The organism is Microbacterium sp. Leaf159, from assembly GCF_001423615.1.
In the GTDB taxonomy this organism is placed as follows: domain Bacteria; phylum Actinomycetota; class Actinomycetes; order Actinomycetales; family Microbacteriaceae; genus Microbacterium.
Genome location: NZ_LMOU01000002.1, coordinates 375,148 through 422,788, shown reverse-complemented (window position 1 = coordinate 422,788; position 47,641 = coordinate 375,148). Strand labels below are relative to the sequence as shown.

General features: G+C 68.7%; 38 protein-coding genes and 3 pseudogenes. 29 read left to right on the top strand and 12 right to left on the bottom strand.

Annotation, left to right across the window (positions count from 1 at the left end):
* From ASF80_RS19455 to ASF80_RS15640, 6 genes and pseudogenes are all read left to right on the top strand, one after another.
* A pseudogene (locus ASF80_RS19455) lies at nt 1-535 on the top strand (ATPase); the annotation flags it as partial.
* Nucleotides 532-1,206 (top strand): hypothetical protein, encoded by a 675-nt coding sequence (locus tag ASF80_RS15660; RefSeq protein ID WP_056312835.1) that lies wholly within the window; start codon nt 532-534, stop codon nt 1,204-1,206. The pseudogene ASF80_RS19455 and the gene ASF80_RS15660, both read left to right, overlap by 4 nt.
* The gene (locus ASF80_RS15655) at nt 1,203-3,068 is read left to right on the top strand and encodes a VWA domain-containing protein (RefSeq protein WP_056312834.1); all 1,866 of its coding nucleotides are present in this window, start codon (nt 1,203-1,205) and stop codon (nt 3,066-3,068) included. The genes ASF80_RS15660 and ASF80_RS15655 overlap by 4 nt, the downstream gene beginning before the upstream one ends.
* Nucleotides 3,061-3,669, top strand: a complete 609-nt coding sequence (locus tag ASF80_RS15650) for a hypothetical protein (protein ID WP_056312832.1) — start codon at nt 3,061-3,063, stop codon at nt 3,667-3,669. The genes ASF80_RS15655 and ASF80_RS15650 overlap by 8 nt, the downstream gene beginning before the upstream one ends.
* The gene (locus ASF80_RS15645; RefSeq protein WP_056312830.1) at nt 3,662-5,023 is read left to right on the top strand and encodes an AMP-binding protein; all 1,362 of its coding nucleotides are present in this window, start codon (nt 3,662-3,664) and stop codon (nt 5,021-5,023) included. Before ASF80_RS15650 ends, ASF80_RS15645 begins: the two co-directional genes overlap by 8 nt.
* Nucleotides 5,024-5,090: 67 nt before the next feature.
* Entirely contained in the window at nt 5,091-5,492 is a 402-nt protein-coding gene (locus ASF80_RS15640) for a VOC family protein (protein WP_056312828.1), read from the top strand.
* A gap of 105 nt (nt 5,493-5,597) precedes the next feature.
* Here ASF80_RS15640 and ASF80_RS15635 read toward each other — a convergent pair.
* The 3 genes and pseudogenes from ASF80_RS15635 to ASF80_RS15630 form a co-directional block, all read right to left on the bottom strand.
* Nucleotides 5,598-6,339 (bottom strand): annotated as a pseudogene (locus tag ASF80_RS15635) (aminotransferase class I/II-fold pyridoxal phosphate-dependent enzyme); the annotation flags it as partial.
* Between the two features lie 3 nt (nt 6,340-6,342).
* Nucleotides 6,343-6,697, bottom strand: a pseudogene (locus tag ASF80_RS19450) (aminotransferase class I/II-fold pyridoxal phosphate-dependent enzyme); the annotation flags it as partial.
* A gap of 88 nt (nt 6,698-6,785) precedes the next feature.
* Nucleotides 6,786-8,216: an amino acid permease gene (locus ASF80_RS15630; protein ID WP_056312826.1), complete on the bottom strand. Its 1,431-nt coding sequence runs from the start codon at nt 8,214-8,216 to the stop codon at nt 6,786-6,788.
* Nucleotides 8,217-8,394: 178 nt separating this feature from the next.
* On the opposite strand from ASF80_RS15630, the gene ASF80_RS15625 reads away from it, so the two are divergent.
* From ASF80_RS15625 to ASF80_RS15590, 8 genes are all read left to right on the top strand, one after another.
* On the top strand, nt 8,395-8,853 hold the full coding sequence (locus tag ASF80_RS15625) for an Lrp/AsnC family transcriptional regulator (protein ID WP_056312825.1): 459 nt from the start codon (nt 8,395-8,397) through the stop codon (nt 8,851-8,853).
* A gap of 46 nt (nt 8,854-8,899) precedes the next feature.
* Nucleotides 8,900-9,727: a PaaX family transcriptional regulator C-terminal domain-containing protein gene (locus ASF80_RS15620; RefSeq protein ID WP_056313642.1), complete on the top strand. Its 828-nt coding sequence runs from the start codon at nt 8,900-8,902 to the stop codon at nt 9,725-9,727.
* A 78-nt stretch (nt 9,728-9,805) separates the two neighbouring features.
* Nucleotides 9,806-10,246: a cupin domain-containing protein gene (locus ASF80_RS15615; protein ID WP_056312823.1), complete on the top strand. Its 441-nt coding sequence runs from the start codon at nt 9,806-9,808 to the stop codon at nt 10,244-10,246.
* Nucleotides 10,243-11,109, top strand: coding sequence for an acyl-CoA thioesterase (locus ASF80_RS15610; RefSeq protein ID WP_056312820.1), 867 nt, complete (start codon nt 10,243-10,245; stop codon nt 11,107-11,109). Before ASF80_RS15615 ends, ASF80_RS15610 begins: the two co-directional genes overlap by 4 nt.
* Before the next feature lie 34 nt (nt 11,110-11,143).
* Complete coding sequence (locus tag ASF80_RS15605; RefSeq protein WP_056312818.1) at nt 11,144-12,805, top strand: AMP-binding protein; 1,662 nt, start codon at nt 11,144-11,146, stop codon at nt 12,803-12,805.
* A 449-nt stretch (nt 12,806-13,254) separates the two neighbouring features.
* A partial coding sequence (locus ASF80_RS15600) for an FAD-dependent monooxygenase (protein ID WP_235560018.1) occupies nt 13,255-15,136 on the top strand: 1,882 nt, incomplete at its 5' end.
* A gap of 73 nt (nt 15,137-15,209) precedes the next feature.
* Nucleotides 15,210-15,617 carry a RidA family protein gene (locus ASF80_RS15595; RefSeq protein ID WP_056312816.1) on the top strand — a complete coding sequence of 136 codons (408 nt, stop codon included), beginning with the start codon at nt 15,210-15,212 and terminating at the stop codon, nt 15,615-15,617.
* The gene (locus tag ASF80_RS15590) at nt 15,617-16,453 is read left to right on the top strand and encodes a fumarylacetoacetate hydrolase family protein (protein WP_056312814.1); all 837 of its coding nucleotides are present in this window, start codon (nt 15,617-15,619) and stop codon (nt 16,451-16,453) included. Before ASF80_RS15595 ends, ASF80_RS15590 begins: the two co-directional genes overlap by 1 nt.
* 73 nt (nt 16,454-16,526) lie before the next feature.
* Here ASF80_RS15590 and ald read toward each other — a convergent pair whose 3' ends face one another.
* Nucleotides 16,527-17,621 carry an alanine dehydrogenase gene (ald, locus tag ASF80_RS15585; protein ID WP_056312812.1) on the bottom strand — a complete coding sequence of 365 codons (1,095 nt, stop codon included), beginning with the start codon at nt 17,619-17,621 and terminating at the stop codon, nt 16,527-16,529.
* A 115-nt stretch (nt 17,622-17,736) separates the two neighbouring features.
* Between ald and ASF80_RS15580 the strand changes: the two genes are divergently transcribed.
* A complete protein-coding gene (locus ASF80_RS15580) occupies nt 17,737-18,246 on the top strand; it encodes an Lrp/AsnC family transcriptional regulator (RefSeq protein WP_056312810.1) in 510 nt (169 codons plus the stop codon).
* A 134-nt stretch (nt 18,247-18,380) separates the two neighbouring features.
* A complete protein-coding gene (locus ASF80_RS15575; protein WP_162239139.1) occupies nt 18,381-19,448 on the top strand; it encodes an AraC family transcriptional regulator in 1,068 nt (355 codons plus the stop codon).
* A gap of 348 nt (nt 19,449-19,796) precedes the next feature.
* Here ASF80_RS15575 and ASF80_RS15570 read toward each other — a convergent pair whose 3' ends face one another.
* The 4 genes from ASF80_RS15570 to aceA all read right to left on the bottom strand — a co-directional run bounded on the left by ASF80_RS15570 (nt 19,797) and on the right by aceA (nt 23,795).
* Nucleotides 19,797-20,231 (bottom strand): hypothetical protein, encoded by a 435-nt coding sequence (locus tag ASF80_RS15570; RefSeq protein ID WP_056312807.1) that lies wholly within the window; start codon nt 20,229-20,231, stop codon nt 19,797-19,799.
* A gap of 41 nt (nt 20,232-20,272) precedes the next feature.
* Complete coding sequence (locus ASF80_RS15565; RefSeq protein WP_056312804.1) at nt 20,273-20,653, bottom strand: hypothetical protein; 381 nt, start codon at nt 20,651-20,653, stop codon at nt 20,273-20,275.
* A 114-nt stretch (nt 20,654-20,767) separates the two neighbouring features.
* The gene (gene aceB / locus ASF80_RS15560) at nt 20,768-22,450 is read right to left on the bottom strand and encodes a malate synthase A (RefSeq protein ID WP_235560017.1); all 1,683 of its coding nucleotides are present in this window, start codon (nt 22,448-22,450) and stop codon (nt 20,768-20,770) included.
* Between the two features lie 19 nt (nt 22,451-22,469).
* Nucleotides 22,470-23,795 (bottom strand): isocitrate lyase, encoded by a 1,326-nt coding sequence (gene aceA / locus ASF80_RS15555; protein WP_056312803.1) that lies wholly within the window; start codon nt 23,793-23,795, stop codon nt 22,470-22,472.
* A gap of 136 nt (nt 23,796-23,931) precedes the next feature.
* Here aceA and ASF80_RS15550 point away from each other — a divergent pair, with 136 nt between their 5' ends.
* Nucleotides 23,932-25,383 carry a helix-turn-helix domain-containing protein gene (locus ASF80_RS15550; RefSeq protein WP_056312800.1) on the top strand — a complete coding sequence of 484 codons (1,452 nt, stop codon included), beginning with the start codon at nt 23,932-23,934 and terminating at the stop codon, nt 25,381-25,383.
* Between the two features lie 6 nt (nt 25,384-25,389).
* On the opposite strand, the gene ASF80_RS15545 is transcribed toward ASF80_RS15550, so the two are convergent.
* A complete protein-coding gene (locus tag ASF80_RS15545) occupies nt 25,390-26,712 on the bottom strand; it encodes an MFS transporter (RefSeq protein WP_056312798.1) in 1,323 nt (440 codons plus the stop codon).
* A gap of 168 nt (nt 26,713-26,880) precedes the next feature.
* Here ASF80_RS15545 and ASF80_RS15540 point away from each other — a divergent pair, with 168 nt between their 5' ends.
* The 4 genes from ASF80_RS15540 (at nt 26,881) to ASF80_RS15525 (ending at nt 29,451) form a co-directional block, all read left to right on the top strand.
* Nucleotides 26,881-27,168: an SAV_915 family protein gene (locus tag ASF80_RS15540; protein WP_056312796.1), complete on the top strand. Its 288-nt coding sequence runs from the start codon at nt 26,881-26,883 to the stop codon at nt 27,166-27,168.
* Nucleotides 27,165-27,464: a hypothetical protein gene (locus ASF80_RS15535; RefSeq protein ID WP_157521102.1), complete on the top strand. Its 300-nt coding sequence runs from the start codon at nt 27,165-27,167 to the stop codon at nt 27,462-27,464. Before ASF80_RS15540 ends, ASF80_RS15535 begins: the two co-directional genes overlap by 4 nt.
* A 185-nt stretch (nt 27,465-27,649) precedes the next feature.
* A complete protein-coding gene (locus ASF80_RS15530) occupies nt 27,650-28,648 on the top strand; it encodes a hypothetical protein (RefSeq protein ID WP_200934820.1) in 999 nt (332 codons plus the stop codon).
* The gene (locus ASF80_RS15525; protein WP_056312790.1) at nt 28,645-29,451 is read left to right on the top strand and encodes a hypothetical protein; all 807 of its coding nucleotides are present in this window, start codon (nt 28,645-28,647) and stop codon (nt 29,449-29,451) included. The genes ASF80_RS15530 and ASF80_RS15525 overlap by 4 nt, the downstream gene beginning before the upstream one ends.
* Before the next feature lie 80 nt (nt 29,452-29,531).
* On the opposite strand, the gene ASF80_RS15520 is transcribed toward ASF80_RS15525, so the two are convergent.
* Nucleotides 29,532-31,040 (bottom strand): PucR family transcriptional regulator, encoded by a 1,509-nt coding sequence (locus tag ASF80_RS15520; protein ID WP_056312788.1) that lies wholly within the window; start codon nt 31,038-31,040, stop codon nt 29,532-29,534.
* 115 nt (nt 31,041-31,155) lie between these two features.
* Here ASF80_RS15520 and gabT point away from each other — a divergent pair, with 115 nt between their 5' ends.
* The 8 genes from gabT (at nt 31,156) to poxB (ending at nt 42,597) form a co-directional block, all read left to right on the top strand.
* The gene (gabT, locus tag ASF80_RS15515; protein WP_056312786.1) at nt 31,156-32,517 is read left to right on the top strand and encodes a 4-aminobutyrate--2-oxoglutarate transaminase; all 1,362 of its coding nucleotides are present in this window, start codon (nt 31,156-31,158) and stop codon (nt 32,515-32,517) included.
* 1 nt (nt 32,518) lies between these two features.
* Nucleotides 32,519-33,997, top strand: coding sequence for an amino acid permease (locus tag ASF80_RS15510; RefSeq protein ID WP_056312784.1), 1,479 nt, complete (start codon nt 32,519-32,521; stop codon nt 33,995-33,997).
* Nucleotides 33,998-34,076: 79 nt separating this feature from the next.
* Complete coding sequence (locus ASF80_RS15505; protein WP_056312782.1) at nt 34,077-35,459, top strand: flavin monoamine oxidase family protein; 1,383 nt, start codon at nt 34,077-34,079, stop codon at nt 35,457-35,459.
* Nucleotides 35,459-36,343, top strand: a complete 885-nt coding sequence (locus ASF80_RS15500) for a universal stress protein (RefSeq protein ID WP_056312780.1) — start codon at nt 35,459-35,461, stop codon at nt 36,341-36,343. Before ASF80_RS15505 ends, ASF80_RS15500 begins: the two co-directional genes overlap by 1 nt.
* Nucleotides 36,343-37,887, top strand: a complete 1,545-nt coding sequence (locus ASF80_RS15495; RefSeq protein ID WP_056312778.1) for an APC family permease — start codon at nt 36,343-36,345, stop codon at nt 37,885-37,887. Before ASF80_RS15500 ends, ASF80_RS15495 begins: the two co-directional genes overlap by 1 nt.
* 32 nt (nt 37,888-37,919) lie before the next feature.
* On the top strand, nt 37,920-39,386 hold the full coding sequence (locus tag ASF80_RS15490; RefSeq protein ID WP_056312776.1) for an NAD-dependent succinate-semialdehyde dehydrogenase: 1,467 nt from the start codon (nt 37,920-37,922) through the stop codon (nt 39,384-39,386).
* Between the two features lie 26 nt (nt 39,387-39,412).
* Nucleotides 39,413-40,777 carry an NAD-dependent succinate-semialdehyde dehydrogenase gene (locus tag ASF80_RS15485; protein ID WP_056312774.1) on the top strand — a complete coding sequence of 455 codons (1,365 nt, stop codon included), beginning with the start codon at nt 39,413-39,415 and terminating at the stop codon, nt 40,775-40,777.
* 95 nt (nt 40,778-40,872) lie between these two features.
* Complete coding sequence (poxB, locus tag ASF80_RS15480) at nt 40,873-42,597, top strand: ubiquinone-dependent pyruvate dehydrogenase (RefSeq protein ID WP_056312773.1); 1,725 nt, start codon at nt 40,873-40,875, stop codon at nt 42,595-42,597.
* A 163-nt stretch (nt 42,598-42,760) separates the two neighbouring features.
* On the opposite strand, the gene ASF80_RS15475 is transcribed toward poxB, so the two are convergent.
* A complete protein-coding gene (locus tag ASF80_RS15475) occupies nt 42,761-45,559 on the bottom strand; it encodes a hypothetical protein (RefSeq protein ID WP_056312771.1) in 2,799 nt (932 codons plus the stop codon).
* A 27-nt stretch (nt 45,560-45,586) separates the two neighbouring features.
* A complete protein-coding gene (locus ASF80_RS15470; protein WP_056312769.1) occupies nt 45,587-47,410 on the bottom strand; it encodes an HSP90 family protein in 1,824 nt (607 codons plus the stop codon).
* Nucleotides 47,411-47,641 lie beyond the last annotated feature (231 nt).

Sequence of the window (47,641 nt, the reverse complement as noted above, 5' to 3'; positions counted from 1 at the left end):
CATCGAGGCGAACAGCGGTGCCGATCTCGAGGTCGATCTCGGGGCGCAGACCCGCAACGGACTCTCGGTGCGCGCTCTGCAGACGCTCATCATGTATGCCAAGGGCATGGCCTGGTTCCGGGGCGTGGACGCCGTGGAGCTCGACGACGTCGCGGCGGTCCTGCCGTTCGTGCTCCGCGGAAAGCTGCTGCCGAATGCCACGCATCCGCGGTTCGACGTCGGCGCTGAGCGCGAACTCAGCACCGACACCGTCAGCTGGCTGGCCGATCTGTTCGCCCAGTCGTGCCGGCAGTACGATGCGCTCGGGCGCGACACCGACGATGAGGTGGCTGCGCTCCTCAGGGAGTTCGACCGCGGCCTCGACGGCCTTCCGGCGCTCGAGGCCTCTCGTCGCATCACCGCGGTCGAGGCGCAGCTGCGCCGGATCGCCACGGTCGGCAAGCTGTACGGCCGCGACTTCGACGACGTCATCGCGCTGAAGTACCTCCATCAGCGCTACACCGCCTACGTGCGCTGGCAGGAGCTGCGCGGGTGAACCGCGTCCCCGTGCAGCTGGCGAACGTCTCGGCGCCGTTCCCGCCCGCCGAGCTTCCCGACCTCTCGGCTGCGGGACTCGATGCGGCGCTCGCGGCGGAGTCGGTGCGGACCGTGCACGGTGATCCGCTGCTGTTCGGCCGCGCGCTCGCCGCGGGCATCGAGCTCGACCCGGCATCCCTCACCGACCGCCATCGCGCGCTCGATCTCGTCGCGATCGCTGCGTGGCGTGCGGGCGTGCTCGGGCTGCGCGTCGACGCGCTCACCAGGCTCGACGATCTCGACTCCGCGGAGCAGCGGGTGGCCGCCGCCGGGGCCCTGGGCCTCGGTGTCGACCTGCTCGACGAGTTCCGGCGCCGGCAGCGCGGCGATCGCTTCTGGTGGCCCGGTCGTGCGGATCAGCGCGGCTACGTGCTCGCCACCGGCGGCTTCCGGGGTCTCGGCGGTGCGTGGGTCCGTCCTCCCGAGCGGGTGGAGCGGCTCCCGGATGACGGCGCCTTCGCGTTCCTCGTCGCGGATGCCTGGTGGCGCCTCGACAGTGACGTGTGGGGCGCGCGGCTCTCGCTGCTTCCTGAGCGACCGGCGACGGCCGAACCGAGCGCCGACGGTGTGACCGTCGTGATCGGGCCGGACACGCACCTGGCCTGGGTGCACGTGCGGGAGCAGGTGTGACGGCCCTCCCCGATCGGGTTCCGCTCACCGACGACGCCCGATCGGCGTGGGAGCGGGCGCTCGCCCTGTGGCGGGTGCGACTCGATGACCCGGCGATCCGGCCGGGGGCCGCCGAGGCGCATGGTGCCCCCGCGTGGTTCTCCTTCCCGCCGTCGGTGACCGTCGACCCGCGCTATCTCGCCGACCGCGGGCTCGCCGACGAGTTGTGGAGCATGTTCGCGCACGAGATCGGGCACCATGTGCTGGCGCCCAGTACGCGCATCGACTCGCTCAAGATCGACCACCAGATGGCGCGCGCGATCTCGGTGGCGTCGCCGCGGGCGATTCCGGGCGACAGCGCCCGTCGCCTCTCCAACCTGTGGAGCGATCTGCTCGTGAACACGCGGCTCGCGCAGCTTCAGCGGGCGGAGCCGGGGCGAGCGGTTACCGCCACCCGCGATCTGGGCATCGTCCGCCTGGGGCGGGCCCTCTATCCGGCGCCCCCTGGCAGCGTCGACCGTCTGTGGTGGGTCTACTGCCGGGCGTACGAACTGCTGTGGCAGATTCCCGCCGGCACGCTCTGCGCGCTCGAACCACCGGCTCGCCCGGTGCGCACCTTCGCAGAGACGACGTTCGTGCCGCTGAGCGAGATCCCCGAGAAGCACCGTGAGAAGGAGCGTCTGCTGCGAGAGGCACGCGCCGAGAGCGAGCGCGTGGCCGCGGAGCTCGCCGGAGCGACTGCCACCAACCCCGGTGTCGATGCGTCGCTCATCGCCGATGCGGTGCGATCCTTCTCGACAGATCCGGTGTCGGGGGCGGCGCTGTTCGGAGTGATCGCGGCGCCCTACCTCGCGGAGGAGGCGCTGGCCGGGGGCGGTCGACGTGGCGGAGGCTGCGGCATCGACGATGCCCCGGCGACGGCAGACGAGCTCGGGCGCATCCTGGCCGATCAACGACTGCGCAGCGATCTGCCTCCCCACCCGGGAACGGTGGTCGACGCGCACGACGCGGAAGAACCCGTGGACCCCGCGAAGGACCGTACGAAGAAGGACGGACAGCGTCTGACGATCGCGCGCACTCTCGCGCTGTACCGCGAGAGCGGTGAGGATGCCGTGCTCGCCGCCTGGTATCGCAACGAGGCGGCCGCATGGGTGCGCCCGTACACGCGCCCTGCTCCCTCGACGCCGACCGGCGGCATCCCCGGTCCCGTCGAGCTCTGGGAGGTGGGAGACGCACTCGCCGACCTCGACTGGCCGCTGACCCTGAGGTCGGGGACGGTGATCCCCGGGGTCACGACCCGTCGGCGTTCGGAGCTCGACGACGAGCCGATCGTCCGCGAGACGAGCCTCGAGCTCGACCTCTACATCGACTCCTCGGGGTCGATGACGCATCCGCGCAACGGCTCGCCCGCCGTGCTCGCCGGAACGATCCTCGCGCTGTCGATCCTGCGCGGCGGAGGACGCGTCAGGGTCACGAGCTTCTCGGGCACGGGCGAGGTGGCGGGGATGCCGCGGTTCGGCCGCGACCCCGCCGAGATCATCGCCGCGATCTCGCTCTTCTTCGGCAGATCGACGTCGTTCCCGCTCGACCTCTACGCGGCCAGGTACGCGGGGCTTCCTCCGGCGGGCGACGACGAACAGCGTCACGTCGTGGTGCTCTCCGACGACGGGCTGGTGTCGATGTTCGGTGTCGGCAACGAGCCCTACGAGGGCGTCGCCCGCACCGTTCGAGAGGTGCTCACGACCGGTACGCTCGTGCTCATGGACCGCAGACACCAGGTCGCGCAGCTCGCCGAGCGCGACGGCTACGACGTGGTGTACCTGCAGACGATGGCCGACGCACCCGCAGCGTGCGCGGCCCTGGCCGAGGCCCTGCATGGCTGACACCGAGGCGCTGCTCGCCGCATGGAGCGAGCGTTCGGGCGGAGAGGCCGAGGCCTGGGCGCGCACGAGACCAGGGCCCTCCCTCGAGGCGGTGGCTGCCCGCATCTCCCGAGTGCCCCAGGAGTTCCTCGACGAGCGGATCTCGCTGCGTGCCCTGGCGGGAGACGTCCTGGGCGGTCAGATCGTCGCCGCCGGGTTCGACGACGATCCTCGTGTGCGTCAGGGGGCGGCCATCGGACTGTGGCTCGTCGCCAGCGAAGGCCTCATCGAGCCGCTCGATCCGGCGCTCTCGACGGGATGGGCAGCCCTCGCCGTCGATGCGCTCGCGCTGCGCGTCGCCCCGGTCGCCGAACCCGCGGAATGGACCTCCGACGACGAGCGGCGCACCGAGGCCGCCCGCACGTTCCTGCTCTGGTGCGGGTTCCTCCCCGCGGGGGAGGATGCTGCGACCGCCGCCTCCCTTCTCGCCGCCTGCGACTCCCTGGCCCGTGACCGGGCGCTCGCCGACGCATATGAGGGCCACAGGCACCGCGCCGACATCGCCCGCAAGCTCGAAGAAGCCCGCCGCAAGGAGGCGGCGGCGCGGTACTCCAGTGAGTGACCCCGACCTCCGCGGGGCGCTGGACCTCGCCGAGTACGCGCCGGGAGAGGCTGCGGTGCTCACCGACGCAGAGCGCTGGCCGACCATCGATGCCGACGGGGTGTCGAGGCTCACGCACTGGCGCGCGCATCCGGATGCTCCGCAGTGGACCCACGCCACCGGCGACCGCCTCACCGCCGAGCAGGTCGAGCGGGTACGGCATCCGCTCCCCACCGACGACTGGCTCCGCGAACATCTCGTGGCGGCGCGGCGCACGCTGCGGTATCGGGGGATGGCGGAGGATGCCGCGCTCGAGGACTTCCCGACGATCGCACGGGCCGATCTCGTCGACGATCTCGCAGCGTTCGTGCCGCTCGATGCGGACCTCTCGCGCATGCTGCACGGCACGAGCTCGGGCTCGACAGGGGCGGCACTGCTCATCCCCGACGACGTCGAGGAGGTCGCGCGCGGCTTCCACCAGCTCGTCGCGCTCGCCGCATCCGCCGGAGCCACGGTCACCGCCGACGGCGAACGGATGGCGGTGGTGAATCTCGTCTTCCAGAGGCAGGCGTTCACCTACGTGTCGGTGATCTCGAGCTTCGCGCACCGCGCCATGGCACGCCTGAACCTGCATCCCTCCGCCTGGGACGACGTCGACGCACGGGCCCGATTCCTCCGGGAGGCGGATCCGCAGATCCTGAGCGGGCATCCGACGAGCCTCGCCGAGCTTCTGGATGCCGGACTCGACGCCGTGCTGCACCCCGCCGTGATCTTCTCGGGTGCCATGGCGCTCTCCTCACCGCTGCGTGAGCGCCTCGAAGCGGCGTTCGGCTGCCCGGTCATCGACGTGTACGGGCTGCACGAGACGCGCCCGATCGCCGCGCGCACCGACGACGGACCGTTTCGCATCCTCGACCGGCGAGTGCATGTCGAGATCCTCGATCCCCGCCGCGACGTCGCCGTGCCTCCGGGGGTCATGGGAGAGATCGTGGTGACCGCGGGCGAGAACCCGCTGCTGCCGCTGGTGCGATATCGCACCGGTGACTTCGGACGGTCGGTCCTCCTCGACGACGGCGCATTCGGCATCGCCGATCTCGAGGGGCGCGACAACACGCGCTTCCGCGCGGCCGACGGCACGCTCGTGCCGTGCGTCGAGCTGACTCAGCAGCTGCAGGCCCGAGGTGCGCTGGGGTGGTCGATCGAGCAGGGCGACGACGGACGGGTGCGCGCGGCGATCGCGGGCGGTGACGAGGCGGGCATCCGCACCGCTCTCGAGGCGCTGCTCGGGATGCCGGTGGAGCTGCACCGCGTCGCACGCCTCATCGACCTCGGCGAGGGCAAACCCCGGCGCTATCGCAGCAGCGTCCCCGACTGACGGCATCGCCCTGACTGACAACCGCGCCCTGACTGACAACGTCACCCGTTCGCCGTACACTCGCGGCATGAGCGGACTGATCCCCTACCTGCTGTTCCCGGGAAACGCAGCCGAGGCCTTGGCGCACTACCGCTCCGTCTTCGGCGGCGATCTGCAGCTGCTCGACTACTCGCAGGCCGGGCGCCACGACGGCCCGGGCGATGCGATCGCCCACGGACAGCTGTCCGGCCCGGTCGAGCTGGCAGGTGCCGACGCCGGAGCCGACGACGATGCCGTGCAGATGAACGGCATGTTCCTCTCGCTGCTCGGCACGGCCGACGCGTCGACCCTGACCAGCTGGTTCGATCAGCTGTCCCTGGAGGGTCGAGTGCTCGATGCCCTGCAGAAGCGACCGTGGGGCGACTACGACGGCACCCTCGTCGACCGCTACGGCGTCCGCTGGCTCATCGGATTCCACGACGAGGAGTGACAGCGGCCACCCATCGCCGACGTCCCCCTGCACGACGACGCCCCACCTCGCCGACGTCTGCCCTGTGGGGCTTCATCGGCGAGGCGGGGCGTCGGTGATACGAGGTCAGCTGAACAGTCGCTGCAGGCGCTGCACACCCTCGAGGAGCTGGTCGTCGCCGAGCGCGTACGACATGCGGATGTAGCCCGAGGGGCCGAAAGCCTCACCCGGGACGACCGCGACCTCGGCGCGCTCGAGGATGAAGTCCGCGAGTTCGAGCGAGGTGGTCGGCGTCACGCCGTCCCAGGTGCGGCCGAGGAGGCCCTGCACATCGGGGTACACGTAGAACGCGCCGAGCGGGTTCGGTACGACGAGGCCGTCGATCTTCGACAGTTCCGACACGATCAGGCGGCGTCGGCGGTCGAAGGCCTCGCGGAACTGCTCGGCCTCGGTCTGGGGGCCGTTGAGGGCTGCGATCGCGGCCTTCTGGGCGACGTTGTTGACGTTGCTCGAGAGGTGCGACTGCAGGTTGCCGGCGATCTTGATGGCATCCGCGGGGCCGACCATCCAGCCCACACGCCATCCGGTCATCGCGTAGGTCTTCGCGACGCCGTTGACGAGGATGGTCTGGCCCGCGAGAGCAGGAACGGCCTCGACGATGGAGGTCGCCTTGACGCCCTCGTAGGTGAGGTTCTGGTAGATCTCGTCCGAGATCACCCAGATGCCGTGCTCGAGCGCCCATTCGCCGATGGCTGCGGTCTCTTCGGCGGTGTACACGGAGCCGGTCGGGTTGGAGGGCGAGACGAACACGAGCACGGTCGTGCGGTCGGTGCGAGCGGCCTCGAGCTGCTCGACGGTGACCTTGTAGNNNAGGTGGTCCAGTACGGCGCGGGCAGCAGCACTTCGTCGCCCGGGTTCACCACGGCCTGGAAGGCCTGGTACACCGACTGCTTGCCGCCGTTGGTCACGATGACCTGGTTCGGCGACACCTCGAGACCCGAGTCGCGCAGCGTCTTCGCGGCGATCGCCTCGCGCAGCGCGGGCAGGCCGGGCGCCGGGGTGTACCGGTAGCTCGCGGGGTCTGCCAGGGCCTCGGCGGCGGCATCCACGATGAACTGCGGTGTCGCGAAGTCGGGCTCGCCCGCGGCATACGAGATGACGGGCTTGCCTTCGGCCTTGAGGGCCTTCGCCTTGGCATCGACCTTGAGGGTCGCCGATTCGGCGATGGCGGACAGCTTGCGAGAGAGAGGAGCGCGTTCGGTCACGATTACGAGCGTACTCGGGTCGAGGCTTTCGATGACGGGTCGGATGCCGTCAAGAATCGCTGTTCTTGACGGCGTCGACCGCGGATTCCGCCGATGTCATCGCGCCCGCAGCCGCGCGCCGACGACGCCTCTGCACGATGAAGAACGCACCGATCGCTGTCACGAGACAAGGGATGCCGAACGGCAGCGTCGCGCGGAACTCCTCGGTGAGGGCGGTCGAGATCGCGATCGCGATCATCAGCACGGCACCGACGACGGCGCCGACACGTGCTCCCCACACGGTGTACGTGGGCTTCATGCCCTGCGCCGCGAGCCGACGACGGAACGCGACGTGCGTCACGAAGATCATGAACCACGTGAACAGGGCACCGAACATCGAGATCGCGAACATGATGGTGAAGGCGTCCGCCGGGTTCAGCACGTAGATCACGGTCGCGACGGCGATGCCTCCGGTGGACAGCAGCAGCGCGTTGAGCGGCGCTCCGTTCCGCCCCACCGTGCCGAACATCCGGGGTGCCTCGCCGGCGCGCGACAGCGAGAACATCATGCGGGTCGAGATGTACAGCTGGCTGTTCATCGCCGAGAGCGCGGCGATGATGACGACGAAGTTCAGAACCGAGTCGGCGAACGGGATGCCGATGACCTGCATGACCGTCACGAACGGGCTCGAACCCGACAGGATCTCGGAGACCGGGGCGATCGACACGATCAGCGACAGCGTCAGGATGTAGAAGATGAGCAGCCGGAAGGCCGTGACCTTGAACGCCTTCTTCACGGCTTTCTCGGGCTCGGCTGCCTCGCCTGCGGCGACCGCGATCATCTCGATGCTGAGGTAGCTGAATATGGAGACGATCACCGCGAACCACATGCCGCTGAGCCCGTTCGGCATGAACCCTCCTTCGGCGCCCCAGTTGTGCACGCCGCGCTTCTCGTCTCCCGCGAAGAAGACGAGCCACCCGGCCACCACGATGAACGCGAGGATCGCGAACACCTTGATCGCCGAGAACCAGTACTCGAGCGTGCCGAAGCTCTTCACGTTCATCGCGTTGACGAGGATCAGCGCGCCGCCGAAGACGACCACCCAGATCCACGGAGGGATCCCGGGGAACCACAGCTGCATGTACTCGCCGACCGCCGTCACCTCGGTGCCGACGGCGAGCACGATGCAGCCCCAATACATGTACCGCACGAGGAACCCGGCAAGAGGGCCGATGTAGTGCTCGGCGTACGCCCCGAAGGATCCGGAGGTGGGATGCTGCACGGTCATCTCGGCGAGGCCGGCCATGAGCATCAGTGCGATCATGCCGCCGATCAGATAGCTCAGCACGACGCTCGGGCCGGCGAAGCCGATCGCGAACCGGCTGCCGAGGAACAATCCGGTGCCGATCGCCCCGCCGAGTGCGATCATCCCGAGCTGCCGTGCGGTGAGCGACTTCTGCAGCCCGATCTCTCGGGTCTGGATGTCGGAGAATTCAGCCATGGTCGTCCTTCAGCGTCGTTGCGTGCGGATGAGGGGCGCCGCGGCGAGACATCGCCCCCAGCGCGACGCGAGTCTTGCAAGGATTCGATGAAAATGGCACGGTCGTGAAGATGATTCGAGAAAGCCGAACTTGTTCGTACAGGATTCGGGCAGGCTTGCTACAGCTGAAAGGCGAACGATGACGTTCACGCTGACCGATTCCGACAGGCTGATCCTCCGCGAGCTCTCTCAGGACGGACGACTGTCGAACAAGGAGCTCGCGGTCCGTGTGGGGCTCGCGCCCTCGACGTGTCATGGACGGGTGCGGATGCTCGAGGATGCCGGGGTCATCCGCGGGTACCGTGCGGTCGTCGATCCTCAGGCCGCAGGTGCGGCGATCAGCGCGTTGATCTCGGTGGCGGTACTCGATCATGCCCGCAGCCAGGTCACCGAGCTGATTCCCCTCATGCGGGCGATCCCCGGTGTGCAGCAGGTGTTCCTGCTCGGCGGAGACCGGGACGTCGTCATCCACGTCGCGATGGCCGACGTGCCCGCCCTGCGCGAGTTCATCAGGGTGCACGTGGGATCCCATCCGGATCTCGGCCAGTCGCAGACCCAGCTGATCTTCGATCACGCCGCAGGCACGGCACCGGCATGAGTGCCGCTCCCGAACTCGACCGGTCAGACCAGTACGCTGAATGCTCATGAGCACGGGCGGCGATGCGGTGGATGCGGACGATCTGATGCCAGAGGGTGGCGTCCGGCCGCAGCACCTCATAGTGACGGTGTTCGGGCGTTACGTCCGCGCTCACGGCGGCGAGATCCGGATCGCGTCCCTCATCGAGATGATGTCCGCGCTGGGGGTCGACGCGGGTGTCGTGCGCTCCTCGGTGTCGAGGCTGAAGCAGCGCGGCATTCTCATGGCCGAGGGGGGAGGCTCGTATCGCCTCTCGTCTTCGCTCGAGGCGGTCTTCTCGGCCGGTGACCGGCGCATCTTCGGATCGCGCAGAGCGGAGCCGGGCGATCCGTGGCTGCTGGCGTCGTTCAGCGTCCCCGAGAGTGAGCGCCCGCTGCGTCACCAGCTGCGCAAGATCCTGCAGCGACTGGGGTTCGGGCAGGTGAGCGGCGGGCTCTGGATCGCACCGGGGCTGATCGCCGACGAGACCGGGACGGCGCTTCGTCGAGCCGGGCTCGACGGCTATGTCGAGCTCTTCCTCGGCTCCCGCATGTCGTCGGATCCGCTCGAGGACGCCGTGCGCGGCTGGTGGGATCTCGCCGCGATGGAACCGCTCTACCGCGGATTCGTCGACACGTTCGAGGGGATGCTCGACGAGGCCGACGAGCCGGCGGCATTCGCTGCCCATGTCCGGGCGATCACGCAGTGGAGGCGGCTGGTGTACCTCGATCCGGGGCTGCCGCTGGACCTGCTGCCGGAGGGATGGATCGGCGTCGAGGCCGGACGCCTGTTCGCCGAGCTGCACGAGCGGCTGGAGCCGGCCGCGGAGCGTTTCGTGGCCTCCTTGATGACCTGACGCTGCATATTGGTATCGCACTTGCGTGACGGTCGTCACGTGTGTGACACTTCTTCGACACGGAGCGAAGGAGCTTTCATGACCGAGCACGAACTGCGCTGGGATCGGATCCCGCAGGTGACCCGCACCGGCGAGGAAGACACGCAGACGATGTCGTCCGGAGGGTGCGTCCGCGTTTCCGGGGTCGGCCCGCAGCACACGGAGGCGACGAAGATCTGGTTCGGCCAGGTGTCGAACGATCCCGGTTACCGATCGCTGCCGCACCACCACGGCGAGGCGGAGACCGGAGGATACGTACTCCGAGGCTCGGCCCGCATCTACTTCGGCGAGGGGTACCGCCAGCATCTCGACATGACGGCCGGCGACTGGGTGTTCGTGCCGCCGTTCATGCCGCACGTGGAGGCCAACATGTCGGTGACCGACGAGCTCGTCTGGCTGACCACGCGCACGCCCGACAACATCGTCGTCAATCTCGACGACGTCGCCGACGCCACGCTCGACGGCTTCCGGCGCGTATGAGCACCTCCGCAGCCTTCCGTCGCGCCATCGCCCTCACCGAGGTGACGACGACGCAGACGGACCGAGCGTTCGAGGCACAGCCGCAGCCGGTGCCGTGGCCCAAAGCGTACGGAGGAGACACCGTCGCCCAGAGCATCGCGGCCGCCCTCCGCACCGTCGATGACGACCGGTCGCTGCATTCCGTGCACAGCACGTTCCTGCGCGGCGTCGACGTCGCGGAGCCGGTGCACTACGAAGTCGAGGTGATCCGCGACGGTCGAGGGTTCTCCACCAGGCACGTGCGCGGCTATCAGCGGGGAAAGCTCGCGTTCATGGCGACGGCATCGTTCCACGTCCCCGAATCGTTCCCCGAGCACGCCCCGCCGATGCCGGACGCCCCCATGCCCGAGCTGCTCCGCTCGTCCGCCGAGGTGCTCGCGGGGTCGGAGGGTGCCGACATCGACTACTGGTCGCACGGACGCAGCTTCGACATGCGGCACGTCCCGGGAGCCGTCTACGTCGAGATCGAAGGCGAACGGACGGCGCACCAGGCGGTGTGGGTGCGCTCCTTCGACAGGCTCGACGACGATCCGCGCACGCACCAACTCGCGCTGGCCTACGTGTGCGACTACACGATCCTCGAACCGATGCTGCGCGTCCTCGGGCTCCCGTGGCGCGACGAAGGTCTCGTCACGGCCAGCCTCGACCACGCCATGTGGTTCCACGCGCCGGCGCGCGCCGATGAGTGGCTGCTCTACGCGCAGGAGAGCGCAGCCATCTCCGACGGGCGCGGTCTCGGCCTCGGCCGGTTCTACACACGGGACGGACGCCTGGTCGCGACCGTCGCTCAGGAGGGGATGATCCGCCCGGGTCGTCCGCTCTGACCTCACTCCATCTTCGCTTCCGAAGGGACCGGCAATGACGCTTTCCCGCTCAGCGCACGTCGACACGTTCGCACGTGACTCGCTGCCACCTGCCCACCTCTGGCCCACTCTCGAGTTCACGATCCCCGATGTCCTCTACCCGGAGCGACTCAATGCGGCCGTCGAACTCCTCGACCGGACCATCGACGAGCTCGGCGCCGATCGCACGGCGATCCTGCTCGCAGACGGGACCATCTGGAGCTACGGCGAGCTCCGTCGGCGGGCCGACCAGTTCGCCCAGGTGCTCACCGAGGATCTCGGTCTCGTGCCGGGAAACCGGGTGCTGCTGCGCATGCTCAACGGTCCATGGACCGTGGCATGTTGGCTCGGCGCGCTCAGGGCCGGAATGATCGTCGTCACCACCATGGTGGCGTGGAAGGCCAGAGAGCTGCGTCCGATCGCGGAGCGCGTGCAGCCCCGCGTCGCCATCGTCGATCGGCGAGGAGTCGAGGACGCCGAGATCGCCTTCGCAGAGATGCACACACCGCCTGCGATCGTCGTGGCCGGCGGAGACGACGACGAACTCGTGAGGGCGTGCGACTCCAAACGAGGCGTGTTCGATCCGGTGGGCACCGCCGCAGACGATGTCGCCCTCCTCGGCGCGACCAGCGGCACCACCGGAGTGCCGAAGATCACGATGCACTTCCATCGCGACATCCTCGCCAACGCCGACACCTTCGCGCGGCACGTGCTGCACCTGACCGCGGACGACGTGAGCGCGAGCACCGCGCCACTCGCCTTCACGTTCGGGCTCGGCGGAAACGTGGTGTTCCCGCTGCGGACCGGTGGCGCGATGGTGCTCGTCGAGCGGGCCACGCCGATCGAGCTCGCGAAGCTCATCGAGCCCCTGGGGATCACGGTGCTCTACACCGCGCCCACCGGATATCGCTCGATCATCAAGGAGGGGCTCGCCGGCGAGCTCCGCCGACTGCGCATCGGCGTCGCGGCCGGGGAGCACCTCACGATCTCGACGTTCGAGGCCGTCGAGGCCGCCAGCGGACTCCGACTGATCAACGGCATCGGCGCGACCGAGATGCTGCACGTGTTCATCTCGGCATCCGGCGACGACATCCGCCCCGGTGCGACCGGGCGGGCCGTGCCCGGCTACCGCGCGACGATCCTCGACGACGACGGGCGCGAGCTGGGCGCGGGTGAACCGGGCAGGCTGGCGGTGATCGGCCCGACGGGATGCCGCTACCTCGACGACGAGCGGCAGAGCGTGTACGTCCACGGCGGGTGGAACATCACCGGCGACACGTTCGTGCAGGACGAGGACGGTTACTTCACCTTCCAGGCCCGCAACGACTCGATGATCGTCACGGCCGGCTACAACGTCGGGGCGCCCGAGGTGGAGGAGGTGGTGCTCAGCCATGACGACGTGCTCGAGTGCGCGGTCATCGGGTGCCTCGATCCCGAACGGGGCATGATCGTCGCCGCATTCGTCGTGCCTCGCGAGGGCATCGCGCCCTCTGACGCGCTCACCGCCGACATCCTCGACCACGTCAAGGCCCACCTCGCGGTGTACAAGTGCCCTCGCCGCATCGACTATCTCACCGAGCTGCCCCGCAATCCCAGCGGCAAGGTGCAGCATTTCATCCTTCGCGAACGAGCGGCCGCAGCGCTCGACCTCGCCGTATCCGACACTCAAGGAGCCTGACATGCGCGTAGCCGTCATCGGCGGAGGGCCCGGAGGGCTCTACTTCGCCGCACTCATGAAGCAGCTCGACCCCGCCCACGAGATCACCGTGTGGGAGCGCAACGCCCCCGACGACACCTTCGGGTTCGGCGTGGTCTTCAGCGATGAGACCCTCGGAGGGATCGAGAACGCCGACCCGGTCATCGCCGCGCGCATGGGCGAGCAGTTCGCCCGGTGGACCGACATAGACATCGTGTTCGGCGGCGCCACGCACACCGTCGGCGGACAGGGATTCGCGGCGATGGGACGCAAGGAGCTGCTGCAGCTCCTGCAGCAGCGGTGTCTCGAGCTCGGTGTCGACATCCGGTTCCGCACTCCTGCTCCTGATGCCGCCGAGCTGATGGCGGAATACGATCTCGTGCTCGCCGCCGACGGAGTGAACTCCTTCGCGCGAGGGCAGTTCGCCGNNNGTTCGAGGCGTTCACGTTCGCCGTGCAGCACACGCCGCACGGCATCATGCAGCTGCACGGCTACCCGTACTCCGACGGGAGCAGCACGTTCCTCATCGAGATGCATGAAGACGTCTGGCGCGCGGCCGGTCTGGACGCCACCGAGGGTGAGCTCTTCCCGCCCGGGGTCAGCGATCAGTACTCGGTCGACCGGATCCGAGAGCTCTTCGCCGAGGTGCTCGACGGTCACGAGGTGCTGACGAACAACTCCAAGTGGCTCAACTTCACCACGGTGCGCAATGAGCACTGGCATCATGAGAACCTCGTGATCCTCGGCGACGCCGCACACACCGCGCACTTCTCGATCGGGTCCGGCACGAAGCTGGCGATGGAGGATGCTCTCGCGCTCGCCGCCTGCGTGCATGAGCATGTCTCGCTCGACGACGCGCTCGACGCCTACGAGGCCGAGCGTCGGCCCGTGGTCGCATCGACGCAGCGCGCGGCGCAGGCCTCGCTCGAGTGGTTCGAGAGGATCGGGCAGTACGCAGACCAGGAACCCCTGCAGTTCGCCTTCAACCTGCTCACCCGCAGCAGGCGCATCACCCTCGACAATCTGGCGGTGCGCGACCCCGCCTTCGCGAGCGAGGTCGTGCGCGGCGCGCCGCTGGCGAGTCGCGAGGCCGACGAGCCGGCGATGTTCCGGCCTCATCGCATCGGACGACTCGAACTCAAGAACCGCATCGTGGTCTCGCCCATGGACATGTACTCGTCGGTCGAGGGCGTGCCGGGCGACTTCCACCTGGTGCACCTCGGCTCCAAGGCTATGGGCGGTGCCGGACTCGTGATGACGGAGATGGTGTGCGTATCGTCCGAGGGGCGTATCACGCCGGGGTGTGCGGGGCTCTACTCGGACACCCAGGCGGACGCCTGGCGGCGCATCGTCGGCTACGTGCACGGCAACTCGACCGCCATGATCGGCGTGCAGATCGGACACTCCGGTCGCAAGGGCTCCACCCGGCGGATGTGGGAGGGGATCGACCAGCCGCTCGATCAGGGCAACTGGAAGACCGTGGCCCCGTCGGCGCTCCCGTACGGGCCGAAGAATCAGGTGCCCGAGGAGATCGATCGGACGACCATGACCGCGATCCTCGAGGAGTTCGTGGCGGCGACGCGACGTGCAGCGGCCGCGGGGTTCGACCTGGCGGAGCTGCACGCGGCGCACGGATACCTCATCTCGTCGTTCCTCTCTCCGATCTCGAACCGGCGCACAGATGAGTACGGCGGCTCTCTCGAGAACCGCCTGCGCTATCCGCTCGAGGTGTTCGACGCGATGCGCGCCGCCTGGCCGGAGGATCTGCCGCTGACCGTGCGGCTCTCCGCCGAGGACTGGATCGACGGCGGGAACACGATCGACGACTCCGTCGAGATCGCCCGGGCCTTCATCGCCCACGGCGCAGACGCGATAGACGTGTCGTCGGGGCAGATCGCGACGCACGAGAAACCTCAGTTCGGGCGCAGCTATCAGACGCCGTTCGCCGATGCGATCCGCAACCGCGTCGCGGCGGCGGCGGGCGTCTCCGTGATCGCCGTCGGAGCCATCTCGAGTCACGACGACGTCAACTCGATCCTGCTGGCAGGCCGCGCCGACCTGGTCGCACTCGGTCGCACCCACCTGTGGGATCCGCAGTGGACCCTGCATGCGGCCGCCGATCAGGGGTATCGCGGCCCGGGTGCCGAGTGGGTGCCACCGCTGCGCGCCGGATCCCGCAAGCCCCCGACCTCGCGCACCGATGCGGTGCGCCCGCGCCTGGCGCTGGTGCGAGACGCGCAGGGTGAGAGCGCCGACACCGCTCATCGCCGGTGGGTGCCTCGGCCCGCGGGGGCTGCAGCGCTGGCTCACTGAGCCGGCCATCGATCGACACGCGCAGACACGCGGACCCAGGAACTCAGACAGACCGAAACGAAGGAGACCGCACATGTCGCGGCAGATCATCAACCCCGAGTCGCTCGTGAAGCCGAGCGGATTCGCGCACGGCGTCCGAGCCGGAGAGTTCGTCTATCTCGGCGGTCAGACGGCGATGGATGCCGCCGGGCACATCGTCCCTGGCGGCATCGTGGAGCAGTTCGTCCAGGCGTTCTCGAACGTGCTGACCACCCTGGCGGCGGCTGGTGGTGAACCACGCGACCTCGTCGACGTCACCATCTACCTCACCGACGTCGACGACTATCAGCGCAACGGCCGCGAGATCGGCAGACGATGGCGCGAGCTCGCCGGCACCGAGTACCCCGCGATGGCGGGTATCGGCGTGACACGGCTCTGGCAGCCGGAGGCGCTGATCGAGATCCAGGGCGTCGCGCACCTGTCTGGCGCGCAGGACGCCTGATGCGTCTTGCGACGGTGCGCCGAGACGGCGGCACACATGCGGCGGTGGGGGACGCGGCGGGATGGGTGCTGCTCGACGAGTCCGACGTGCAGGAGCTGATCGCTGCCCCCGACTGGCGCACGCGTGCGGCGGATGCTCTGCGGCATCCGGCCAGGGCCGATATCGACGCGCACGAGTTCGCCACCCCGGTGCCACGGCCCGCGAAGGTGTTCTGCTGCGGCCTGAACTATCGCGACCACATCCTCGAGACGGGGCGACCGGTGCCGGAGTTCCCGACTCTGTTCGCCAAGTTCGCAGACACGCTGACCGGGCCCGCAGACGACATCGTCGTGCGCGAGACGCGCAAGCTCGACTGGGAAGCGGAGCTGGCGGTCATAGTCGGCGCTGAGGTGCATCGGGCCGACCGTGAGCAGGCGAGGGCGGCGATCCTCGGGTACGCGGTGTCGAACGACATCTCGATGCGGGACTGGCAGCAGCGCACACTGCAGTGGCTGCAGGGCAAGGCGTTCGACGCGACGACGCCGGTGGGGCCGTGGGTCGTCACTGCTGACGAACTCGATCCCAGTTCCGGGCTGCGCATCACCTGCGCGGTGAACGACGAGCTCGTGCAGGATGCCGACACCGCGGAGCTCGTCTTCGACGCGGCCGACCTCGTGGCCTATGTCTCGCAGATCACGGCACTCCGCCCCGGCGACATCGTGCTCACCGGAACGCCGGGAGGCGTGGCTCTCGGGATGCCGGAGCCGCGGTGGCTGCGCGACGGAGACGTGGTCGTGACCGAGATCGAGGGGATCGGTGCGCTCCGGAACACGATCCGTTTCGACCCCGGACGCTAGACGCGACCGATGGCAGGGAGCAGGGCCGGGGAGATCGACTCCTCGGCCCTCCTGCCTGTCTCAGCTCAGCCGGTCATGCCGTGGCGAAGCCGTGCGCGCGTGCGACGGCATCCAGTGTGATGCGTCCACCCTGCACATTGAGGCCCTTGGCGAGCGCGGCGTCGTCCGCCGCGGCTCGCTCCCACCCCCTGCCGGCGATGGCCGACACATAGGGGAGAGTGGCGTTGGTGAGGGCGCGGGTGGCGGTCTCGGGCACAGCGCCCGGCATGTTGGCGACGCAGTAGTAGATCGAGTCGTGCACAGCGAAGGTGGGGTCGTCGTGAGTGGTCGGACGCGAGCCTTCGAAGCATCCGCCCTGGTCGATCGCGATGTCGACGAGGACCGATCCTGGCTTCATCGCCGCGACCATGTCATCGGTGACGAGCTTGGGTGCGGCGGCACCGGGGATCAGCACCGAGCCGATCACGAGGTCGGCCGTCGCCAGCTCCTCGGCGATGTCGTACCTGCTCGACGCACGAGTCTGCAGAGCGCCGCCGTAGCGGTGCTCGAGCTCACGAAGGCGCGGCAGCGAGATGTCGATCACGGTCACCTGAGAACCGAGGCCGAGGGCGTTGGCTGCCGCATGCTCCCCGGCGACACCGCCGCCGATCACGACGGTCTTGGCGCGAGGAGCACCGGCGATTCCACCCATCAGCACGCCTCGTCCGCCCGCTGACCGCATCAGGGAGTACGAGCCCATGGTCACCGAGAGGCGGCCGGCGATCTCGCTCATCGGTACGAGCAGCGGCAGGCTGCGATCGGGCAGCTGCACGGTCTCGTAGGCGACAGCGGTGGTTCCCGCATCGACGAGCGCGGACGTCAATGCGCGATCGGCCGCGAGATGCAGGTAGGTGAAGAGAGTGAGGTCAGGACGAAGGAAGCCGTACTCCTGCGCGATCGGTTCCTTCACCTTGATGAGGAGCTCCGCCCCGCCCCAGGTCTCTTCGGCCGTAGCGACGATCTCGGCGCCGGCCAGACGATACGCCTCGTCGGAGATGCCGGACCCGACGCCCGCGCCGGACTGCACGAGCACGCGGTGGCCCTCGTGCACCAGACGGTCGGCACCCGCAGGCGTGAGCGCGGTGCGGTTCTCGTTGTTCTTGACCTCTGTGGGCACGCCGATCTTCATCGATCCTCCAAGTGACGGTTGCGTGGGTACATCTCAGAATCGCAGAAACGTCGACTGATCGACAGAATGGCTGAAGAACATTCGTTCATCGAGAGAATCCTGCATAATCGTTCGCATGGAGACGTCATCTGAGGCCACACAGTCGAACACTCTTCGGGCACCGGCGCTCGATGCGATCGATGCGCGAATCGTCCAGCTGCTGAGCGCCGACGGGAGGATGACGAACGCCGAGCTCGCCGGACATCTCGGTGTCGCCCCGTCGACCGCACACGCGCGCCTGCGCGCCCTCGTCGACCGGGGCGTGATCAGCGGTTTCCACGCGAGTGTCGACGAGCGGATGCTGGGCGCGGGCCTGCAGGCGATCATCGGCGTGACTCTGCGCCCGAGCGGGCGCAGAGAGAGCATCGTCGAGTTCGCCGACCGCGTGCGGGTGCTGCCGCAGGTCATCCAGGTGTTCTTCCTCGGGGGAGACGACGACTTCCTGCTGCACATCGCCGTCGCCGACTCCTCGGAGATGCGCGAGTTCGTGCTGGAGCACCTCTCGGCGCAGTCGAGCGTCGCCTCGACGAGGACCAGCATCGTGTTCGACTATCACCGCAACTCGGTGGCGGCATCGTTCCGCTAGCGACGGTGCCTGTCTCCGGGCAGGAGTCGTCGACTGTATATTGCACGGCACCGCCCCCATCCCTATCGTGAGGGCCGGGACGGGGCAGCCGACGCCGACGCGGCTCGCATCCGCTGGGGGTTGCGATGTCGCGGGTGATCGATGATGCAGAACTGGCCGCCTGGCTGGGCAGACTGTCCACGGGGCTGTGGACGTCGCCGTCCGCCGATGACGAGCATGTCGTCCCCGACTGGTTCTCCGCCGAGGTGATCCGTCTCGATGGACATCTCGGGATGCTCCAGCTCTCCAACTTCGGGACCATGAGAGCCGACGATCCCGACGCGTTCCAGGCGGCGCTCCTGCGCAGGTCGATCGGGGCCACGATGCTCTACAGCACCCTCGAGACGGCGCACACCGTGAGCTACGACCGTGGTTCCCCCGAGGACGAGGACATCATCATCGTCGGGATGTCGAACCAGGGAGGTCAGCGGCTGCACACGGCTGCGGGCATCCAGCTCATGAGCGTCGGGCGCATGGGGTTCATGTCGAGTCTCGGCGCCTCGGCCGTCGAGCATCTCGGTGTGAGTGAGACGACAGGTGTCGTCGTCCCTGTCGCGGCGATCCCGGGGTATCGACATGTGCTGGCGCGAGGCGCGGAGATGTTCCCGGACACACCTCTGACGAGGGCTGCGGGTGCGTCGTTCGGACGGATGCTCTTCGAATGGGCCAAGGACCCAGATCAGGGTGCCGGAGCGCTCGCGGGCACCGAAGCCGCGCTCCTCGCTCTCGTGCGTGGTCTCTTCCGGCAGTTCCCCGGCGACGGGGAGACCGATCGGGCGAGTGAGCTCCGCGCTGAGGCGGGGCGGATCATCGAGCGGCGTCATCGCGACGCCGGCTTCGGTATCGAAGAGCTCGCCGCTGAGCTGCACATCAGTCGGCGCCAGCTGTTCCGCCTCTACGCGGGGACGGACGAGAGCCTCGCCGGCCGGCTGCTGCGCCGCCGCCTGGTGACGGCCAGGGAAGAGCTGCTGTCGACTCCTCCTCAGGATCTCGCGGCGGTCGCCCTGCGCTCGGGGTTCGCCGATGCTGCCGCGCTGCGCGCGCAGTTCTCCCGCCATGTCGGTCTGAGCCCCAGTGCGTTCCGCCTCGCCGCACGCACGCAGCCGCCGCGACTGGCCGAGGCGATGCTGCTCAGCGACGAGCAGCTCGGCCTCTCGCTCTGACCGTCATCCGGTGACACGAGATCGCGATTCGCGTGCCAACGGGTGCACTGCGTGCCGGGGTTCGTGCACCGGGTGACAGAAGGGTCGGCGTCTCTTCCGGCGCGTTCTGCGCGTGCATAACCTGAGCTTGCCCGTGTCCCCAGGCGGGTCATGACGGCAGATGGCGACGAAGCTCCGGCTTCGGGTTCGTCGGCTGTCACGGCTTCCGGACGCGGTGGACCGCCCGTCCGGAAGCTCGGGGACAGGCGCGTGAGCGCCGGGTATGACGGACCGCCCGCGGGAGAACGGGTGGACGTGCGGGTGCTTCGGTCGGGGGAACCGAGGCACCCGCGAACCTCCGGGTGCGCGTCAGGCGCCGAACGACGAGGGAAGCGCGCAGTAGTCCGCGAAGCGCCGGGTCGGATTCGCGGGGTCGGTCACATCGACGAGCGCCGAGGCGAGCGTGTGCGGGGCCTCGTCTCCCGCGAGCTGCCACACGATGAAGTTCCAGAGACCGCGAGCGGTCTCACTCAGCAGCGCGGGCGGACCCGAGACGACGAGCACGCTGCCGCTGTCGGGGGATGCGCGAAACGGAGCGATGACATCGGTGCGCAGAACCTGCTCGTCACCATCGTCCGTGTGCTTGCGCTCGACCTGCTGATCCGCGGCGGTCAGAGCGGCGGCGAGGCCATCGGCCGCGTGGCGTGAACGCTCGGCATCCGCCCCCGCGACGACGAGCAGACGGCGTCCACGGGGGTACAGGTGCAGGAACTCGGCGGAGATGTCGGACCAGGCGTCGCTCATGATCTCAGGCTACGCCCGCCCGTGGTCGCAGGCGCCGCCGGTCAGAACATGGTCAGGATGCCGGCGAGCAGGGAAGCGACCATGAGAAGCACGGGCATCGCCAGCAGCACCGTCGACGCGCCGACGGTGAGGAGCGCTGCCACCCCCAGCTGCACGGGGAGTCTCGGTCTGGGGACACCCGCATGCGGCAGGTTCCCGCCGAGCACGAGCCCGACCGCGCCGGTCGCGCTCGCGATGCTCTGCGATGGGCTCACGAGCTCTATGGGGACATGGAGAGCGGCGTTCTCCTCGAAGCCGAACAGGACCAGGGCGATCGGGATCGCCGTCAGCAGGGTGATCGCTAGCGAGGCGGAACTGAGGCTGAGGGAGGCGGTGCGGCGGACGCGGAGAGCGTGTTCGGACAGGGGTGTAGGTGTCGACATCCCGCGAGCGTAGGGCGGGGCGGAGACGCTCGAACCCGGTTGTCCACAGGGCGGAACGGCAGAGCCCCTCGGATGCCGGATCGCGGCATCCGAGGGGCTTCTGTGCAGTGCGAGTCAGTCCTCGTCGACGAGGAAGCGACTGTACGCGCCGAGTGTCAGGAACGCCGGGAACTCCTCCTGCAGGGCGACGTCGCGGAAGATCTCCGCTGCGTCGTCGAACCGGTCGCCGGCTGATCGCGTGGCCTGCGCGAGCACATCGCGGATGAGGCTCTCGATGTACTCGGCCGTGATCGGCGTGCCGTCTTCGGTGGTGCGGTCCTGGTGGATCCACTGCCACACCTGCGAGCGGCTGATCTCGGCGGTGGCGGCATCCTCCATCAGGTTGTCGATGGCGACCGCGCCCAGGCCCCGCAGCCACGCCTCGAGGTAACGGATCGCCACCGAGACGTTGTCGCGCACTCCGCGGGCCGTGATCGGGCGCCCGATGTGCACGTCGAGCAGCTGCGCCGCAGTCACCGCGACCTCTGGGCGCTGACGGTCGACCTGATGCGGTCGCTCGCCGAGCACGGCGTCGAACTCCGCCTGCGCTGTGGGGATCAGATCGGGGTGGGCCACCCAGGTGCCGTCGAAGCCGTCGCCGGCCTCGCGCTTCTTGTCAGCCGACACCTTCTCGAAAGCCCGCGCCGTGACCTCGGGGTCGCGGCGGTTGGGGATGAAGGCGCTCATTCCGCCGATCGCGTAGGCGCCCCTCTTGTGACAGGTCTGCACGAGCAGTTCGGTGTAGGCCCGCATGAACGGCACCGTCATCGTGACCTCGCTGCGATCGGGGAGCACGAAGCGCGCGCCGCGACCGCGGTAGTTCTTGATGATCGAGAAGATGTAGTCCCAGCGTCCGGCGTTGAGGCCTGCGCAGTGGTCGCGCAGCTCGTACAGGATCTCGTCCATCTCGAACGCCGCGGGCAGCGTCTCGATGAGTACGGTGGCGCGGATCGTGCCGTGCGGGATTCCGATGTACTCCTCGCTGAAGGAGAACACGTCGTCCCACAGCTTCGCCTCTTCGCTCGACTCCAGCTTCGCGATGTAGAAGTACGGGCCGAGCCCGTTCGCGATGAGCTCCTTCGCGTTGTGCAGGAAGTAGAGGCCGAAGTCCACGAGCGAACCGGATGCCGCGGTGCGGCGCCCCGCGCGATCGGTGAACTGCAGGTGCTTCTCCGGCAGGTGCCATCCGCGGGGGCGCATCACGATGGTGGGCGTGCGTTCCGCAGTGACGCGGTACTCCTTGCCCGGACCCTGCTCGGTCGACGGACCCGTGAAGGAGAGCTCGCCGCGGATCGCGTCGCGGAGGGACAGCTGGCCCTCGATGACGTTCTTCCATGTGGGGCTGGTCGCATCCTCCTGGTCTGCGAGCCAGACCCGAGCGCCCGAGTTCAGGGCGTTGATCGTCATCTTCGGGTCGGTCGGACCGGTGATCTCGACCCGGCGGTCCTCGAGGCCGGGGCCCGCGCCGGCGACGCGCCACTCGGCATCCTGGCGGATGTGCGCGGTGTCGTCGCGGAATCGTGGATCGTGGCCGTTGCCGATCTCGAACCGCCGGCGCATCCGGTCGGCCAGCCGATCGTGGCGGCGTGAGGCGAAGCGGTGGTGCAGCTCGGTGAGGAACGCGATCGCCTCGGGGGTGAGGATCTCGTCGTAGCGCTCACGCAGCGGACCGGTGACGGTGATCGCGGGGCCCTGCTGCGTGGTCTGGATCGGAGCGGTGGTCGGGCTGATGGTCGGGGGAGCGGTGGGAGTGGTCATGGTCTGCGTCCTTTACGAGTCAGTGGAACTGCGAGGCTTCGGTGGAGCCTGCGAGGGCGAGGGTCGCGCTGTCGGGGTTGAGCGCGGTGGAGATGACGTCGAAGTAGCCGGTGCCCGCCTCGCGCTGGTGCTTGGTGGCGGTGTAGCCGTTCGCCTCGGCGGCGAACTCGGCCTCCTGCAGCTCGACGTACGCGCTCATGGCGCGCTCGGCGTAACCGCGGGCGAGGTCGAACATCGAGTGGTTCAGGGCGTGGAAGCCGGCGAGCGTGATGAACTGGAATTTGTAGCCCAGGTCAGCCAGCTCCTGCTGGAACGTCGCGATCTCGGCGTCCGACAGGTGGCGCTTCCAGTTGAAGCTCGGCGAGCAGTTGTACGCGAGCAGCTTGCCGGGGAACTGCGCGTGGATGGCTGCGGCGAACTCACGGGCCAGCTCGATGTCGGGCTCGCCCGTCTCGACCCACAGCAGGTCGGCGTAGGGGGCGAACGCGAGTCCGCGGCTGATGACCGAGTCGATGCCTGGGCGGATGCGGTAGAAGCCCTCGGTCGTGCGCTCGCCCGTGGTGAACTGCTGATCACGCTCGTCGACGTCGCTGGTGAGCAGGTCGGCGGCGAGAGCATCCGTCCGGGCGATGATGACCGTCGGGACACCTGCCACGTCGGCCGCGAGGCGTGCCGCGTTCAGCGTGCGGATGTGCTGCTGGGTGGGCACGAGCACCTTGCCGCCGAGGTGACCGCACTTCTTCTCGCTCGCGAGCTGGTCTTCCCAGTGGATCGCCGCGGCGCCCGCCTGGATCAGCGACTGCGCGAGCTCGTAGGCGTTGAGCGGCCCGCCGAACCCGGCCTCGGCATCGGCGACGATCGGGGCGAGCCAGTCCTGGGTGACGTCGCCCTCGGCGTGCTCGAGCTGGTCCTGACGGATCAGCGCGTTGTTGATGCGACGCACGACCGCGGGCACCGAGTTGGCCGGGTAGAGCGACTGATCGGGGTAGGTCTGCCCGGCGAGGTTGCCGTCGGCCGCGACCTGCCAGCCCGAGAGGTAGATCGCCTTGAGGCCCGCACGCACCTGCTGCACGGCCTGGCCGCCGGTGTAGGCGCCGAGAGCCCTCACGTAGTCCTCGGTGTGCAGCAGGTTCCAGAGGTTCTCGGCTCCGCGGTGGGCGAGGGTGGAGTCCTCGCGGACCGACCCGCGGATGCGGACGACGTCTTCGGCCGAGTACGTGCGCTCGACGCCGTCCCAACGGGGATCGGTCTCCCAGATCTCCCGGAGCTCGGCGGCCGTCTGAACCTGGTCGCCGGCGCGCAGACCTGCGGGGCGGGGAGTGCGGTTCTGAGCGGTGTTCGTCATGGTGTCTCCTCCGTTGGATGCCCGGACCGTGAAGCCGGGTGGCGTGTTTCCACTGTGAGTGAAGAAGCCGCGCGCAACCGGCCGATCCGCGTGTGAAGATCGACCGAAATTCTGTTTCTGTGACAGAATCGGCCGTATGAGCACCTCAGTGGTCGAAGAAGACGCCGACGCCCTCACGATCGGGCGACGCATCCGTCAGCTGCGCACGGCGCGCGGGATGACCCTCGACGACCTCGCGGCGGCCGTCGATCGGGCCCCGAGTCAGATGTCGATGATCGAGACGGGAAAGCGCGAACCGAAGCTCACCCAGTTGCAGGCGATCGCGCGGGCACTCGGTGTCACGATCGATGCGCTTCTCGAGGGTGAGCCGCTCGATGAGCGCAGCGCGGTCGAGATCGCCCTCGAACGCGCGATGAAGGGCCAGACATTCCAGGCCCTGGGGATCGAGCCGTTCCGGATCGCCAAGAGCATGCCGACGGATGCTCTGAAGGCGCTGCTCGCGCTGCACGGCGAGATCGATCGGCTCAAGGACGAGCGCGCCGCCACTCCGGAGGAGGCCCGGCGCGCGAACGTCGAGCTGCGTCACCTGATGCGCCGGCAGGACAACCATTTCGCGGACCTCGAGCAGAAGGCGGCCGAGATCCTCGCGGCTGTCGGGCACCCCGGCGGCCCACTCACCCAGCGGACAGCATCCGAGATCGCCGCCTACCTGGGGTTCACCCTCCACTACGCACCCGACCTGCCGCAGACCACCCGCAGCGTGGCCGACCTCGCGCACGGGCGGCTGTACCTGTCGAGCAGTGTGCCGGCCAAAGGCGATGCGCGGACGGCAGTGCTGCAGGCGCTGTCGAGCCGCATCCTCGGCCATTCGGAGCCACGCAGCTATGCGGAGTTCCTGCGCCAGCGCGTCGAGACGAACTACCTCACGGGAGCGCTGCTCGTGCCCGAGGCGCACGTCGTTCCCGCGCTGAAGGACGCGAAAGCGCGCAGGGCGATCTCGATAGAGGACCTGCGAGATGCCTACTCGGTCTCATATGAGACCGCGGCGCATCGCTTCACGAACCTCGCGACCCGTCATCTCGACATCCCCGTGCACTTCCTCAAGGTGCACGAGTCGGGCACGATCACAAAGGCGTACGAGAACGACGACGTGAACTTCCCGACCGATCGGCTGGGGGCGATCGAAGGGCAGATGTGCTGCCGGCGCTGGACCAGTCGCGTCGTGTTCGACGAGGACGACCGCTTCAACCCGTACTACCAGTACACCGACACCGGCAACGGCACCTACTGGTGCACGGCCCGCGTCGAGGCCTCGAGTGAGGGCCTGCACTCGGTCAGCGTGGGCGTGCGATTCGATGACACCAAGTGGTTCGTCGGTCGTGACACTGCGCACCGAGGAGTCTCCAAGCACTCGGTCGAGGTGTGCTGTCGCAGGGCTCCGGCAGAGCTCGAGGGGCGGTGGCGCGAGAACTCCTGGCCGAACGTGAAGACGCCCCGCACCCTGCTCGCCACGCTGCCGACGGGGGCCTTCCCCGGCGTGGACACGACCGATGTGTACGAGTTCCTCGAGGCGCACGCGCCGCGCTGAGTCGCGTCAGGCCAGAGCCGCGCGCTTCTTCGGAACCAACGACACGGCCACCGCGGCGACGATCGCGACGAGTGCGAAGGCGACGAAGTTCCATTCGACGCCTATCGCGAGTGAGGCCAGCCAGCCGCCCATGATCGGCCCGAGGATCGCTCCGATGCGTGCGAAGCTCAACGCCCAGCCCGCTGCTGTCGCACGAACTGACGCCGGATAGTAGTCGGTGATGTAGGCCGTGAGTACCAGGGATGTCGAGATCGATCCGATGCCCGAGATGGCCACGAGCACCAGATTCACGAACATCCCGTTGGGGAACATGAGCAGCAGGCAACCCACTCCGCCCAGCGCGTAGAAGATGATGAGCACCGGCTTTGCTCCGAAACGATCGGCGAGGTAGCCGAGCCCCAGGCCGCCGACGGCAGAGGCGAGGCTGAAGACCATCAGGAACGTCAGCGCAGGACCGAGGTCGTACCCCGAGGCGCGCATGATCGACGGGAGCCAGGAGTTCAGGCCGTAGACGAGCAGCAGTCCCGAGAACAGCGAGATCCACAGGAAAACGGTCGAGCGCAGGTAGCGACGGGAGAAGAGCTGGTGCAGGATGCTCTGCCACGGCCGACGTTCGCCATCGGGAAGCGTGGGCCGGTCGGCGGGGGTGTAGGGCTGGATGCCGAGGCGGCGCGCGAGGTCGACTGCGCGATCGTGGCGGCCGCGGTTCTCCAGGGATTCGAGGGACTCCGGCAGCACCTTCGCGATGACGGGGATGAGGATGATCGGGAACGCGCCGACCGCGATCACCCAGCGCCAGCCGAGGTGCGGGAGCAACATGATGGCCACGAGCGCCGACACGACGATGCCCAGCGAGTATCCGGAGTACATGATCCCGTAGTTCAAGGCGCGTCGCCGGGGTGCGGAGTACTCGATGGTCAGGGCTGCGGCCACCGGGATGATTCCTCCCATTCCGAGGCCGCCCAGAAAGCGGAAGAACCCGAAGATCTCGGGCGTGGGGGCGAGCGCTGCACCGAGCTGCATCAACGTGAAGATCGACATCGACACCAGCAGCATCCGCTTGCGGCCGACCCTGTCGCTCAGCGTGCCGATGAACAGCGCGCCGATGAGCATTCCGACGAGAGCCCAGGAGGCCAGCCCCCCGAGCGCGACGGGGGACAGCGACCAGGCTGCATCCTCGGCCAGTGCCGGCAGCACGGCTCCGATCACGCCGATGTCGTAGCCGTCGGCGAGGATCGCCATCCAGCAGCAGAACAGGACGATAGCGGTGACGCGTCGTGGTACCGGCCAGGCCTCAGTGGCGTCGGGTGCAGTGGATGTTCTGGACAACGTTGTCTCCTTCGCAGTGACGCGACAGTGCGTCAGCGGATGCGGCCGAAGAGCCGACATTGCAAAACTATGACGAGCGTCACAAGATTGCAATATACATCGACCGGTCATCGCTCCGAGCAACGACGGGACGGAGGTTAGGATCGACCCAGAACCAGGGGGGTATGGATGGAGATCGTCGCGCAAAAGGAGCTGCCGCCGGTGCTGTATGTGCCGGCCGAGCCGGCCGACACCGATCGCTCTCGCATCACGATACGAGAGCTCGCGAACGGTCAGAGGGCCCTCATCGCGTACACGGCGCTCGACCGACTGCACCGCGGTGCGGGAGCCGAGGCGCCATGGATGCTCGTGTCTTCGACGCAGCTCATCGAGCTGGCGAGTCAGCGGCAGATCACGCGTTTGCTGATTGATGTCGACCAGCAGGCGCAGCAGACGACGCGACGGTGGGGCTCGTGACCCGGATCGAGGTCGACCCCGAAGAGCTGGCCGCGATTGCCAAGGCGATGCGGCGCGATGTCGAGGAGGCGAAGAAGGCGGTCGACACGACGCCGGAGGCCATCGACGGCGGAGTGGCGTGCGAGCCGATCGGGGACGTCGTCGAACGCGTCAGTGCGTGGTTGGGTGTGCTCGGACAGGTGCATTCGACGCTGGCCGTCATCGTCGATGACATCGGCGCCGGTGTGCTTCGTGACGAAGAGGAGATCTCTGCCGGTCTTCTGAAGGCCGCCGCAGTCATCGAGCTGGACAAATGATGACTGATTCGTTCGAGGTCGCAGTCGGGGGCAGGGCCTCATCGCTTCGCGCTGCCGGAGAGTGGTTCCGCCACGGAGCGGAGAGCGCGGGCGATGCGATCGATTACACGAGCGGTCTCAACGTGTCGGGGCCACGCAGTTGGAGTGGCCCGTCGGCGGAGTCGTTCGGTGAGGCGTCGAGAGCGATGGTAGAGGCCGCCCGCCAGATCACGGACATCGCGGGACCGTTCGCGGAGATCCTCCACACCTACGCAGGGCGCGTGGAACGGATGCAGGAGCACTTCGAGGGGCTGCTCCATCGTGCGGCGGAACTCGGGATGAGGGTCGACGGGACGCTGGTGTCGCTCCCACACTGGCAAGGCCCGGTCCCTCAGTCCAGAGAGGACGAGGGCTTCGAAGCGTGGAAGCAGTTCACCGATCTGCGCCGCGAGTATCAGAGGATCCAGATCGACGTCGTGGAATGGCATGCGGGCAACGAGGCGTGGGTGCACGACAACATCCTCCTGTTCGCCGCGGGGTTGCCGAACTCCAGCCTCGCCGAGGAACTGCTCGATGCCTTGAGTGAGGCGGCCGGAGTCGCCGAGGGGGTGGCCGAGCCTCTCCTCGACCGCTCGTGGGAGATGCGGATCGAGAACCTGCGCGAGACGGCGATGACATGGCGGGAGGATGCCGACGAGATGCGGCGCAAGGCAGGCGTCACCCGAGATCCCGCGCTTCGTGCTCTGCTCGAGGAGAGAATCGCCGCGAAGCTGCCCGAATCGATGAAGATCTCGGCGGGCGTCGGTGATTCCATTGCCGATATTCTGCGTGCCTCTCGCAAGGTGCTCCCTATCGCCGGTTCTGCCGTCGAGATCGGCCTCGGCGTCTGGGACATCACGCGCGGCGAAGAGCCCGTCGATGTCGCCGTGGGGTGGGGCGGGGCGGCCGCGGGGGGAGCAGGTATCGCAGCCGGCGCGGTGGCGCTCGGCGTGGGTACAGGCGGCGTGGCTGTGCTCGCCTCGGCGGGTGGAGCGGCCATCGGCGGTGCCGTGTCCGGGATCTGGACGACGACGCCGCCATCCTGGCGAGAGGGCATCTATTCGTGGACTGAGGACGGATTCATCGTCGTCGGCGACATCGGAGAGGACGTCGGAGACTGGTTCGTCGATCGCTGGATGGATCTCAGCGGGGATGTGCCACGGTGAGCGAATCCCCTCTCGGGACCTTCGTCCGACGGCAGGAATACATCGGCCGGGCGCCCGAGGCTCCGAACTCGGGACCCGCCCGAACGGACGTGTCCGACTGGGTGGTTCCGGTGCTCGTCGTCGCCTTCATCGTGGGCACAATCAGCCTCGGCGTCGCCGGGGGAGTGCTCGCCATGGGGCTGACCGTGCTTCCGGTCGTGGCAGTCGCGCTCACCGAGTTCGATCGACGGAGGCTGCGCAATGCGAGCTTCGGCTACCTCGACGCGACGTTGGCGCCGGGAGCGATGCGATTCTCCTCTGCACGCCGTGTGGTCTGGCTCGGCGTCGTGGTGATCCTGTTGGGGGCGGCGACTCTCGTGATCTTCTTGCTCGCGTTGTCGGATCTCGGCAACGGGGGCGGGCGGCGAGGAAGCGGCGCCTTGTTCCTCCTGGCCGGGGTGATCTGTGTCGCACTGGGAGGGCGGATCGTGTGGTTTGCGCTCACGTCGGCGACGATCGTCATCGATGCGCAAGGCGTCGAGACGGGCGGACTGGTGTCGGGCCGCACTCGCCTCGTCCCGTGGGATCACGGGATCTTCGCGCACGCGGAGGGTGGCGCGCTCGTTGTGTCGGGGACAGGGCGAGTCACGGCCAACGTCCGTTATCTCAAGACCGACCCTGTGATCGTCGCCGACATCATCAACCGCTGCTCGGCCGATGCGGAGCTGCGCGCGCGGCTCGGCGGAGAGATGGTCGACCTGCTGAAAGCCGAGGAACCGTGGCGGCGCAACCGGCCCGCCGGGTCTGCAGCGGGAGAACCGTAGAGAGACTGTCCGAAGTCCCGGGTGTCTGTGGGATGACACCGCTGTCGTCGCCGAGATGCTGTCGCGGTGCCTCCGGACAGTTAGTCCCGCGCGGTCTGCAGCAGCGTCCACAACTCGGCGCGGGCGGGGAACGACGACAGATCGCTGCCGAGCAGGGCACCAGCCTGCGTGATCCGCGACCGCAGCGTGTGACGGTGCACGCCGAGAGCGGAGGCCGCGGGCTCGGCTTTGGCGTCGTGCTCGAGCCACACGCGCAGCGAGCCTTCGAGGTCCCCGCCCGATCGCGCGTCGTGGTCGCGCAGCGGAGCGAGGCGCGACTCGGCGACCAGGCGAGCCTCGTCGGTCGCCAGTGCGCTGAGGATGCTGGACCCCGCCGCGTCCGCGAAGTGGAACACCCCCGCGTCCGACTGCTGGCGCAGTGCCGCGAGCGCCTGCGCGTGCGCCCGCGAGAACGCGTCGTACGACTCCGAACCGGAGGCGCCGATGCGGATGCCGAAGCGCGTCGCGATCTCGTCGAGCAGCGCGTCGTCGGCCATCGAGACGCAGAGCACGACGCCGTCTTGGGACTCCGCGAGGAAGCTCGCGGTGCCGTGCTCGGAGCGCCGTCGCTCCCACCAGTCGGTCAGCGGGCCGGACGGGGCGTCGGCGGCGATCGCCACCACGACGGGGGCCGCCGGCATGCTGCCGAGCACCTTCCTGGCGAGGGAAGCGTCATCGTCGAGCAGCGAGCTCAGCAGCTGGGAGTTCAGTTTCCGCCTGCTGCGGGCGAGCTGGTCGCTCTGCTCGAGTGCGAGCCCGGCCATCGCGATCACGGAGGTCACGACCGTGCGGGCTTCTGCGTCGAGCGCGTCGATCGCGAGTGCGATCACCCCCCTCAGCTGCCCGCCGCGTCCGACTGTGAACAGCATGAAGGTCTGCTCGTCGATCGTGAGCGACTGCCCTGCCTCGAGTCCACGGGTGAGGATCTCGGTGGCACGCTCACCGAGCGACGCCAGCCGACCCGGAGACACGGCGGTTCGCGGATGCGACAGCTGCAGGGCGCCGGACGCGTCGTACATGCCGACCCAGACACCGAGGCGGCGGCCGAGCTCGGCGACGGTCGCGTCCAGTCCGTGCGGGCGGAGCGCCGCGAGTGCCAGCGCGCGCTGGGTGTCGAGCGCCCACGACCTGCGGGCGTACGCCTGTGCTGCGATCGCCTCGGAATGCGCGCGGGCGACGGCGATGAACGGCGTGCGGTAGGGCACCTCGAACAGCGGGATCCCGCGGCGTGCGCATTCGATGACGAGCTCGTCGGGGATGCCGGCGCGGTGCACGTCCGTGCCGAAGCCGAGGCCGAGCACACCTCGGTCGGAGAGGCGCCCGACGTAGACGTCGAAGTCGGTGCCGGCATCGAACTGGGTGCCGGTGGTCAGCAGGGCGAGGTCTTCCGCGAGGAAGGGTGTCGGGTCGGCGAGGTCGGAGCTGTGCACCCAACGCAGCGGGCGATCCACGGCGCCCGGCGGGAGGTCGCTCTCTTCGGAGATGAGACTCAGGCCGAGGTCGCGACGGCTGAGGAGCGCGCGAAGTGTGGGCTGCTCGGCGGCATCCATGCCCTGCTCCTTCCGCGGCTCGGCCGACGGGGTTGTACGACCCGGCGATGATCTCGATCAGATTGTACAGCCCGGCGAATGCGGCGCCCACTGCTCCGGTCGTACGCTCGCCCACATGGCACTCCTCGACAACGCAGCTGTTGCAGTTCCCCTCGGCGGACCCGAGCTCCCCCAGGAGCGTCGCCTCGTGACAGACCTTCCCGGCCCCCGGTCGGCGGAGATCCTCGCACGCAAGGCGGACGCCGTGGCAGCGGGTGTCGGACACACGGTCCCCGTGGCGGCCGTCGCCGCAGGCGGAGGAGTGGTCGTCGACGCCGACGGCAACTCGCTCATCGACCTGGGATCCGGCATCGCCGTGACCACGGTCGGCAACGCACACCCCAAGATCGCCGCAGCCGTCGCCGCGCAGGCCGCGCAGTTCACGCACACCTGCTTCATGATCTCGCCGTACGAGTCGTACATCGGCGTGGCCGAGGCCCTCAACCGGCTCACCCCCGGCAGCTTCGCGAAGAAGAGCGCGCTGTTCAATTCCGGTGCCGAAGCCGTCGAGAACGCGATCAAGATCGCCCGCAAGCACACCGGTCGCCAGGCGGTCGTCGCCTTCGACCACGGCTACCACGGCCGGACCAACCTCACCATGGCGCTGACCGCCAAGTCGATGCCCTACAAGAGCGGCTTCGGCCCGTTCGCGCCTGAGGTGTACCGCGCTCCGATGTCGTACCCGTTCCGCGACGGGCTCGCGGGCCCCGAGGCGGCATCCCGCGTCATCCTCCAGCTCGAGAAGCAGATCGGCGCCGACAACCTCGCCGCCGTCATCATCGAGCCGATCCAGGGCGAGGGCGGCTTCATCGTTCCCGCCGAGGGCTTCCTGCCGGCGATCGCCGAGTGGTGCCGCGCGAACGGCGTCGTCTTCATTGCCGACGAGGTGCAGACGGGCTTCGCCCGCACCGGCCACATGTTCGCGAGCGAGATCTTCGGCGTCGAGCCCGACCTCATCACCACGGCCAAGGGCATCGCGGGCGGCCTGCCGCTCGCAGCCGTCACCGGCCGGGCAGAGATCATGGACGCCTCGCACTCGGGCGGCCTCGGTGGAACCTACGGCGGCAACCCGATCGCGTGCGCGGCAGCCCTCGCGGCGATCGACGTCTTCGAGAACGACGGTGTGATCGAGCGGGCGCGCGAGATCGGCGAGATCCTCACGCAGCGCCTCGGCGCGATGCAGGAGAAGGATGCCCGCATCGGCGACATCCGCGGACACGGCGCGATGATCGCGGCCGAGTTCGTCGATCCCGAGACCAAGGCACCGGATGCTGCACTCACCGCGGCCGTCGCCAAGGCGTGCGTCGCCCAGGGCGTCATCGTGCTCACCTGCGGCACCTACGGCAACGTCATCCGCTTCCTGCCTCCGCTCTCGATCGGCGACGCCCTCCTGAACGAGGGTCTCGACGTCGTCGCTGCGGCGCTCGCCGCGGCCTGATATGTCGACCGAACCGGAATCGCAGTGGGATCGGCCCGTCTCTCCTGAGACGTCGGCCGGTTTCGCCGGCGCGAACCCGCGCACGAAGAAGCTGCGGTCCCGTCACGTCACGATGATCACGCTCGGCGGGATCATCGGCGCGAGCCTGTTCGTCGGATCGGGCAACGTCATCCGCGCCGTGGGGCCGGCCGCCGTGCTGTCGTATCTCATCGGCGGACTGCTGGTGTTCCTGGCGATGCGCATGCTCGGCGAGATGGCGGCATCGCGTCCGGCCATCGGCTCGTTCATGGAGTACGCGAGGGTGGGCCTCGGCAACTGGGCCGCCTACCTCGTGGGCTGGCTCTACTGGTACTTCTGGGTCGGCGTGCTCGCCTATGAGGCGGTCCTGGGCGGCGAGACGATGGCCAGCTGGTTCCCGGTGGTGCCGTCCTGGGCCTGGTCGCTGATCCTCATCGCGATCTTCGTCGGGACCAACGTCATCTCGGTCCGCACGTTCGGCGAGGTCGAGTTCTGGCTCGCCAGCATCAAGGTGCTCGCGATCGTCGTGTTCCTCGGTGCCGGTCTGCTCTTCGCCTTCGGACTCTGGCCGAACTCCGAGGTCTCGGTCTCGAACCTCTGGGAGCACGGCGGATTCGCCCCGAACGGCTACGGCGTCGCCTTCACCGGCGTCGCGCTCGTGATCTTCTCGTACTTCGGCACCGAGATCGCCGTGATGGCGTCGGCGGAGTCCGAGGATCCTGCCAAGGGCATCCGTCAGGCGACGAGCACCATCATCTGGCGCATCCTGCTGTTCTTCGTCGGCTCCGTGCTCATCATCGTCACCGTCGTGCCGTGGGACGAGCTGCCCGTGCCGACCGACGTCGCGAACGCGCCGTTCACGTACGCGCTCGAGCAGTTCGGCATCCCCGGCGCGAGCATCATCATGCAGCTCGTGATCTTCACAGCCGTGATCTCGGTGCTGAACTCCGGCCTGTACTCCGCGTCGCGCATGTTCTCGGCACTGGCCGAGCAGGGCTTCGCGCCGAAGATCATGACGAAGAAGTCGAAGAGCGGCGTGCCCGTCATGGCGCTGCTCGCCTCGACGATCGGCGGCCTCATCGCCACCCTCGTCAACTTCTTCACACCCGGCTCAGGCATCTTCGACTTCATCATGAACTCGGCGGGACTCGTCGCGCTGTTCGTCTACGTCTTCATCGCGCTGACCCAGTGGCGTCTGCGCCAGAAGATGACGCCGGAGGAGGTCGAGAACCTCAAGCTGAAGATGTGGCTGCACCCGTGGCTCAACATCCTGCTGATCACCTGCATCGCCGCGGTGCTCGTCGTCATGCTCACGACCGAGGGCGGACGCACCCAGGTCTGGACGAGCCTCATCGCCACCGGCGTGCTCGTGCTCTTCTGGCCGTTCGTGCGTCGCAACCTCAAGAAGCGCAACGCCGCACAGGCGACCGAGACATCGGGAAGCGACGCCCTCGCGACCTGAACACACGTCCGGTCGCGATTCGTATCGGGGGATTTCGGATCGCGACCGGCACTACCCCTTTCCAACGAAGGAGAAGCAGATGGCTGAGATCACTCGTGACGTGCTGATCGTCGGTGCGGGAGCCGCAGGGCTCACGGCGGCGAACGACCTGCGCAAAGCCGGCCTGTCGGTCGCCGTCCTGGAGGCCCGCGACCGCGTCGGAGGCCGTCTGTGGACGGATGTCATCGACGGCGCCATGCTCGAGATCGGCGGACAGTGGGTCTCGCCCGATCAGGACGCGCTGAAGGACACCATCGAGGAGCTGGGGCTCGAGACCTACAGCCGCTACCGCGAGGGCGACAGCGTGTATGTCGGGCCCGACGGTCAGACGCACCGCTTCACGGGGGAGATGTTCCCGGTGTCGGCTGAGACCGAGGCGGTCATCGCCGAGATCACCGAGCGCCTCGACGACATGGTGGCCGAGATCGACCCCGATCGTCCGTGGGCGCACGCGAACGCCGAGGAGTGGGACTCGGTCACCTGGGACGCCTGGCTGCGGGCGCAGACCGACGACGACGAGGCCGTGCGCAACCTGGCCTTCGCCACGGGATCCGCGATGCTCACCAAGCCCACGCACTCGTTCTCGCTGCTGCAGTCGCTGCTGATGGCGGCATCCGCGGGGTCGTACTCGAACCTCGTCGACGCCGACTTCATCCTCGACAAGCGCGTCGTGGGCGGCCTGCAGAAGGTCCCGCTGCTGCTGGCAGAGCGCCTCGGCGACGATGTGCTGCTGAACCAGCCGGTGCGGTCGCTCGAGTGGGGCGCCGACGGCGTGACCGCCACGACCGACGAGCTCACCGTGCGTGCGCGTTACGCGATCCTCGCGCACGCTCCGGTTCTCTACAGCCGCATCGCCTTCGTGCCGCCGCTGCCGCGTCGCCAGCACCAGATGCACCAGCACATCTCGATGGGCTTCGTCATCAAGGTGCACGCCGTCTACGACCGCCCGTTCTGGCGCGAGCAGGGCCTCAGTGGCACCGCGTTCAGCCCGTACGAGCTGGCGCACGAGGCCTACGACAACACGAACCACGCCGACGAGCGCGGCACCCTGGTCGGCTTCGTCAGCGACCAGAACGCCGATGACCTCTTCACCCTCACGGCCGAGGAGCGCAAGGAGCGCATCCTCGAGTCGCTGTCGCACTACTACGGACCCGAGGCCAAGAACCCGGCCGTCTACTACGAGAGCGACTGGGGCACCGAGGAGTGGACCCGCGGCGCGTACGCGGCGAGCTTCGACATGGGCGGCCTCCACCGCTACGGCGCGGACCTGCGCTCGGCCGTCGGCCCGATCCACTTCGCGTGCAGCGATCTCGCGGGCGCCGGTTACCAGCACGTCGACGGCGCGATCCGCATGGGCCACCTCGTGGCCTCGAACATCGTCGACTCGAGCAGGACGTCCGGCGACACGGCCGAGGTCGGCTGATGACCGGCGCAGTCGTCGTCGGCTACACGGCGACGGATGCGGGTGCGGATGCCGCGGCTCTCGGCGCGCGGCTCGCCCGCAGCCTCGGGGCGGTCCTGCACCTCGTGATCGTGCTGCCCTCCGAGGGCACCCGCAGTGCGGCGGTCCCTCCGGAGCGCGCCTACGAGGACCACATCCGTCGCCAGGCGAAGGAGTGGCTCGAGGATGCGGTCGTGCGGCTTCCGCAGGAACTGACCCGCACGGGTCACGTGCGCTTCGGCGAGTCCTTCGCCGAGGGGCTGATCGCCGCGGGCGAGGAGTTCGACGCCCGCGTGATCGTGGTCGGAACGGCCAACGGCAGCATCTTCGGCCGCCACCGTCTCGGCAGCGTCGCCTCCGAACTGCTGCACTCGTCGACCATCCCGGTGGCGCTCGCGCCGGCGGGGACGGCCTCTGAGGACGACCACGTCCTCCCGCGTGTGACCGTCGCGATCGGTACGCGTCCCGGCGCCGACAACCTGCTCGACGAGGCCGCGGCGGTCGCGACCGAGTCGCGAGTGGGCCTCCGCCTGGTCTCGCTCGTGCCGTTCGACGTCCCACCCGGCCTCGATACCGGCGCGATCCGCGTGGTGGGTGACCAGCACGCGCATGACGTGCTCGCTCGCGCGAAGGGGCTCCTTCCCGAGGAGCTGCACGCCGAGGTCGAGGAGGCGCCTGGCGACACGGTCGAAGACGCGGTCTCGAATCTCTCGTGGCTCCCCGGCGAGGTCGTCCTCGTCGGCTCGAGCCGTCTGGCGCAACCGCGCCGCCTGTTCCTGGGCTCCACCGCAGCGAAGATGCTGCACGAACTGCCCGTACCCATGATCGTCGTCCCGCGCACCCGCGCCGAAGCAGGAGTCCGCTGATGAGCAGCTCGAACCGGGCGACGGAGCCCGAATCCGGTGTGACGACCGGCATCTCCCAGAAGGGTTTGAGCGCAGGAGCCGTCGGCGTCCTCGGAGCCGTCGTGATCGGCGTATCCACGATCGCGCCCGCCTACACGCTCACCGCGTCGCTCGGACCGACGGTCGCGGTCGTCGGCACCCAGGTGCCTGCGATCATGCTCGTCGGGTTCATCCCGATGCTCCTGACGGCGTTCGGCTATCGCGAGCTCAACCGCATGATGCCCGACTCCGGCACCTCGTTCACCTGGGGTGTGCGGGCGTTCGGCCCGTGGATCGGCTGGATGACCGGATGGGGCCTGATCGCCGCCACCGTCATCGTGCTGTCGAACCTCGCCGGCATCGCCGTCGAGTTCCTCTTCCTGCTGATCGCCCAGATCAGCGGCAACCCCGGCATCGCCGACCTCGCGTTCAACCCGATCATCAACGTGGTCGTCTGTCTGCTCTTCATGCTCGGCGCGACCCTCGTGTCGTACCGCGACATGCAGACCACGCAGAAGTTCCAGTACATCCTCGTCGGCTTCCAGGTGCTCGTGCTCGTCGTCTTCGCGACGGTCGCGATCGTCAAGGCCGTCTCGGGTGACGCACCGGAGCCCACCGCGTTCTCGTGGTCGTGGTTCAACCCGTTCGAGGTGCCGTCGTTCAGCGCCTTCGCCGCGGGTCTCTCGCTGTCGATCTTCATCTTCTGGGGCTGGGACGTCGTCCTCACCATGAACGAGGAGACCAAGGACCCGGCGAAGACCCCTGGCCGCGCAGCGATGGTCACCGTCGTCGTGGTCGTGGCCCTGTACCTGCTGCTCGCGATCGGCCTGATCATGTTCGCCGGTGTCGGCACGGGTGACTACGGTCTCGCGAACGAGGACATCTCGGCGAACGTGTTCTTCGCGCTGTCCGACCCGATCCTGGGGCCGCTCGCGTTCCTCGTGTCGCTCGCGGTGCTGTCGAGCTCGGCGGCGTCGCTGCAGTCGACCGCGGTCGGACCCGCCCGCACGCTGCTGGCGATGGGGCACTACGGTGCCCTGCCGAAGAAGTTCGCGCGCGTCAGCCCGCGGTTCTTCACGCCGGGCTACTCGACGATCGTGTCGGCTGTGGTCGCATCCGTGTTCTACGCCGTGATGCGGCTGCTGAGCGAGAACGTGCTCACCGACACCATCCTGTCGCTCGGCATGATGATCTGCTTCTACTACGGCCTCACCGCGTTCGCGTGCGTGTGGTACTTCCGCAAGCAGTGGTTCGATTCGGCCAGGAGCTTCTTCTTCACGTTCCTGTTCCCGCTCGTCGGCGGCGCGATCCTCGCCGTGCTGTTCGTGACGACGCTCATCGACTCGATGGATCCGGCCTACGGCAGCGGTTCGAGCATCGGCGGCCTCGGCCTCGTGTTCGTCCTCGGCGTCGGCATCATCGTGATCGGCATCGTGATCATGATCTGGCAGGCGATCAAGCGTCCGGCCTTCTTCCGCGGTGAGACCCTCGGCGTCGATGCGCCGCCGAGCGCCCGCCGCCGCTGACCCTCACCCACGTCCCCACAGAAAGAGATTCCATGAGCACTCAGACAGAGCAGGCGCTGCTCGACAGCATCCCCACCGGCCTCTTCATCGGGGGAGAGTGGATCGACGGCGAGACCGGCGGCACGTTCGACGTGCAGGACCCGGCGACCGGAGCGGTCATCCGCACGATCGCGGATGCGACGCCTGCCGACGGCATCCGCGCCCTGGATGCGGCCGTGGCCGCGCAGGACTCGTGGGCCGCCACCGCTCCCCGCACCCGCAGCGAGATCCTGCGCCGCGCGTTCGACCTCGTGCAGGAGCACAAGGAGGACCTCGCGTTGCTGATGACGCTCGAGATGGGAAAGCCGCTCGCCGAGGCCCGCGGAGAGGTCGCCTACGGCGGCGAGTTCCTGCGGTGGTTCAGCGAAGAGGCCGTGCGCATCAGCGGCCGCTACGGCATCAACCCCGAGGGCACCGGGCACATGGTCGTCTCGCAGCGTCCGGTCGGTCCGTCGTTCTTCGTGACACCGTGGAACTTCCCGTTCGCGATGGCGACCCGCAAGATCGCTCCGGCCCTCGCCGCCGGCTGCACCGTGGTCATCAAGCCCCCGGCACTCACGCCGCTGACGACGATCTTCTTCACGTCGCTGCTCGAGAAGGCGGGCCTCCCCGCCGGTGTCGTCAACGTCGTGCAGACGTCGAAGTCCTCGGCGCTGTCCGCCCCGATCATCGCCGACCCTCGTCTGCGCAAGCTGTCGTTCACCGGCTCGACCGAGGTGGGCCGCAAGCTCATCGCGCAGGCCGCCGAGGGCGTGCTGCGAGTGTCGATGGAGCTGGGCGGCAACGCCCCGTTCGTCGTGTTCGACGATGCCGACCTCGACAAGGCCGTGGACGGCGCACTGGCTGCGAAGTTCCGCAACATCGGTCAGGCGTGCACCGCCGCCAACCGCTTCATCGTCCACAAGGACGTCGCCGAGGAGTTCGCCCGCAAGGTCACCGAGCGGGTCAACGCCATGAAGATCGGTCGCGGCACGGAAGAGGGCGTCTCGATCGGACCGCTCATCGATGAGGGCGCTGTGGCGAAGGCCGGAGAGCTCGTCGACGATGCCGTCGAGCGCGGCGCGACTCTGCTCGCCGGTGGCAAGGCGCTCGAGGGCACCGGCACGTTCTACGAGCCGACCGTGCTCACCGACGTCGTCGCAGGGTCGGCGATCCTCCGCGAGGAGATCTTCGGACCGGTGCTGGCGATCGCGACCTTCGACACCGAGGACGACGCGGTCCGTCTCGCTAACGACACGGAGTACGGACTCGTCTCGTACGTGTTCACCGAGAACCTGCAGCGCGGACAGCGCATGATCGACAAGCTCGAGACCGGCATGATGGGTCTCAACGTGGGCGTGGTGTCCAACGCCGCAGCTCCCTTCGGTGGCGTCAAGCAGTCCGGCGTCGGCCGCGAGGGCGGACTCGAGGGCATCCACGAGTACCTGTCCACCAAGTACACGCTGATCCCGGTCTCCTGACCGCTCGGCCCAGAGGAGGAGAGAACATGACCGATTACGCCGTCATCAACCCCGCCACCGGAGAGACGCTGGCGTCTTTCGACACCTTCACGGATGCGCAGATCGAGGATGCGGTCGCCGCCGCCGACGAGGCGCACCGCGAGTGGTCCCGCTCGTCGACCGTCGCAGAGCGCGCAGCGCTGCTGCGCCGTGCGGCCGAGCTGCACCGCGAACGCCGTGAGGCGCTCGCCGACGTCTTCGTGCGCGAGATGGGAAAGCCCCGCGAGGCCGCGCTCGGAGAGGTCGACTTCGCCGCCGACATCGCCGAGTACTACGCCGACCAGGCCGAGGCGATCATGGCCGACCAGCCGATTGCGATCCTCGGAGACGGCACGGCGATCGTCCGCCGCTCGTCGCTCGGCCCGCTCGTCGGCATCATGCCGTGGAACTTCCCGGCGTATCAGATCGTGCGTTTCGCAGCGCCGAACCTGATCGTGGGGAACACCATCCTGCTCAAGCCCGCCCCGCAGTGCCCGGAGTCGTCGACCGCTCTCGAGGCGATCTACCACGACGCCGGATTCCCCAAGGGTGCGTACCAGAACGTGCTCGCGACGAACGACCAGATCGCCGACATGATCGCCGACCCGCGTGTGCAGGGGGTCTCGCTCACGGGATCCGAGCGTGCCGGTGCGGCGGTGGCCGAGATCGCCGGGCGCAACCTCAAGAAGGTCGCGCTCGAGCTCGGCGGATCCGACCCGTTCATCGTGCTGTCGACCGACGACCTCGACGCCACCGTGCAGGCCGGCGTCGACGCACGTCTCGACAACAACGGCCAGGCGTGCAACGGCGCCAAGCGCTTCATCATCGTCGACGGTCTCTACGACTCTTTCGTCGAGAAGTTCACGGCGGCGATGGCATCGGTGACGGCGACCGACCCGACGCTCGACGACACCGTGCTCGGGCCTGTCTCGTCCGAGACGGCGGCCGAGAACCTGCAGAAGCAGATCGATCAGGCCGTCGAGCAGGGCGCGACGCTGCTGACCGGCGGCACCCGCGACGGGGCGTTCTTCGCGCCGACCGTGCTCGCCGACGTGACGCCCGAGATGAACGTCTACCGCGAGGAGCTCTTCGGCCCCGCGGCCGTCGTCTACAAGGTCGCCGACGAGGACGCAGCGGTCGCCCTCGCGAACGACACCACCTTCGGTCTCGGCTCGTACGTCTTCACGACCGATGCAGAGCAGGCCGAGCGCGTCGCCGACAACATCGAGGCGGGCATGGTCTACGTCAACCTCGTGCTCGCCGACAGCCCGGAGCTGCCGTTCGGCGGCATCAAGCGCAGCGGCACCTCGCGTGAGCTCGGCCACCTCGCCGCCGACGAGTTCGTCAACAAGAAGCTCATCCGCATCGGCTGAGCGACTGCGACACGAGGGGACGGATGCCTCGGCATCCGTCCCTTCGCCGTCTCCGGCCCGGAGCCCGCATAGGCACCCGGGCGTAGGTTGGAAGCATGGCAACCGTCGCAGCGAACATCGTCAAGACTCTCCGCGCGAATGGGATCGACCGTGTCTACGGCCTCCCGGGTGATTCTCTCAACGGGTTCACCGATGCGCTCCGCAAGGATGGCAGCATCCGATGGGTGCACGTGCGACACGAGGAGTCCGCGGCCTTCGCGGCGGCGGCGGATGCGGCGCTCACGGGCGACCTCGCGGTGGTGGCCGGTTCGTGCGGCCCGGGCAACCTGCACCTGATCAACGGCCTCTACGACGCCAACCGCTCGCGAGTGCCGGTGCTGGCGATCGCAGCCCACATCCCGACCACCGAGATCGGCACCGGTTACTTTCAGGAGACCCACCCGCAGGAGCTCTTCCGCGAGTGCAGCGTCTACGTCGAGTACGTCGCCGACCCCAAGCAGATGCCGCGCCTTCTCGAGATCGCGATGCGCGCGGCGATCGAGCAGCGGGGTGTCGCCGTGCTCGTCATCCCCGGCGATGTCGCGCTGGCGGAGATCCCCGACGACCGTGCCGTCGTCATCGAGCGTGCCCGCCCGGTGATCGTGCCGAGCGGCGACGAGCTCGAGCGCGCCGCGACCCTGCTCAACGCCTCGAAGAAGACCACGATCCTCGCCGGTGCGGGCGTGGAAGGCTCGCACGACGAGGTCATCGCCCTGGCCGACACGCTCGGCGCTCCGATCGTGCACGCCCTCCGCGGCAAGGAGTTCATCGAATACGACAACCCCTTCGACGTCGGCATGACCGGACTTCTCGGCTTCGCCTCCGGCTACCGCGCGATGGAGGCGGCCGACACCCTCCTGGTTCTGGGCAGCGACTTCCCGTACGAGCAGTTCTACCCCGAGCATGCCACGACGATCCAGGTCGACATCCGCGGCTCGCAGCTGGGCAAGCGGCATCCGCTCGATCTCGGTCTCGTCGGTGACGTCGGGGCGACCGCGGCGGCGCTGCTGCCTCGACTCGCGGAGAAGAGCGATCGTGATCACCTCGACGACTCGACCGCGCATTACCGCAAGACAAGGGCGAAGCTCGACGACCTCGCCACGCCGACGAAGGCCGGTCGTCCCATCCACCCGCAGTACCTCGCCCGACTGCTCGACGAGCAGGCAGCGGATGACGCGATCTTCACCGCCGACGTCGGCTCGCCGACCGTGTGGGCGGCCCGGTACCTGTCGATGACCGAGAACCGTCGACTGATCGGCTCGTTCACGCACGGTTCGATGGCCAACGCGCTGCTGCACGGCATCGGCGCACAGGTCTCGCACCCCGACCGCCAGGTGATCGCCCTCGCGGGTGACGGCGGGCTCGCGATGATGCTGGGGGAGCTGCTGACCCTCACGCAGAACAGGCTGCCGGTGAAGACGATCGTCGTGAACAACTCGTCGCTGAACTTCGTCGAGCTCGAGATGAAGGCCGCCGGCTTCGTGAACTACGGCACTTCCCTCGACAATCCGAGCTTCGCGGCTATCGCCGACGCCATGGGCATCTTCGCGCGCCGAGTGGAGAACAGCGACGATCTTCCGGATGCCGTGCGAGAGGTGCTCGCACACGACGGCCCTGCGCTGCTCGACGTCGTCACCGAGCGGCAGGAGCTGTCGATGCCGCCGGCGATCGAGGCCGCGCAGGTCAAGGGCTTCGCGCTGTACGCGATCCGCACGGTCATGTCGGGCAAGGGAGACGAACTGCTCGACCTCGCGCGAGCCAACTGGCGGCAGTTCCTCTGAGCCGAGGGCGTTCGGGAGGAGAACGCCTCCTGGGGAGGATGAATCCGCCCGCTCTCTCCTCCCGAGGGGCAGATCTCCTCCCGAGGGGCAGGGATCTTCCAGGCAAGATGCTGTTCCGGTGTCGAAGCCTGAGGCGCACCGGGCCGTGCGGCCGGACCCGCGCCTAGCTCTCGATGAGAGCGCGTACCTCGGCTGCCTCGACGTGACGGCCCAGTGCTTCGAGCACGTCGCCCAGCTCGAGAGCCGACACCTGACGGAGTGGCGGATGCTCGGTCGCATGCTCCAGCGCGCTGCGGTAGATCGGCACGGCATCCGCGGCGCGCTCGTCGCCCGCGAGCAGCCGGGCGGCGAACAGCTCGGAGCCGCCGGCGGAACCTGCATCCCCGATCGATGCGAACCCGTCGGCAGCGGTCAGCGCCGCGGCCACGGCCTCGTCCGTGCGGCCGAACTGGGCGAGCGCGCGGCCGCGCGAGTCGGTGACGTCGGCGAGCAGCCAGCCGGCCTCGTGCTCCTGGGCGAGCGCTGCCACCTCGTCGAAGAGAGCGAAGGCGCGGTCGTCCTGCCGCGTGCCGTATGCCTGACCCAGGTTGTGCAGGACATCGGCGAGGGCCCCGACGGCATCCGGGGCCTTGCGGACGATCTCGGCTGCCGTCTCGAGCGACTCGATCGCCTCGTCGTTCTCCTCGAAGCGCGCGAGGATCTTCGCGCGCTCGGTCAGCGCCACGGCCTGGTCTGCGTGCTCCTCCGCCTCGCCGAAGAGCTGCGCGGCGTATCCGAAGGCGCCGACGGCCTGCCCGAACTCCCCGGATGCGCCCAGCGCGCGGGCGAGCAGGGATGCCGTCATCGCGCGGGATGCGGGGTGCACCTCGGCCTGCTCCTCGCTCTCGAGCACCTGCCCGAACAGCTCAGCGGCGACCTCGGCGTCGCCCGCCGCGAGCATGGCCCGAGCGAGACGGAAGTCAGCGCCCGCCTGGTCGCCGCCCTCCTGGGCGACGAGACGCGAGGTGACGCGGTAGCGGGTGACGGCCTTCTCGGGGTCGCCCGCGTCTTCCCAGAGCGCTCCGGCGAGCAGGTGCGCCGCGGCCAGCGCCTTGGTCGCTCCGAGGCCCGCCAGCAGGCGCGACGCCTCGTCGGCATCCGCCGCACCCTCCACGAACGCCTCGCTGCCGCCGCGCACTCTGGCGCGGGTCTGCAGAGCCTGCGCCCGGTGTCCGATGCTGAGGTCGTCCTGGGCGAGGAAGCGATCGAGCAGAGCGGATGCCGCCTCGATGTCGTTCCTCTGCAGTACGGCGGCGATCGCGATGAGCGTCGTGGTGTTGGACAGGCGTGTGTCGTCGGCCTCGGCGAATGCACGGGCGGCGATCTCTGCCATGTCGAGGGCGGCGCCGGGCTCTTCGGCGTGCATGTGCAGCGAGGCGCGGCTGATCGCGAGGTCGCCGCGCGACCAGGCAGGAAGGGCTGCGGCGGTCGCGAGCTCGTCCTCCAGGGCGGCTGCCGCGTCGGGGGTGTTGAGGCCGAAGGTCGCGAGGCCGAGCCGCTGCTCGAGGTCGGCCTGCGCATCGAGCCCTGCAGCCCGCAGCGCATCGATCCGTGCCGGGAGCAGCTCGGCGGCTTCGTCGGCGCGATCGAGCGCGATCAGGATGCCGAGGCGCATCGACATGAGTTGGGCGAGCTTGGACGAATTCTCGACCGCGAGCGCGTGGGGGAGCGCCTGCAGCGTCTCGTGCTCGGCCCCGAACTGAGCGAGGTCCATCACGCGGTCGAACCAGGCGTCGGCGTCGGCGGGAATCGTCGCGTCGGGAGCAGCGGCGAACGCATCCGATCGGATCGGGACGTCGTAGTGCTCGGTGGCCAGGGCGCGAGTGCGGGCGAGTGCGCGCGAGTGCCCCTCGGTGCCGTCGCGGCGGTCGAAGTCCGCCCCGATGCGCTCGGCGGACGCCCAGGCGGCGGCCGCGAGCTCGGCGGCGCCCCAGGTGCCGTCGTGGTCGCCGAAGAAGGGGGTGAGTGCGGGAGCGTCGGCTCCTCGTACCGGGGTGTCGCCGTGGCCGGTCGCCGCCACACGGTCGAGCGCGAACGCGAATGCGGCGAGGGCGGCGAAATGCGCGTCGACGTTGAGACCGTCGTGCGCGAGCCACGAGATGTGCCGCTCGACCTGCGCGAGTGCGCGGGCCTCGTTGCCGGTCAGTGCCGAGAACACGATGTTGTTCGCGACGATGCGCAGGTTGTCGGGGTTGTCCTTCGCCAGACGGTAGCTGCGCAGGTGCGCGCTCTTCGCCTCGTCGAGGCGCCCGGCGCGCAGATACGGCACGAGCACACGTGAGAGGGCGTGCTCGGGTTCCTCTCCGCACGAGAATCCGCCCTCGAGCATCTCCTCGATGAGCCGGATCGCCTCCGCATCACGATCGGTCTCGGCGAAGAAACCGGCGACCTGACTGCGGCCGCAGGCGTCGCAGTGGCTGTGGTCGTCTCGGGGTGTCGCCTCCAGCTGCACGCGCAGCGCCTCGGCCTCGTCGATGCGGCCGGCATCCCAGGCATCCTCGAACCGTGCGGTGAGCACGCCGCTGAGACCGAGTCCTGCGGTGCGGTAGTGCGCCTCCATGTCGTCGAGCACCGCGGCGATCTGCTCGACCGAGAACGCCGGAGAGGACCGCAGCGACGACGCCATCCACTTGAACTGCCACATCAGGTCGGCGCCGCCGTACTCGAGGTCGGCAGGGAAGCGCTGCGGGTCGGCGTCATGCCGAGCGAGGCACCACGCGAACGAGTTCAGCATCACATCTGTCGCGCCGTTCATGTTCGCCGATGCGGTCTGGCGCATGCGGGCCTCGTACTCGAGCCGCTCGTCGCCGAGTTCGACGGCGAGGGCGACGGCATCCGCCACCAGAGCCTGCTCAGCGGGGCCCCACGGGGTGCGGTCGATCTCCTCGATGAGCTGCGTGAAGCGCTTCTGCGGACGTGCCATGCGGGGTTCCTTCGGACGGAGTGCGGATCAGAGCGCGTCGCCGAAGGGAACGGAGTCCTCTTCGATGCCGGCCGAGAGCGAGACGAGGTCGGCGAGCGCCGTGGACATGAGGGCGCGGTCAGCGTCCGAGAGCGGATGGTGCCCGGCCAGGAGCGCCTGGATGTAGAGCAGCTGCACCGTGCGGGCGAACACCGCGTCGTCCTGCACCCGCACCAGGGCGCGCACGACTCGGTTCGACCAGTTCAGACACAGGCGGGCGCTCAGATCGTCGTCGCGCGATGCCGAGAGCGTCGAGTCGATGCGGTCGAGCACCCCGCCCCACAGCGAGCCGGTGATGCCCTTCGTGCGGCCGCGGTCGATCTTTCGCAGCACCTCGGGGTCGGCCACGTAGAGGGCGGCGAGTTCGGGCTGGTCGATCGAGCGCACCGTGACCGAGCATCCGGATGCCGTGAGCACGCCTCCGGCGCGAGCCTCGAGCGCCATCGCGGCGTCGCGGTCGTCGAGGGGCGGAGGGTCGAGTCGGTCGAGCTCGCCGGTCACGTCTACGAGTTCGACGGTGATCTGCGGGTAGAGGTCGGGCAGCATCCGCACGAGGTCGGCGTCGTACAGATAACCGCCGTTGACCAGCACTTCGGAGCTGGGGGATATACCCGCGACCTGACGGAACTCGTCGACCGACGGGGCGAAGCGCACGTGCGGATACCGCTCCACGAGATCGCCGATGCGCATCGTGCCGTGGGTGGTCTCGAGAGTCAGCCAGCGGGTGATGAACCGCGCGAGCTCCTCATCGTGACGAACCAGCGATTTCAGCCCCACCTCGTGGATCGCGACGAACTGGGCGAGGCGGTGCGGCTCGCGCAGGCCCAGCTCGAGCACCCAGCGACGGATGCCGGCGCCGAACTGCTCGCGCACGCGCTCCAGCGCCGCGTCGTCGACCAGGGACTCGCGGCTCGCGGTCGGCGCGAGGCCGGTCGAATCGACCACCGCGCGCACGAAGAAGGCCCACTCCGGAAGCACGTCGTCGATGCGCTCGCCGAGCAGCATCCTGCCGAGGTACATGCGCGTCGCCTGCCGCGCGCCGGGCGGGGGAGCGTAGGGGAGCACGTAGGCGAGGCCGTGGGTGCCGGTCGCGGGCTCGGTGAGTTCGATGACATCGAGCGGTGAGGCGCCGAGCAGATCGCGCCCGTACTGCACGGCACCGTCGACGTCGTCCGCCGCATCGAGGAAGGGTGCGCGGCGGGTCACGTCGACGTCGCCGTTCGGGGTGTCCATAGTGACGCGAACGGGGAGGAACTCGGCGAAGGTCGACGCCAGCTCGCGAACGGCCGCGGGGCGCAGTAGATCATCGGCATCGAAGCGGGGCACGAGGTGCACGCTCGTGCCGATCGGCAGGTCATCGTCGATCTCGACCACGCGGAACGTGCCGTCGGCGCTGCCCGTCCACTCGACGGCCGAGCCGCCCCGTGCGCTGCGCGAGCGGATCACGATGGTGTCGGCGACCATGAAGCAGCTGAGCAGGCCGATGCCGAACTGGCCGAGGTAGTCGCTGCGGGGAAGGTCGAAGATGTCGCGCTTCGAGCTGCGTCCCACCGTCGCGAGCAGGTCGGCCACCTCGCCGGCGGTCAGCCCCACGCCGTCGTCTCGCAGGATGAACTCGCCGGAGGCCTCCGTCAGCGGGGTGATGCGGATGCGCCCGCCCTCGCCGTCGACCTCGCGTCGGGCCGTGATGGCGTCTCTGGCGTTCTGCAGGAGCTCCCGCAGATACACGCGAGGGCTCGAATAGATGTGGCGACTCAGAAGGTCGACGACCCCGCGCAGGTCCACCTGGAACTGCTGCACGTCAGCGCTCACTGCGCTCCCTCCGGTTGCATCCGCCCGCCGAGCCTAACAACAACACCCCCGCCGGGCCCGGTTCGGCACCGGCCGGAGGATGCCGTATGCTTGACGAGCAGTTGTTGTCTGCATCCTTTCGCCGTGCCCCGGTCCTTCCGGTCCGGCTGCGGTGGCAGGATGAAGATGACACCCCGAGACCTCCCGGTCTCTAGGGCGGTAGCTCAATTGGCAGAGCAGCGGTCTCCAAAA

What these genes read in the sequence shown, in the direction of transcription:
- ASF80_RS15640 (WP_056312828.1), top strand. Translation starts at nt 5,091, where the DNA reads ATGAGCGGACTGATCCCCTACCTGCTGTTCCCGGGAAACGCAGCCGAG.
- ASF80_RS15495 (WP_056312778.1), top strand. Translation starts at nt 36,343, where the DNA reads ATGAGCAGCTCGAACCGGGCGACGGAGCCCGAATCCGGTGTGACGACC.
- ASF80_RS15610 (WP_056312820.1), top strand. Translation starts at nt 10,243, where the DNA reads ATGAGCACCTCCGCAGCCTTCCGTCGCGCCATCGCCCTCACCGAGGTG.
- ASF80_RS15595 (WP_056312816.1), top strand. Translation starts at nt 15,210, where the DNA reads ATGTCGCGGCAGATCATCAACCCCGAGTCGCTCGTGAAGCCGAGCGGA.
- ASF80_RS15650 (WP_056312832.1), top strand. Translation starts at nt 3,061, where the DNA reads ATGGCTGACACCGAGGCGCTGCTCGCCGCATGGAGCGAGCGTTCGGGC.
- ald (WP_056312812.1), bottom strand. Translation starts at nt 17,621, where the DNA reads ATGAAGATCGGCGTGCCCACAGAGGTCAAGAACAACGAGAACCGCACC.
- ASF80_RS15510 (WP_056312784.1), top strand. Translation starts at nt 32,519, where the DNA reads ATGTCGACCGAACCGGAATCGCAGTGGGATCGGCCCGTCTCTCCTGAG.
- poxB (WP_056312773.1), top strand. Translation starts at nt 40,873, where the DNA reads ATGGCAACCGTCGCAGCGAACATCGTCAAGACTCTCCGCGCGAATGGG.
- ASF80_RS15620 (WP_056313642.1), top strand. Translation starts at nt 8,900, where the DNA reads ATGAGCACGGGCGGCGATGCGGTGGATGCGGACGATCTGATGCCAGAG.
- ASF80_RS15590 (WP_056312814.1), top strand. Translation starts at nt 15,617, where the DNA reads ATGCGTCTTGCGACGGTGCGCCGAGACGGCGGCACACATGCGGCGGTG.
- ASF80_RS15485 (WP_056312774.1), top strand. Translation starts at nt 39,413, where the DNA reads ATGACCGATTACGCCGTCATCAACCCCGCCACCGGAGAGACGCTGGCG.
- ASF80_RS15540 (WP_056312796.1), top strand. Translation starts at nt 26,881, where the DNA reads ATGGAGATCGTCGCGCAAAAGGAGCTGCCGCCGGTGCTGTATGTGCCG.
- ASF80_RS15580 (WP_056312810.1), top strand. Translation starts at nt 17,737, where the DNA reads ATGGAGACGTCATCTGAGGCCACACAGTCGAACACTCTTCGGGCACCG.
- aceA (WP_056312803.1), bottom strand. Translation starts at nt 23,795, where the DNA reads ATGACGAACACCGCTCAGAACCGCACTCCCCGCCCCGCAGGTCTGCGC.
- ASF80_RS15625 (WP_056312825.1), top strand. Translation starts at nt 8,395, where the DNA reads ATGACGTTCACGCTGACCGATTCCGACAGGCTGATCCTCCGCGAGCTC.
- ASF80_RS15565 (WP_056312804.1), bottom strand. Translation starts at nt 20,653, where the DNA reads ATGTCGACACCTACACCCCTGTCCGAACACGCTCTCCGCGTCCGCCGC.
- ASF80_RS15570 (WP_056312807.1), bottom strand. Translation starts at nt 20,231, where the DNA reads ATGAGCGACGCCTGGTCCGACATCTCCGCCGAGTTCCTGCACCTGTAC.
- ASF80_RS15630 (WP_056312826.1), bottom strand. Translation starts at nt 8,216, where the DNA reads ATGGCTGAATTCTCCGACATCCAGACCCGAGAGATCGGGCTGCAGAAG.
- ASF80_RS15475 (WP_056312771.1), bottom strand. Translation starts at nt 45,559, where the DNA reads ATGGCACGTCCGCAGAAGCGCTTCACGCAGCTCATCGAGGAGATCGAC.
- ASF80_RS15615 (WP_056312823.1), top strand. Translation starts at nt 9,806, where the DNA reads ATGACCGAGCACGAACTGCGCTGGGATCGGATCCCGCAGGTGACCCGC.
- ASF80_RS15500 (WP_056312780.1), top strand. Translation starts at nt 35,459, where the DNA reads ATGACCGGCGCAGTCGTCGTCGGCTACACGGCGACGGATGCGGGTGCG.
- ASF80_RS15505 (WP_056312782.1), top strand. Translation starts at nt 34,077, where the DNA reads ATGGCTGAGATCACTCGTGACGTGCTGATCGTCGGTGCGGGAGCCGCA.
- gabT (WP_056312786.1), top strand. Translation starts at nt 31,156, where the DNA reads ATGGCACTCCTCGACAACGCAGCTGTTGCAGTTCCCCTCGGCGGACCC.
- ASF80_RS15490 (WP_056312776.1), top strand. Translation starts at nt 37,920, where the DNA reads ATGAGCACTCAGACAGAGCAGGCGCTGCTCGACAGCATCCCCACCGGC.
- ASF80_RS15530 (WP_200934820.1), top strand. Translation starts at nt 27,650, where the DNA reads ATGGTAGAGGCCGCCCGCCAGATCACGGACATCGCGGGACCGTTCGCG.
- ASF80_RS15550 (WP_056312800.1), top strand. Translation starts at nt 23,932, where the DNA reads ATGAGCACCTCAGTGGTCGAAGAAGACGCCGACGCCCTCACGATCGGG.
- ASF80_RS15520 (WP_056312788.1), bottom strand. Translation starts at nt 31,040, where the DNA reads ATGGATGCCGCCGAGCAGCCCACACTTCGCGCGCTCCTCAGCCGTCGC.
- aceB (WP_235560017.1), bottom strand. Translation starts at nt 22,450, where the DNA reads ATGACCACTCCCACCGCTCCCCCGACCATCAGCCCGACCACCGCTCCG.
- ASF80_RS15605 (WP_056312818.1), top strand. Translation starts at nt 11,144, where the DNA reads ATGACGCTTTCCCGCTCAGCGCACGTCGACACGTTCGCACGTGACTCG.